Source organism: Methylobacterium sp. C33D (assembly GCF_053345825.1).
In genome coordinates this window covers 160,056-216,237 of sequence record NZ_JBKFAV010000007.1, presented here as the reverse complement: position 1 = coordinate 216,237, position 56,182 = coordinate 160,056, and the positions used below count along the sequence as shown (strand labels likewise).

General features: G+C 72.3%; 50 protein-coding genes and 1 pseudogene (2 of these 51 only partly in view). 24 read left to right on the top strand and 27 right to left on the bottom strand.

The genetic code is table 11. The features are described from left to right. Both ACLBXO_RS07700 and ACLBXO_RS07695 read left to right on the top strand, forming a co-directional pair. Positions 1-706, top strand: partial view of a CheR family methyltransferase gene (locus tag ACLBXO_RS07700; RefSeq protein ID WP_447685019.1) — the 3' portion only. Its footprint begins 143 nt before the window's first position; the window shows 706 of its 849 coding nt (coding positions 144-849); its start codon lies beyond the left edge, outside the window; the stop codon is at positions 704-706. Beyond that, the gene (locus tag ACLBXO_RS07695) at positions 703-1,788 is read left to right on the top strand and encodes a protein-glutamate methylesterase/protein-glutamine glutaminase (RefSeq protein WP_331316766.1); all 1,086 of its coding nucleotides are present in this window, start codon (positions 703-705) and stop codon (positions 1,786-1,788) included. The genes ACLBXO_RS07700 and ACLBXO_RS07695 overlap by 4 nt, the downstream gene beginning before the upstream one ends. 20 nt (positions 1,789-1,808) lie before the next feature. On the opposite strand, the gene ACLBXO_RS07690 is transcribed toward ACLBXO_RS07695, so the two are convergent. The 3 genes from ACLBXO_RS07690 to alr all read right to left on the bottom strand — a co-directional run bounded on the left by ACLBXO_RS07690 (position 1,809) and on the right by alr (position 4,874). Beyond that, on the bottom strand, positions 1,809-2,144 hold the full coding sequence (locus ACLBXO_RS07690) for a hypothetical protein (protein ID WP_447685018.1): 336 nt from the start codon (positions 2,142-2,144) through the stop codon (positions 1,809-1,811). Between the two features lie 328 nt (positions 2,145-2,472). Beyond that, positions 2,473-3,732 (bottom strand): D-amino acid dehydrogenase, encoded by a 1,260-nt coding sequence (locus ACLBXO_RS07685; RefSeq protein ID WP_447685017.1) that lies wholly within the window; start codon positions 3,730-3,732, stop codon positions 2,473-2,475. 8 nt (positions 3,733-3,740) lie between these two features. Further along, positions 3,741-4,874 carry an alanine racemase gene (alr, locus tag ACLBXO_RS07680; RefSeq protein ID WP_447685016.1) on the bottom strand — a complete coding sequence of 378 codons (1,134 nt, stop codon included), beginning with the start codon at positions 4,872-4,874 and terminating at the stop codon, positions 3,741-3,743. 147 nt (positions 4,875-5,021) lie between these two features. On the opposite strand from alr, the gene ACLBXO_RS07675 reads away from it, so the two are divergent. The 7 genes from ACLBXO_RS07675 (at position 5,022) to ACLBXO_RS07645 (ending at position 12,862) form a co-directional block, all read left to right on the top strand. Further along, positions 5,022-5,471 carry an Lrp/AsnC family transcriptional regulator gene (locus ACLBXO_RS07675; protein WP_192710968.1) on the top strand — a complete coding sequence of 150 codons (450 nt, stop codon included), beginning with the start codon at positions 5,022-5,024 and terminating at the stop codon, positions 5,469-5,471. A 12-nt stretch (positions 5,472-5,483) separates the two neighbouring features. Continuing rightward, on the top strand, positions 5,484-6,725 hold the full coding sequence (locus ACLBXO_RS07670) for an amidohydrolase (protein WP_447685015.1): 1,242 nt from the start codon (positions 5,484-5,486) through the stop codon (positions 6,723-6,725). Then, positions 6,722-7,633, top strand: a complete 912-nt coding sequence (locus ACLBXO_RS07665; RefSeq protein ID WP_447685014.1) for a LysR family transcriptional regulator — start codon at positions 6,722-6,724, stop codon at positions 7,631-7,633. Before ACLBXO_RS07670 ends, ACLBXO_RS07665 begins: the two co-directional genes overlap by 4 nt. Positions 7,634-7,734: 101 nt before the next feature. Beyond that, positions 7,735-8,619: an NAD(P)-dependent oxidoreductase gene (locus ACLBXO_RS07660; RefSeq protein WP_447685013.1), complete on the top strand. Its 885-nt coding sequence runs from the start codon at positions 7,735-7,737 to the stop codon at positions 8,617-8,619. Further along, the gene (locus tag ACLBXO_RS07655; RefSeq protein WP_447685012.1) at positions 8,619-10,157 is read left to right on the top strand and encodes an aldehyde dehydrogenase family protein; all 1,539 of its coding nucleotides are present in this window, start codon (positions 8,619-8,621) and stop codon (positions 10,155-10,157) included. Before ACLBXO_RS07660 ends, ACLBXO_RS07655 begins: the two co-directional genes overlap by 1 nt. A gap of 107 nt (positions 10,158-10,264) precedes the next feature. Beyond that, positions 10,265-11,629, top strand: a complete 1,365-nt coding sequence (locus ACLBXO_RS07650; protein ID WP_447685011.1) for a DUF3100 domain-containing protein — start codon at positions 10,265-10,267, stop codon at positions 11,627-11,629. 78 nt (positions 11,630-11,707) lie between these two features. Further along, positions 11,708-12,862 (top strand): M20 aminoacylase family protein, encoded by a 1,155-nt coding sequence (locus tag ACLBXO_RS07645; protein ID WP_447685010.1) that lies wholly within the window; start codon positions 11,708-11,710, stop codon positions 12,860-12,862. A gap of 60 nt (positions 12,863-12,922) precedes the next feature. On the opposite strand, the gene katG is transcribed toward ACLBXO_RS07645, so the two are convergent. Both katG and ACLBXO_RS07635 read right to left on the bottom strand, forming a co-directional pair. Beyond that, positions 12,923-15,241 carry a catalase/peroxidase HPI gene (gene katG, locus ACLBXO_RS07640; protein ID WP_447685009.1) on the bottom strand — a complete coding sequence of 773 codons (2,319 nt, stop codon included), beginning with the start codon at positions 15,239-15,241 and terminating at the stop codon, positions 12,923-12,925. 375 nt (positions 15,242-15,616) lie between these two features. Further along, positions 15,617-15,859, bottom strand: a complete 243-nt coding sequence (locus ACLBXO_RS07635; protein ID WP_331316755.1) for a hypothetical protein — start codon at positions 15,857-15,859, stop codon at positions 15,617-15,619. A gap of 160 nt (positions 15,860-16,019) precedes the next feature. Between ACLBXO_RS07635 and ACLBXO_RS07630 the strand changes: the two genes are divergently transcribed. From ACLBXO_RS07630 to ACLBXO_RS07605, 6 genes are all read left to right on the top strand, one after another. Further along, positions 16,020-16,760: a GntR family transcriptional regulator gene (locus ACLBXO_RS07630; RefSeq protein ID WP_331316754.1), complete on the top strand. Its 741-nt coding sequence runs from the start codon at positions 16,020-16,022 to the stop codon at positions 16,758-16,760. Positions 16,761-16,846: 86 nt separating this feature from the next. Further along, entirely contained in the window at positions 16,847-18,082 is a 1,236-nt protein-coding gene (locus tag ACLBXO_RS07625; protein ID WP_447685008.1) for an MFS transporter, read from the top strand. Positions 18,083-18,086: 4 nt separating this feature from the next. Further along, positions 18,087-18,998: an amidohydrolase family protein gene (locus ACLBXO_RS07620; RefSeq protein ID WP_447685007.1), complete on the top strand. Its 912-nt coding sequence runs from the start codon at positions 18,087-18,089 to the stop codon at positions 18,996-18,998. A gap of 40 nt (positions 18,999-19,038) precedes the next feature. After that, positions 19,039-20,397: an MFS transporter gene (locus ACLBXO_RS07615; protein ID WP_331316867.1), complete on the top strand. Its 1,359-nt coding sequence runs from the start codon at positions 19,039-19,041 to the stop codon at positions 20,395-20,397. A 424-nt stretch (positions 20,398-20,821) separates the two neighbouring features. Next, entirely contained in the window at positions 20,822-21,352 is a 531-nt protein-coding gene (locus ACLBXO_RS07610; protein ID WP_447685006.1) for a cupin domain-containing protein, read from the top strand. Between the two features lie 19 nt (positions 21,353-21,371). Continuing rightward, positions 21,372-22,724, top strand: coding sequence for an LLM class flavin-dependent oxidoreductase (locus tag ACLBXO_RS07605; protein WP_447685005.1), 1,353 nt, complete (start codon positions 21,372-21,374; stop codon positions 22,722-22,724). A 164-nt stretch (positions 22,725-22,888) separates the two neighbouring features. On the opposite strand, the gene ACLBXO_RS07600 is transcribed toward ACLBXO_RS07605, so the two are convergent. After that, on the bottom strand, positions 22,889-23,749 hold the full coding sequence (locus tag ACLBXO_RS07600; protein WP_020091038.1) for a hypothetical protein: 861 nt from the start codon (positions 23,747-23,749) through the stop codon (positions 22,889-22,891). Between the two features lie 57 nt (positions 23,750-23,806). After that, a complete protein-coding gene (locus ACLBXO_RS07595; RefSeq protein WP_331316747.1) occupies positions 23,807-24,082 on the bottom strand; it encodes a hypothetical protein in 276 nt (91 codons plus the stop codon). Between the two features lie 154 nt (positions 24,083-24,236). Between ACLBXO_RS07595 and ppk2 the strand changes: the two are divergent. The 3 genes and pseudogenes from ppk2 to ACLBXO_RS07580 all read left to right on the top strand — a co-directional run bounded on the left by ppk2 (position 24,237) and on the right by ACLBXO_RS07580 (position 26,315). Beyond that, a pseudogene (gene ppk2 / locus ACLBXO_RS07590) lies at positions 24,237-25,172 on the top strand (polyphosphate kinase 2). Between the two features lie 27 nt (positions 25,173-25,199). Next, entirely contained in the window at positions 25,200-25,499 is a 300-nt protein-coding gene (locus ACLBXO_RS07585; protein ID WP_331316745.1) for a hypothetical protein, read from the top strand. Between the two features lie 588 nt (positions 25,500-26,087). Continuing rightward, positions 26,088-26,315, top strand: coding sequence for a hypothetical protein (locus ACLBXO_RS07580; protein WP_020091033.1), 228 nt, complete (start codon positions 26,088-26,090; stop codon positions 26,313-26,315). A gap of 7 nt (positions 26,316-26,322) precedes the next feature. Here ACLBXO_RS07580 and ACLBXO_RS07575 read toward each other — a convergent pair whose 3' ends face one another. Beyond that, the gene (locus ACLBXO_RS07575; protein WP_447685004.1) at positions 26,323-27,291 is read right to left on the bottom strand and encodes a helix-turn-helix domain-containing protein; all 969 of its coding nucleotides are present in this window, start codon (positions 27,289-27,291) and stop codon (positions 26,323-26,325) included. Positions 27,292-27,412: 121 nt separating this feature from the next. On the opposite strand from ACLBXO_RS07575, the gene ACLBXO_RS07570 reads away from it, so the two are divergent. Further along, positions 27,413-27,853, top strand: a complete 441-nt coding sequence (locus ACLBXO_RS07570; RefSeq protein ID WP_447685003.1) for a MucR family transcriptional regulator — start codon at positions 27,413-27,415, stop codon at positions 27,851-27,853. A gap of 35 nt (positions 27,854-27,888) precedes the next feature. Here ACLBXO_RS07570 and ACLBXO_RS07565 read toward each other — a convergent pair whose 3' ends face one another. From ACLBXO_RS07565 to ACLBXO_RS07500, 14 genes are all read right to left on the bottom strand, one after another. Further along, on the bottom strand, positions 27,889-28,236 hold the full coding sequence (locus ACLBXO_RS07565; protein WP_447685002.1) for a hypothetical protein: 348 nt from the start codon (positions 28,234-28,236) through the stop codon (positions 27,889-27,891). 202 nt (positions 28,237-28,438) lie between these two features. Beyond that, positions 28,439-28,990, bottom strand: coding sequence for a hypothetical protein (locus tag ACLBXO_RS07560; protein WP_331316739.1), 552 nt, complete (start codon positions 28,988-28,990; stop codon positions 28,439-28,441). Between the two features lie 137 nt (positions 28,991-29,127). Beyond that, on the bottom strand, positions 29,128-30,066 hold the full coding sequence (locus tag ACLBXO_RS07555; RefSeq protein WP_447685001.1) for a pirin family protein: 939 nt from the start codon (positions 30,064-30,066) through the stop codon (positions 29,128-29,130). Positions 30,067-30,202: 136 nt separating this feature from the next. Next, complete coding sequence (locus ACLBXO_RS07550) at positions 30,203-31,234, bottom strand: aldo/keto reductase (RefSeq protein ID WP_331316736.1); 1,032 nt, start codon at positions 31,232-31,234, stop codon at positions 30,203-30,205. A 98-nt stretch (positions 31,235-31,332) separates the two neighbouring features. After that, positions 31,333-32,328 (bottom strand): HlyD family secretion protein, encoded by a 996-nt coding sequence (locus tag ACLBXO_RS07545; RefSeq protein WP_447685000.1) that lies wholly within the window; start codon positions 32,326-32,328, stop codon positions 31,333-31,335. Position 32,329: 1 nt separating this feature from the next. After that, the gene (locus ACLBXO_RS07540; RefSeq protein ID WP_331301698.1) at positions 32,330-32,554 is read right to left on the bottom strand and encodes a DUF1656 domain-containing protein; all 225 of its coding nucleotides are present in this window, start codon (positions 32,552-32,554) and stop codon (positions 32,330-32,332) included. Beyond that, positions 32,551-34,407, bottom strand: a complete 1,857-nt coding sequence (locus ACLBXO_RS07535) for an FUSC family protein (RefSeq protein ID WP_447684999.1) — start codon at positions 34,405-34,407, stop codon at positions 32,551-32,553. The genes ACLBXO_RS07540 and ACLBXO_RS07535 overlap by 4 nt, the downstream gene beginning before the upstream one ends. 47 nt (positions 34,408-34,454) lie before the next feature. Then, positions 34,455-35,441 carry a cytochrome d ubiquinol oxidase subunit II gene (gene cydB, locus ACLBXO_RS07530; protein WP_447684998.1) on the bottom strand — a complete coding sequence of 329 codons (987 nt, stop codon included), beginning with the start codon at positions 35,439-35,441 and terminating at the stop codon, positions 34,455-34,457. A gap of 6 nt (positions 35,442-35,447) precedes the next feature. Further along, on the bottom strand, positions 35,448-36,860 hold the full coding sequence (locus ACLBXO_RS07525) for a cytochrome ubiquinol oxidase subunit I (protein WP_447684997.1): 1,413 nt from the start codon (positions 36,858-36,860) through the stop codon (positions 35,448-35,450). 107 nt (positions 36,861-36,967) lie between these two features. Beyond that, positions 36,968-38,479, bottom strand: a complete 1,512-nt coding sequence (gene mqo / locus ACLBXO_RS07520) for a malate dehydrogenase (quinone) (protein ID WP_447684996.1) — start codon at positions 38,477-38,479, stop codon at positions 36,968-36,970. Positions 38,480-38,490: 11 nt separating this feature from the next. Beyond that, positions 38,491-38,889 (bottom strand): hypothetical protein, encoded by a 399-nt coding sequence (locus ACLBXO_RS07515; protein ID WP_447684995.1) that lies wholly within the window; start codon positions 38,887-38,889, stop codon positions 38,491-38,493. 30 nt (positions 38,890-38,919) lie between these two features. Then, positions 38,920-40,647, bottom strand: a complete 1,728-nt coding sequence (poxB, locus tag ACLBXO_RS07510) for a ubiquinone-dependent pyruvate dehydrogenase (protein ID WP_447684994.1) — start codon at positions 40,645-40,647, stop codon at positions 38,920-38,922. Between the two features lie 47 nt (positions 40,648-40,694). Then, positions 40,695-42,152 carry a class II fumarate hydratase gene (gene fumC, locus ACLBXO_RS07505; protein WP_447684993.1) on the bottom strand — a complete coding sequence of 486 codons (1,458 nt, stop codon included), beginning with the start codon at positions 42,150-42,152 and terminating at the stop codon, positions 40,695-40,697. 269 nt (positions 42,153-42,421) lie between these two features. Beyond that, entirely contained in the window at positions 42,422-43,876 is a 1,455-nt protein-coding gene (locus ACLBXO_RS07500; RefSeq protein ID WP_447684992.1) for a CoA transferase, read from the bottom strand. 75 nt (positions 43,877-43,951) lie between these two features. On the opposite strand from ACLBXO_RS07500, the gene ACLBXO_RS07495 reads away from it, so the two are divergent. Then, positions 43,952-45,091, top strand: a complete 1,140-nt coding sequence (locus ACLBXO_RS07495) for a citrate synthase (protein ID WP_447685024.1) — start codon at positions 43,952-43,954, stop codon at positions 45,089-45,091. Between the two features lie 19 nt (positions 45,092-45,110). Here ACLBXO_RS07495 and ACLBXO_RS07490 read toward each other — a convergent pair whose 3' ends face one another. Next, positions 45,111-45,974 carry a class II aldolase/adducin family protein gene (locus tag ACLBXO_RS07490; protein WP_331316715.1) on the bottom strand — a complete coding sequence of 288 codons (864 nt, stop codon included), beginning with the start codon at positions 45,972-45,974 and terminating at the stop codon, positions 45,111-45,113. A 129-nt stretch (positions 45,975-46,103) separates the two neighbouring features. Between ACLBXO_RS07490 and ACLBXO_RS07485 the strand changes: the two genes are divergently transcribed. Both ACLBXO_RS07485 and ACLBXO_RS07480 read left to right on the top strand, forming a co-directional pair. Then, entirely contained in the window at positions 46,104-47,012 is a 909-nt protein-coding gene (locus ACLBXO_RS07485; RefSeq protein ID WP_447684991.1) for a LysR substrate-binding domain-containing protein, read from the top strand. A 216-nt stretch (positions 47,013-47,228) separates the two neighbouring features. Further along, positions 47,229-48,590 carry an NAD(P)H-dependent oxidoreductase gene (locus ACLBXO_RS07480; RefSeq protein WP_447684990.1) on the top strand — a complete coding sequence of 454 codons (1,362 nt, stop codon included), beginning with the start codon at positions 47,229-47,231 and terminating at the stop codon, positions 48,588-48,590. 4 nt (positions 48,591-48,594) lie between these two features. Here the strand turns inward: ACLBXO_RS07480 and ACLBXO_RS07475 are convergent, their stop codons facing one another. Together ACLBXO_RS07475 and ACLBXO_RS07470 are read right to left on the bottom strand one after the other, a co-directional pair. After that, the gene (locus ACLBXO_RS07475) at positions 48,595-49,521 is read right to left on the bottom strand and encodes a helix-turn-helix domain-containing protein (RefSeq protein WP_447684989.1); all 927 of its coding nucleotides are present in this window, start codon (positions 49,519-49,521) and stop codon (positions 48,595-48,597) included. Between the two features lie 85 nt (positions 49,522-49,606). After that, the gene (locus ACLBXO_RS07470) at positions 49,607-49,837 is read right to left on the bottom strand and encodes a hypothetical protein (protein ID WP_447684988.1); all 231 of its coding nucleotides are present in this window, start codon (positions 49,835-49,837) and stop codon (positions 49,607-49,609) included. Positions 49,838-50,390: 553 nt separating this feature from the next. On the opposite strand from ACLBXO_RS07470, the gene ACLBXO_RS07465 reads away from it, so the two are divergent. Beyond that, on the top strand, positions 50,391-51,707 hold the full coding sequence (locus tag ACLBXO_RS07465) for an HlyD family secretion protein (protein ID WP_447684987.1): 1,317 nt from the start codon (positions 50,391-50,393) through the stop codon (positions 51,705-51,707). Continuing rightward, positions 51,704-53,848 (top strand): peptidase domain-containing ABC transporter, encoded by a 2,145-nt coding sequence (locus tag ACLBXO_RS07460; protein ID WP_447684986.1) that lies wholly within the window; start codon positions 51,704-51,706, stop codon positions 53,846-53,848. Before ACLBXO_RS07465 ends, ACLBXO_RS07460 begins: the two co-directional genes overlap by 4 nt. A 10-nt stretch (positions 53,849-53,858) precedes the next feature. On the opposite strand, the gene ACLBXO_RS07455 is transcribed toward ACLBXO_RS07460, so the two are convergent. Both ACLBXO_RS07455 and ACLBXO_RS07450 read right to left on the bottom strand, forming a co-directional pair. After that, on the bottom strand, positions 53,859-54,818 hold the full coding sequence (locus ACLBXO_RS07455) for a helix-turn-helix domain-containing protein (RefSeq protein WP_447684985.1): 960 nt from the start codon (positions 54,816-54,818) through the stop codon (positions 53,859-53,861). A 137-nt stretch (positions 54,819-54,955) separates the two neighbouring features. Then, positions 54,956-56,182, bottom strand: the 3' portion of a protein-coding gene (locus tag ACLBXO_RS07450; RefSeq protein WP_447684984.1) for an MFS transporter. 72 nt of this gene lie beyond the right edge of the window; only the last 1,227 of its 1,299 coding nucleotides appear in the window; its start codon lies beyond the right edge, outside the window; it ends in the stop codon at positions 54,956-54,958.

Sequence of the window (56,182 nt, the reverse complement as noted above, 5' to 3'; positions counted from 1 at the left end):
TCTCCCGACCCTGGAGGCCTACGGCCGCCACCTGTTCGAGGCCGGCCATCTCGCGGACGAGTTCCCGCACCTCGTCGACTGCGTGACGACGAACAAGACCGACTTCTTCCGCGAGCCCGCGCATTTCGACCTGCTGCGCGCGACGATCGTGCCGCGGCTGGCGGCGCGCGGCGACCGGCCGCTGCTCAAGGTCTGGAGCGCGGCGGCCTCGACGGGGGCCGAGGCCTACACCCTGGCGATGGTCCTGCAGGACATGGCCGCCGATCGGTTCCGCTACGCGATCCTCGGGACCGACATCTCCTCGGAGGTGCTCGACCGTGCCCGCACGGCGATCTACCCGGAGGAGATGCTGGCCGCCGTGCCGCCGGACCTGCGGCGGCGCTACGTGATGGTCGCGCGCGACCGGGCCCGGCGCGAGGGGCGGATCGTGCCGGAGCTGCGCGCCCGGGTGCGTTTCCAGCGGCTCAACCTGATGGACGAGGTCTACCCGATCGACCGGGACGTCGACCTCGTCTTCTGCCGCAACGTGCTGATCTACTTCGACAAGCCGACCCAGAAGGCCGTGGTCGCGCGCCTAGCCGCGCATCTGCGCCCCGGCGGCTACCTGATCGTCGGCCATTCCGAGTCCATGGCGGGCGTCGGCGTGGCGGGCCTCGAGCAGGTCTCCTCCACCGTCTTCAGCAAGCTGAGGGAGTCCAGCCGGTGAGCGCGTCCCGACCGATCCGCGTCCTCGTCGTCGACGACTCGGCCTCCGTCCGCCAGACCCTGTGCGGCATCCTCGAGACGGCGCCCGACATCGAGATCCTGGGAACGGCCGCCGATCCGTTCATCGCCGCCCGCCGGATCCAGGAGGAGATCCCGGACGTCATCATCCTCGATCTCGAGATGCCCCGCATGGACGGCCTGACCTTCCTGCGGAAGATCATGGCGCAGAAGCCGCTCCCGGTGATCGTCTGCTCGACCCTGACCGAGGCGGGCTCCCGGATGCTGTTCGAGGTCCTGGAGGCGGGGGCGGTCGACGTGCTGCCGAAGCCGCGGGTCGACACGCGCCAGTTCCTGCTCGAATCCACCGTGCGGGTCTGCGACGCGGTCCGGGCGGCCGCGCGGGCCAAGCTGCGCGGGAGCCGACCGCGCCGGCAGATGGTCGAGGCGAAGCTCTCGGCCGACGCCGTCCTGCCGCCGCCGGTCCCGGGGCGCGTGGTGGCCGAGACCGACCGGATCGTCTGCATCGGCGCGTCGACGGGCGGGACGGAGGCCCTGCGCGACGTGCTCGAGGTGCTGCCCGCCGAGTCCCCCGGCCTCGTCATCGTGCAGCACATGCCGGAGCACTTCACGGCGGCGTTCGCCAAGCGCCTGAACGGGCTCTGCGCGATCGCCGTCAAGGAGGCGGAGGACGGCGACCTCGTGCTGCGCGGCCGCGCCCTGATCGCTCCGGGCGGGCGGCACCTCATGGTCGAGCGCCGCGGAGCCAGCTACGCGGTGTCGGTGAAGGACGGGCCCCTCGTCGCGCGCCACCGGCCGTCGGTCGACGTCCTGTTCCGGTCGGCCGCCCGGGCGGCCGGCGCGAACGCCCTCGGCATCCTCATGACCGGCATGGGCGACGACGGCGCCAATGGTCTGCTGGAGATGCGCCGGGTCGGGGCCCAGACCGTCGCGCAGGACGAGGCGAGCTGCGTGGTGTTCGGCATGCCCAAGGAGGCGATCGACCGCGGCGCGGCCGCCAAGGTCCTGCCGCTCGAGCAGATGCACCTCGAGATCCGGCGCTTCGGCCTGTCCGCGGCGCGCTGAGGCTGCGGCGCGCGCCGGGCTCAGGACTGATCGCGTTGCCCGGCCAGCGCCTCGGATCTCGCCCGGCGCCCCCGTGTGCGGCTGGATGGCTGGGCCGCTGCGCGCCGCGTCCGGCCGGTACCCGTCTTCACCGACTGGGCTCGGGGGAGCTTCTTGCTTCCGCCGCGCCGCGCGCCGCGATGGGTGATCTGCTCAGCGTCGGCGCCCTGTTCCTGCGGTCCGGCATCCAGCAGGCCCTGAACACCGGGCGGATGATCGGGCACGCGGAACAACCGGGCCAGCCCGTCGGCGACGCCCCGGAGAACGGCGTCCGCCTGCTCGTGATCTTCCTGGCCCTGTACGACGATGAAGCTCATCTGCGCACTCGGATGGTTCGTTCAGATCCTCAACTCGACACGCTGCGAAGGGTTGCCAGGCCTGTCGGAAGTCATCCGACGATCATGCGATTCCGCACTTCATGAACGTCATGTAATCAACCGGTGGTCGTATCGTGCTGAATAATGAATGATTGCCCGGAGACCCGGCGAGATGTCGCTACGACTCGCGGGGTCTTTCTCGGAGCGGAGTCCGGTCGCGCTCTGCGCTGTGCGTGGCAGCCTTGTGCTGGTGCACCACGGCACACGCTGCGCAGCGCGCCACCGGTTCCGTGTGCACCCGGCTCGCGAGCGGGCGGCCCCGGCCGGCTCACGCGGCGTAGCGGTCGAGTGCCAGGTCGTCGCTCGCGATCTCGGGAGCCCGGCCCGACACGAGGTCGGCGAGCAGGCGGCCCGAGCCGCAGGCCATGGTCCAGCCGAGCGTGCCGTGGCCGGTGTTGGTGAACAGATTCCCGACCCGCGAGCCCCCCACGATCGGGGTGCCGTCCGGCGTCATCGGCCGCAGGCCGGTCCAGAACGAGGCACTGTCGAGATCGCCACCGGCCGGGAACAGGTCCTGCACAGAGCGCGCGAGGGTCTCGCGGCGCGGCGCGCGCAGGGCGCTGCTGAACCCGGCGAGTTCGGCGGTGCCGCCGACCCGGATCCGGTCGCCGAGCCGGGTGATCGCGACCTTGTAGGTCTCGTCCATCACCGTCGAGACCGGCGCGGCCGCCGCGTCGGTGATCGGCAGCGTCAGGGAGTAGCCCTTCACCGGGTAGACCGGCAGCGCAATCCCGAGGGGGCGCAGCAGGGCCGGCGTGTAGCTGCCCAGCGCCGCCACGTAGGCATCCGCCCGCAGGAGGTCGCCGTCGGCGGTCTCGACGGCCGTCACCCGGTCGCCGGCGTGATGCAGGCGCGCGATCGCCGTGCGGTAGCGGAAGGTGACGCCGAGGCCCTCGCAGATCGCGGCGAGGCGCTGCGTGAACAGGTGCGCGTCGCCGGTCTCGTCGCCCGGCAGCCGCAGGCCGCCGACGAAGACGTCGCGCACCGCGGCGAGGGCCGGCTCGGCCGCGATGCAGCCGGCCGGATCCAGCACCGTGTAGGGCACGCCGTAGGCGTCGAGGACGCGGGTGTCGTCGCCGACATGGTCGAGCTGCTTCTGCGTCCGGAAGAGCTGCAGCGTGCCCTTCTCCCGGTGGTCGTAGGCGATGCCGGTCTCGGTGCGCAGGTCACGCAACGCGTCGCGGCTGTACTCGGCGAGCCGGACCATGCGGCCCTTGTTCCGCTGGTAGGCCTCCTCGGTGCAGTTCGCGAGCATGCGCGTCAGCCACGCGTAGAGGCGCGGCTCCAGCCGCGGCCACAGCACCAGGGGGCGGTGCCGCATCATCAGCCACTTGAGCGCCTTCACGGGGATCCCGGGGGCCGCCCAGGGGGCCGAGTAGCCGGGCGAGACCTGCCCGGCATTGGCGAAGCTGGTCTCCAGGCCGGAGCCGGGCTGGCGCTCCAGCACGGTGACCTGATGGCCGGCCCGGGCGAGGTAGTAGGCCGAGGTGACGCCGACGACGCCGCCGCCGAGGATGAGGACGTGCATGGCGGGCCTCAGGCTCCGAGATAGATGCGGTGGAAGCGGTGGCCGAGGCTGGTCAGGACCTCGTAACCGATCGTGCCGGCCGCCGCGGCGACGGCGTCGACGTCGCGCTCCGGCCCGATGATGTCGACGAGCGCCCCCGGCCCGAGGGTGCCGGGCGCCACGTCGGTGACGTCGAGGACGAGGCTGTCCATCGAGACGCGCCCGACCACGGGCAGCCGGGCGCCGCCGAACCACGCCGCGCCGTCCGCCGTGCTGCGGAAGAACCCGTCCGCGTAGCCGATCGCGACCGTGGCGAGGCGGCTTTCCCTAGTGACTGTGGCCGCGTGGCCGTAGCCGACCGGCGTCCCCGCCGGGACGCTGCGCGTCTGCATCACCCGGGCCCGCAGGCCGATCACCGGCCGCATCGGGTTCGCCGTGCCGTCCTGCGGGGCGATCCCGTAGAGGGCGGCGCCGGGGCGCACGAGGTCGAAGTGGAAGTCCGGACCGAGGAAGATCCCTGACGAGGCCGCGAGGCTCGCCGGCACCGCGGGCAGACGCCGCCGGACGGCCTGGAAGACCGATAGCTGCGCGGCGTTGACCGGGCTGTCCGGCTCGCCGGCACAGGCGAGGTGGCTCATCACAAGCCGCAGGTCGAGGCCCTCAAGCGCGTCTGGGTCGTCGAGCAGCGCGCCGACCTCCTCCGGCGCGAAGCCGAAGCGCGCCATGCCGCTGTCGATCTGGAGGATCGCCGGCAGGCGCCGTCCGAGGCGCCGGGCGAGAGACTGCCAGCCGTCGCGCTGGGAAAGATCGTTGAGGACGGGCACGAGGTCGTGGTCCGCGCAGGTCGCCTCGCTGCCCGGGGGGGCGCCATTGAGCACGGCGATCACCGCGCCGGGGCCGAGGATAGACCGGAGAGCCACGCCCTCGCCGACCTGGGCGACAAAGAAGTGTCGGCAGCCGGCGGCGGCCAGGACCGGCGCCACACGGTCGGCCCCGAGCCCGTAGGCATCGGCCTTGACGACGGCCGCGCAGGTCGCGGTCCCGGCTTGGACGGCGAGGCGGCGGTAGTTCTCCGCGATGGCCGCAAGATCAATGGTGAGGAGCGCGGAGGCTGTCCCGGCCGGACCCGCATCGGGCCGGAACGCGCGATCGATCATGCTCATGGCGACCCTCGGGACGACGCGCGGATGCGATGCCCGAAAGCTACACGAAGGATCGTCGAACGAGCGTGCATCCTGTCGAAGAGATTTGAGTTTGAAGCGTGGCCGTGCAAGTTTCTGCGGCCAGTTCGAAGTTCCTGCGAGTCGGGTGTGGACGCGATCGACCGCCGCATCATCCAGGCCCTGCGCGGCGACGGCCGGATCAGCAACGCGGATCTCGCCGCGGCGGTCGGCCTGTCGGCCTCGGCCTGCCATCGCCGCGTGCGGCTGCTGGAGGAATCCGGCGTCATCCGGGGCTACACGGCGCTGATCGGCGGCGCGGTCGACGGGCCCGGGCTCGTGGTCCTTACGCAGTTCACCCTGGACCGCCAGACCGAGGACTATCTCAACCGGTTCGAGGCGGCCGTGCGGCGCTGTCCCGAGGTGCAGGATTGCTATCTGATGACCGGGACGGCCGATTACCTCGTGAAGCTCAAGGTGATCGACGCGGCCGATTACGAGCGGTTGCACAAGGATGTCCTGTCGCGCCTGCCGGGGGTCGCCCGGCTGCAATCGAGCTTCGCCATTCGGACGGTCGTGGCGGCGGGCCGGCCGCTCTGAGGGGAACCCGGCATGACGCCGAGCACCGAACCGCGCGCGGGCGCCCCCTGCGACCTGCGCCTCCACGACGCCGCGCTCGCCGACGGAAGCCGGGCGACGATCGACATCCGGGGCGCATGCGTCGCGGCGCTGCGGGAGCCCGGCGCGCCGCTGCCGCCGGCTGGCCGCACGATCGATCTCGGCGGCGCCCTGGTGCTGCCGGGCCTGACCGACGGGCACGTCCATCTCGACAAGTGCCTGCTCGGCTTGCCCTGGCGCCCACACGCGGCGGCAAGGTCGGTCCGCGCGATCATCGACGATGAGAAGGCGTTCCGCCGAACCACGCGGATCCCGCTCGCCGAGCAGGGCGCCGAGGCGCTCCTCGAACGCCTGCTCCGTGGCGGCACGACGAGCCTTCGGACCCATGTCGATATCGACGACGTCACGCGGCTCGACCACCTCGCCCAGATCCTCGACCTGCGGGCGCGCTGGTCCGATCGCCTGCAGATCCAGATCGTCGCCTTCCCGCAGAGCGGGATCCTGGGCTGCCCGCCGGTCGCAGACGACCTGGACGCGGCCCTGCGGATGGGCGCGGACCTCGTCGGCGGCCTCGACCCCGTCGGCATCGACGGCGACCGCGACGGTCACCTGGACGTCGTCTTCGCCCTGGCCGAGCGGCACGGACGGGGCATCGACATCCACCTTCACGAGGGCGGCGCGGCCGGCCTCGCCACGATCGCGGCGATCGCGGCCCGCACCGCGGCGGCCGGGTTCGGCGGCCGGGTCACGATCAGCCACGCCTTCGCGCTGGCGGAGGCCGACGACCGGGAGCTCGGCCGGATCGCGGAAGCCCTGAACCGGGCCGGCGTCGCGATCCTCAGCAGCGTGCCGGGCGGGGCCCGATGCCCGCCGATCCCGCGGCTGCGCGCGCTCGGCGTCCCGGTCTGCCTCGGCACCGACAATGTCCGCGACTGCTGGAACCCCGCCACGGTCACCAGCATGATCGCCCGCGCCCAGCTCGCCGCCTACCGGTTCGACCTGCGCGCCGACGCGGACCTCGCGGCGTTGCTGGCGCCGATCACAGTCGTCCCGGCGCGGGTGCTGGGCCTCGGCCCGGGCACGGTGGCGCCCGGCGGGCGGGCCGACCTGATCGCCTTCGCGGCCGCCGGCGTGCCGCAGGTGATCGTGGAGCGCCAGGAGCCCGTGCTGGTCGTGGCGCGGGGCGCCGTCGCGATCGACCGGCGCGGCGCGGCCGCCGGGGACCCGCCGCCGTGAACGACCGCGCGCTGCGCTACCTGCTGGCCGTCGTGCGCGCGGGCTCGGTCCGGGCGGCCGCCGAGGTGCTGAACGTCGCGGCCTCGGCGGTGAGCCGGCAGATCATCGAGCTGGAGGCGCAGGTCGGCGAGACCCTGCTCGAGCGCCTGCCCCGGGGCGTCGTTCCTACCGAGGCCGGCCGTCTCGTCGCCGCGCACGCCCAGCGGCAGGCCGACGAGGCGGCGCTGCTGGAGGACCAGCTGAAGCGCCTGCGCGGGGTGCAGCGGGGCACGATCAGCCTGCGCTGCGGCGCCGGCTTCCTGATCGACCTCCTCGACAACGCGCTGGCCGGGTTCGCGCAGGACCATCCAGGCATCGCCTATCAGGTCGAGATCGGCACCACCGACGGGATCCTCGCGGCCATCGCCCGGGGGGACGCGGATATCGGCCTCGTCTACAACCCGCCCGCGCATCCGGATGTCCGCGGGATCGTCACCGCCCGGCAGCCGCTGCTCGCCATCCTGCCGAAGGGCCATCCCCTCGCCGACGGGGCGGCGCCGGTTCCGCTGCGCAGCTTCGCCACCGAGCCCGCCGCCCTCCTGCCGCCAGACCACGGGGTGCGCCAGCTGATCGGCCGCGTCGAGGCGGATGGCGGCTTCCGGCTGGTGCCGCGGCTGGAGACGGCGTCCTTCGAGCTGCATCGCCGCTTCGTCATGGCCGCGATGGGCGTCGCCTTCCTGCCCCGCTTCGTGGTCGCGGCCGAGCTGCGTGCCGACCTCCTCGACGCTGTGCCGCTGCGCGACAGCATCCTGTCGGAGGCGAGCGCCCACCTCGTCATCCGCGCGGGGCGGCGATTGCCCGAGGGCGCGGCGCGGCTACTCGGCTGGCTGGCCGACCACATGGTGGCGTTCCGGTCGCCACCGGCCTGACCCTACCGTTCTGGATTTCCGCACGGAATGTGCAGAAATCTATGATTGTGGCAACGCTCGTTTGCCGAGATCATCCTCCTGCACGGTGAGGACGGATCGGCATGACCATCGCAACGGTAGGGGTCGTCGGGCTCGGCAACATGGGTCTGGGCATGGCCGTGACCCTGGCCCGCAAGGGCTTCGCGGTCCTGGGCTACGATATCGACGCGGGCCGGCGCCCCGCCGCCGAGGCGGCCGGCGTCACCGTCCTCGACGCCCTGAACGACGTGCTCGGCCGGGCCGACGCCCTGGTCTTCTCGCTGCCGCTGGCGCGGGACGTGGAAGCGGTGGTCACCGCGGAGGGCGGCCTCCTGTCCCGGACCGACCGGAAGGTCGTGGTGATCGACACCTCGACTTCGGATCCCGGCACGACCCGCCGCCTCGCCGAGCGCCTCGCCGCGGCCGGTCACGCCCTCCTCGACGCCCCGGTGAGTGGCGGCCCGTCGGGCGCCGCCGAGGGCACCCTGACCATGATGATCGGCGGGGCCGCGGCGGATTACGAACTGGCCCGGCCGGTCCTGGAGGCCATGTCGGGCCGCGCGCCGCATGTCGGGCCGTCGGGCGCCGGCAACATCGTCAAGCTCGTCAACAACCTGCTGGTGGCGGCCCATCTCGTGACCACCGGCGAGGCCCTCCGCCTGTCCGAGGCGGCGGGCCTCTCGGCCGAGGAGGCCGTCAAGGTCGTCAACACCGCCACCGGCCGCAGCGCGATCAGCGAGGTCATGGTCCCGCGCTGGGTCCAGTCCGGCACCTTCGACAGCGGCTTCTCGGCGGGCCTGATGCGCAAGGACGTGCGCCTCGCCCTCGAACTCGCCGCCGAATGCGGGATCGACCTGCCGCTCTCCGCCGAGGTCAAGCGCATCTGGCAGGCGACGAAACCCGCCATCCCCGACACGGCCGACTTCACCCGCATGGCCGATTACCGCGATCCCAAGGGAGCCCACTGATGTCCGGCACGCCCCACTCGCCCGCCGCCGACCGGGTCGCCGCCCTCCTGGCCGACCTGCTGCCGGGCGGCCGCATCGGCAGCGTCGTGGCCGGCGAGATCCTCGCCGGGACCGGCGCCGCCCTCGACCTCACCAACCCCGCCGACGGCGGCGTGCTCGCGACCTTCGCCGATGCCGGGCCGTCGGTCGTCGCGGCCGCCATGGCGGCGGCAAGCGACGCCCAGCGCGCCTGGTGGGGGATGAGCGCGGCCGCCCGCGGCCGGGCGATGTGGTCTGTGGCCGCCCTGGTCCGGCAGCACGCCGCGGCTCTGGCCGAGTTGGAGACCCTCTCGGCCGGCAAGCCGATCCGCGACACCCGCGGCGAGGTCGCCAAGGTCGCCGAGATGTTCGAGTACTACGCCGGCTGGTGCGACAAGCTGCACGGCGACGTCATCCCGGTCCCGACCTCGCACCTGAACTACACCCGCCACGAGCCCTTCGGCACCGTGGTGCAGATCACCCCCTGGAACGCCCCGATCTTCACCGCGGGCTGGCAGATCGCGCCGGCGATCTGCGCCGGCAACGCCGTGGTGCTGAAGCCCTCCGAGCTGACGCCGCTGACGTCGCTGGCGCTGGGCCTGATCTGCGACCGGGCCGAGGGGATGCCCCGCGGCCTCGTCTCGGTGCTGGCGGGGGCCGGCCCGACCACCGGCGCCGCCGCGGTGGCCCATCCCGAGACGCGGCTCGTCGTGTTCGTCGGCTCGGCCGAGGCGGGCGCGCAGATCGCCGCCGCCGCGGCCCGCGCCATCGTGCCGAGCGTGCTGGAGCTCGGCGGCAAGTCGGCCAACATCGTGTTCGCCGACGCTGACCTCGACCGGGCGCTGATCGGCGCGCAGGCCGCGATCTTCGGCGGCGCCGGCCAGAGCTGCGTGGCCGGCTCCCGGCTGCTCGTGCACCGCTCGATCCACGCGTCCTTCGTCGAGCGCCTGTCGCGCGCCGCCGCGCGCATCCCGGTCGGCGCGCCGACCGACCCGGAGACGCAGATCGGCCCGATCAACAACCGGCGCCAGCGGGACAAGATCGCCGCCATGGTCGAGACCGCCGCGGGGGCCGGCGCGACCATCGCGGCGGGCGGGGCCTGCCCCGCCGCCTTGCGTGACACGGGCGGCTTCTACTACGGCCCGACCATCGTGGACGGCGTCGCGCCGGACGCCGCGATCGCCCGGGAGGAGGTGTTCGGCCCGGTCCTGACGGTCCTGCCGTTCGACGGCGAGGACGAGGCGGTCGCGCTGGCCAACGGCACGCCCTACGGCCTCGCCGGCGCTGTCTGGACCGGCGACGGCGGGCGCGGCCACCGCGTCGCGGCGGCCCTGCGGGCCGGCACCGTCTGGGTCAACGGCTACAAGACCATCAACGTGGCCTCGCCGTTCGGCGGCTTCGGCCGCTCGGGCTTCGGCCGCTCCTCGGGCCGCGAGGCGCTGATGGCCTACACGCAGACCAAGAGCGTCTGGGTCGAGACCGCCGCCGCGCCGGCCGTGACCTTCGGCTACGTGGGCTGAGCCCGACGCCACGGGCGCAACGACCGAGAGGATCTACCGCCAAGCCGGCGATCAAGACCGGCAGGCGGAGCAACGGGCAGCCCCGAGGGGGCCCAAGGAGGACGATGATGGCGGGGGAACTGTTTGCGACGAATACGCGGGCGGTCGCGCCGCCCGTCTCGGGCGGGGGCAAGCTGACGCTGTTCCTGCTCGCCCTCGTCATCGTCATCGTCGCGGAGGCGATCGGCAACGTCAGCATCCCGGTGGGCGCCGGCAAGATCGTGCTGCTCCCGCTGCTCTGGGCCCTGCTGCTGGGCGGCGCGCTGGGGCTGATGAGCCCGCGCCTGCCCGCGCCGCTGCGGCTGTCGACCGCCCTGCAGAACGCGGCCGGCGCCTACCTGCAGCCGGCGCTCCTGATCTTCATCGCCAAGCTCGGCCTGCTCGTGGGCGGGTCGCTGCCGAAGATCCTCGCCTCCGGCTGGGCCCTGGCCTTCCAGGAATTCGGCCACTTCTTCGGCACGATGGTGTTTGGCCTGCCGGTCGCGCTCCTGCTCGGCATCAAGCGCGAGGCGATCGGCGCGACCTTCTCGGTCGGCCGCGAGCCGAGTCTCGCCATCATCGGCGAGCGCTACGGCATGGATTCGCCGGAGGGGCGCGGCGTGCTGGCCGAGTACCTGACCGGCACGGTGTTCGGCGCGGTGTTCATCGCCCTGCTGGCCGGGCTGATCGCCAGCCTCAAGATCTTCAACCCGCTGGCCCTGGCGATGGGCGCCGGCGTCGGCTCCGGCAGCATGATGGCCGCCGCCTCGGGGGCGATCGCGGCCCAGCAGACTCCCGAGGTCGCCAAGGACGTCGCGACCTTCGCGGCGGCCAGCAACCTCGTCACCACGACGATCGGCACGTACTTCACCCTGTTCCTGTCGCTGCCCTTCACGATCTGGGCCTACGGCAAGCTGGAGCCGATCCTCGGCCGCAACCGGGTGGACGCCGCCCGCCCGGCCGAAGCCGACCCTCAGGCGGCCGCGCCGGCCCATCAGGAGGTGCGGATCAGCCTCGGCGAGACCGTGCTCGCCTGGATCCTGATCGGCGCCTACGGGCTGATCGGCAACTGGCTGACGTACGGCGTCGTCCCCGACGCGCAGGTCGTCGCCGGGATGGCGATCATCATCGGCACCGTGCTCGCCGGCTGGGGCCTGTACTTGCTCCTCGGCCGGCGCCTGCCCGCCGTCCTCTGGGTCTCGATCATCGGCATGGCGCTGACCTATCCCGGCACGCCCTACGCCGCCGAGATCACCGCCCTGACCGGCAAGCTCAACTTCCTGGCGCTGGCCACGCCGATCCTGACCTTCGCGGGGCTCTCGGTCGCCAAGGACGTGCCTGCCTTCCGTCGCCTCGGCTGGCGGATCGTCGTGGTCTCGTTCATGGCCAATGCCGGAACGTTCCTCGGCGCGGTTCTCATCGCCCAGTTCTTCATGCATCCGCCGATGGGATGAGCCGCCGCGCCGATCGGCGTAGGGTCCGGGCGGGGGATCGAGGCGCTGCGGCGGCCTCCGGCATTGGGGAGAGATCGCATGCGTATCGAGGCGGAGACCGTGGAGCGGATGGTCGCGTGGCGGCGCGACCTGCATGCCCATCCCGAGCTGGCCTTCCAAGAGATCCGCACGGCGGATCTCGTCGCCCGGGAGCTGGCCGCCTGCGGCCTGTCGGTGAAGACCGGGCTCGGGCGCACCGGCGTGGTCGGGACCCTGAGCCGGGGCGACGGCCCGACCCTCGGCCTGCGCGCCGACATGGATGCCCTGCCGATCCAGGAGGCGACCGGCGCCGCGCACGCGTCCCGGACGCCCGGCGTGATGCATGCCTGCGGCCATGACGGCCACGTGGCCATGCTGCTCGGCGCGGCGCGGCACCTCGCGTCGCGCACCGACCTCTCGGGAACGGTGCATTTCATCTTCCAGCCGGCGGAGGAGCTCGAGGGCGGCGGGCGCGCCATGGTCGAGGACGGCCTGTTCCGGTCGTTCCCGTGCGACTCGGTCTACGGCCTGCACAACTGGCCGGGCCTGCCGCTCGGGACCTTCGCGACCCGGGTCGGTGCCATCATGGCCTCCCTCGACACGTTCGAGATCACGGTCGTCGGGTTCGGCACCCACGCGGCCATGCCGGAGCGCGGCACCGACACGCTGGTGGTCGTCTCCGAGATCGTTCTGGCCCTGCAGACCATCGTGAGCCGCCGGATCGCCCCTACGGACCCGGTCGTGCTCAGCGTGACGCAGATCCACGGCGGCGATGCCTACAACGTCATCCCCGAGCGCGCGGTCATCCGCGGGACTGTGCGGTGCCTGGACGAGACCGTGCGCAAGCGCGTCGCGGACCTCGTCGCGGCCATCGCCGGCGGGACGGCCGCCACGCACGGCGCCCGTGCGGAGGTGGACTACCGGTTCGGATACCCCGCCACCGTCAACACCGCCGACGCCGTCGGCACCGCCCTGGAAGCGGCCGGGGCCGTCCCGGACATCACCGCACGCCGCGGCGAGGTCGGCCCCTCCATGGCGTCGGAGGATTTCGCCTACATGCTCGAGGCCTGCCCCGGCGCCTATGCGTGGATCGGGACCGACGGGACGCGCAAGAGCGTGCCGCTCCACAATCCGGGCTACGACTTCAACGACGAGGCCCTGCCGGTCGGCGCCGCCTACTGGGCCGCGCTGACGACGCACAGCCTCAGGCCGTGACACGGCGGGTCCCCTGAGAGACCGCCCGCGCCTCCGGCGCGGGCGGTCTCGATTTGGGGCTCAGGCGGCCATCGGCCCGTAGCGCCGGTGACCCTTCACGTCGAAGCGGTCGAGCATCATGACCTTGTCCCAGGCCTTGACGAAGTCCGCCACGAAGCGCCGCTGGCCGTCGCTGCCTGCGTAGGCGTCGGCGATGGACCGGAGCTGCGCGTTCGAGCCGAAGACGAGGTCGCTGCGGGTCGCCTCGAACTTCGTCTGCCCGCTCGCGCGGTCCTTGAGCGCGAAGGTCATCCCGTCCGAATCCGCCTTCTCCCAGACCAGATCGACGTCGGTCAGGGTGCGGAAGAAGTCGGTCGTCAGCACCCCGACCCGGTCGGTCAGGACGCCCCGGCTCGACCCGTCGTGGTTGGCGTTGAGCGCGCGCAGGCCGCCGGTCAGGACGGTCCATTCCGGGGCCGTCAGCGTGAGCAGGTTCGCCTTGTCGAGGAACATCTCCTCCGGCGAGACGCTGCGCGTCATCTGCCCGAAGCCGTCGTCGACGTAGTTGCGGAACCCGTCCACCACCGGCTTCAGCCACTCGAACATCTCGAGGTCCGTGAGCGCCTGCGTCGTGTCCACCCGGCCCGGCGTGAACGGGACCGGCGTCTCGACCCCGGCGTCGCGGGCCGCCTTCTCCACGGCGACGCAGCCGCCGAGCACGATCAGGTCCGCCAGCGAGATCTTCTTCCCGTCGCTGCGGCCGCCGTTGAAGGTCGCCATCACGCCGCGCAGGGCCTCGACCACGGGCGCGGCCCGCCGGTTGACCGCCCAGTCCTTCTGCGGCGCGAGGGCGAGGCGGCCACCGTTGGCCCCGCCGCGCTTGTCGCTGTCGCGGTAGGTCGAGGCCGCCGAGAAGGCCGTGAAGGCCAGATCCGAGACCGACAGACCCGTGCCGGAGATCGCCTGCTTCAGCGCGGCGATCTCGGCCTCGCCGACGAGGTCGTAGTCCCGCTCGGGCAGCGGGTCCTGCCACAGGAGCCCGTCCTCGATCACGACCTCCGGGCCGAGGTAGCGGTGCTTCGGACCCATGTCGCGGTGGGTGAGCTTGTACCACGCCTTGGAGAAGGCCTGGGTGAAGGCGTCGAAGTCGTTGAGGAACTTCTCGCAGACCTTGCGGTAGTCCGGGTCGACCTTCAGGGCGATGTCGGACGTCATCATCATCAGCGGGTGCATCTGGCCCGCGACGTGGGCGTCCGGCGTCTTCGGCGCGTCGGGATCCTTCGGCGTCCACTGGAGGGCCCCCGCCGGACTCTTCGTCTGCTCCCACTCGAACTTGAAGAGGTTCTCCAGGTAGGCGTTGTCCCACTTCGTCGGATCGGGCGTCCAGCTGCCCTCGATGCCGTTAGTCATCGTGTCCTTGCCGGAGCCCGCGCCCTTCGGGTTGTGCCAGCCCAGCCCCATCGCCTCCATCGGCGCCATCTCGGGCGGCGGCCCGATCTCCTTGGCCGGCACCATGCCGTGGCTCTTGCCGAAGGCGTGGCCACCCGCGATCAGCGCCACGGTCTCCTCGTCGTTCATCGCCATGCGGGTGAAGGTGATCCGGATGTCGCGGGCGGAGGCCAGGGGATCGCCGCTCGCGTAGGGTCCCTCCGGGTTCACGTAGATCAGCGCCTGGTGCGAGGCGGCCAGCGGGTTCTCCAGGTCGTAATCGGCGTCGCCGTTCCTGCCGCGCCAGCGCTTGTCGCGATTCACCATGTCGTCGAAGCTCGAGACCGAACCCATCTCGACCACCTCCGGGCCCCAGTAGGTGGCGTTGTCCGCCTCCCAGGCGTCGAGGCGGCCGGCTGCGAAGCCGTAGGTCGGCAGGCCCATGATCTCGAGGGCGCAGTTGCCGGTCAGGACCATCAGGTCGGCCCACGACAGGGCATTGCCGTACTTGTGCTTGATCGGCTGCAGGAGGCGCCGCGACTTGTCCGTATTGCCGTTGTCCCACCAGCTCGAGATCGGGGCGAAGCGCTGCATGCCGGTGCCGGCGCCGCCGCGCCCGTCGGCGATCCGGTAGGTGCCGGCCGAGTGCCAGGCCATGCGGATCATCTGCGGGCCGTAATTGCCGTAGTCGGACGGCCACCAGTCCACCGACGAGGTCAGGAACTGCTTGATGTCGCGCTTGAGCGCCGCGAAGTCGATCTTGGCGAACTCGGCCGCGTAGTCGAAATCCGGGCCGAGCGGATCGGCCGCGAGCCCGTTCTGGTGGAGCACCTCCACCCGCAGGCGATGGGGATACCAGTTCTCCAGCGTCGGCCGGTTGCCGTGGGCGCCGCCGATCCGGTCGCCGCCGAACGGGCACCTGCCTTCCATGTGAAACGACGTCGTGTCCGTCTTGTCGATCGTCTCGCTCATCGGGTGGTCCCCCTTGATTGTGCGCGACGGCCGGGCGCGCGGGGCTCGGACGTCGACGGCGGTGGGCGGTGCAGGTGGTCCGAACCCTCAGGCGATTCCCGTCGCGCTCGAGACTCGTGACGAAATGAGGCGGTCTCCGGCCGGATCAAGCTCGGGGCGTCGAAGTCCTGCCCGGGTCGCGGTGGAGAGCCGCGCAGAGATCGCGATGACGTTGTCGCGATCCGCCCTGTCGCCGCCGTCGCCGAGGGCGGGCATCGACTCGAGGTCGACGCCGCGGCGTGCCCGGGCATTGCCCGTCCTCTTGGGGGCCGTGGCCGGCCGTCATGACCGATGTCTCGGCTTCCGAGGGCGGCCGATCGCGACGATCGCCGCCGGTCAGGGCGCGGCTCGTGTGCCGGCCGGCGGGGTGCCGACCGACCCGCTCTCCGAGCCGGTGACGACCTTGCGGGCGGCGGCTTGGCTCTGGCTGGCGTAATCGGGCGGCGCGGTCTCCCCCTGCCAGATCATCAGGCCGGCCAGGGCGGCGATCATCAGCCCCACGCTGACGAGGAGCACGACCAGCACCGGCCTGCCGCGCCGGCCCTGACGGCTCTCCTGTGCCGTATGCTGTTCGACCATCCGCGCCTCGCTGGACCGTGGTTCCGGGAAATCCCGGCGGAAACCCGTGGCCCCGCGAATGGGTCCGGTCCTGCGACGCTGTGGACCGGACGCGCGCAGCGCGCCGACGCCGCGCCGCGACCCGTTGGCGCGCACCGGCATTGGTCATACAGTCATACACATGACCGTCGTGACCGCGCCGCAGCCCGATCTCCGTTTGCCGCTCTACCAGCGCCTGCGGGACGAGATCGCCTTCCAGATCGCCCGCAACGTCTGGCGCTCGGGCGAGCCGATCCCCACGGAGGCGGAACTGGCGGCGACCCACCGCGTCGCCATCGGCACCGTGCGCAAGGCGATCGACGTCCTCGTCGCCGACGGCCTCGTCGAGCGGCAGCAGGGTCGCGGCACCTTCGTGCGGCGTCCGCGCTTCGACCGGTCGCTGTTCCGGTTCTTCCGGCATCTCGGGCCGGACGGCACCCAGGCGGTGCCGGAGGGGCGGATCCTGTCGCGCGAGGCCCGTACGGCGCCCGCGACCGTCCGGGAGGCCCTCGGTCTGGACGCGCGCGGCGAGGCGATCCGCCTGATCCGGACGCGCCACCTGCAGGGGCGCCCGATCCTGTCCGAGGCGATCTGGCTGCCGGCCGCGCGGTTCGCACCGATCCTCGAAGCCCCGCTGACGGAGATCGGCGATCTCCTCTACCCCGCCTACGAGCGGCTGTGCGGGGAGATCGTCGCCCGCGCCGAGGAGACCCTGACCGTCGGTATCGCCGACGCGACCGACGCCGAGCGCCTCGCGATCGCCGACGGGGATCCGGTCGTCGTCATCGAGCGCCTCGCCTTCGGGTTCGATGCCCGCCCAATCGAGTGGCGCGTGACGCGCGGCGCCGCCAGGGACTTCCGGTACCACGTCGACCTCCGCTGAAAGCCCGGCGCCTTGACGCGTCGACCCGCGCGTGCTCATCTATTCATATAAATGACTAGTCCTCTTCGGAGGGCGGAGGAAAGCCCGTGTTCCGCTGGTACCGAGAAGTCGGTCCGGCCGAGCGTCGCACCTTCTGGGCCTGTCTGGGCGGGTGGTCGCTCGACGCCCTGGACGTGCAGATGTTCAGCCTCGCCATACCCGCGCTGGTGGCGACCTTCGGGCTCAGCCGCTCGGAGGCCGGCCTGATCGGCGCGGTCACGCTCGTCGCGGCGGCGCTCGGCGGCTGGCTCGGTGGCCTCGCGGCGGACCGGATCGGCCGCGTCCGGGCCCTCCAGATCACGGTGCTGTGGTTCGCGGTCGCGACCTTCCTGGCGGCCTTCGCGCAGAGCTTCGCCCAGCTCCTGACCTTGAAAGCGCTGCAGGGGATCGGCTTCGGCGCCGAGTGGGCGGCCGGCGCCGTGCTGATGGCGGAGGCGATCCGACCCGAGCACCGCGGCAAGGCACTGGGCGCCGTCCAGGGCGGCTGGGCGCTCGGCTGGGGTGGGGCCGTGCTCCTGTCCACGGCGGCCTTCTCGGTGCTGGATCGGGAGGCCGCCTGGCGGGTCCTGTTCGCCTGCGGCCTCGCGCCGGCGCTCCTCCTGCTCTACCTCCGCCGCTCCGTCCCCGAGCCGGCTCGACCCTTGGCAGGGCCGGCTCCGGCGCCGGCCGGAAGCCTCGCGATCTTCGCGCCCGGCCTGCGGCGGATTACGGTGATCGGGACGCTGCTCGGCCTGGGCGCCCACGGGGGCTTCCACGCCCTGTTCACGTGGCTGCCCACCTACCTGAGCGCCGAGCGCGGCGCCTCGGTCCTCGGCACCGGGCTCTACCTCGCCGTCATCATCGCGGCCTTCGGCCTGGGCTGCCTCGTCGCCGGCGGGCTCGTGGACCGGCTCGGGCGCCGCCGGACGGTGGCGCTCTACGCCGCCGGCTGCATGGTCCTGGTCGGCCTCTACCTGCTGCTGCCGGTCGGCGGCGCGGGCCTGCTCCTCCTCGGAGCGCCCCTCGGCTTCTGCACGGCCGGCATCCCCGCGAGCCTCGCGGCGCTGTTCAGCGAACTCTTCCCGGACGGCCTGCGCGGGACCGGGATGGGCTTCTGCTACAATGCCGGCCGCCTCGCCTCCGGCCTGCTGCCCCTCGGCGTCGGCCTGCTCAGCGAGATCTGCGGCCTCGGCCCGGCGATCGGCCTGTCGGCCCTCGGCGCCTACGGGCTCGTCCTCCTCGCCGTCGCGCTCCTGCCGGATCGGCAGTCCGGCGGCGCGCTGATCCCTCAGACCGCGAGATGATCCGATGAACCGGCGCCTGTTCTGCCGCTCCCTGCTCGCGGGCGGCGTCACGCTCGCACTGCCCGTCCGCGGCCGCGCGGCCGGGACCGGCGCCGCCGACGACGGCGTCGCGGCGGTGGACACCCACGCCCACGTCTTCACCCGGTCGCTCACCCTCACGGGCGACCGGCGCTACGCCCCCGACTACGACGCGAGCATCGCCGATTACCGCGCCATGCTGGACCGGAACGGCATGGCCCGCGGCGTGCTGATCCAGCCGAGCTTCCTCGGCACCGACAACGGCTACATGGTCTCGGCCCTGCGCTCCGCGCCGGAGCGGCTGCGCGGCATCGCCGTGCTGGCCCCGGAGGCCGAGACCGCCACCCTGCGCGACCTCGCCGGCCAGGGCGTCGTCGGCCTGCGCCTCAACCTGATCGGCCGGCCGGACCCGGATTTCGCCGGCCCGGTCTGGCGCGCCCACCTCGCGCGCGTCGCGGATCTCGGCTGGCAGATCGAGGTCCAGGCCGAGGCGCGGCGCCTCGCGCGGCTGCTGCCGCCGCTGGTCGAGGCGGGCGTCCCCGTGGTGGTCGACCATTTCGGCCGGATCGACCCCGCCCTCGGCATCGCCGATCCGGGCTTCGCCGACCTGCTCGGCTTCGGCCGCGGCGGCCGCGTCTGGGTCAAGCTCTCGGGCGCCTACCGCATCGGCAGCGGCGAGGCCGGCCGGCAGACGGCGCTGCAGGCGGCCGAGCGCCTGCGCGGCGCCTTCGGGGCGCGGCGCCTGCTCTGGGGCAGCGACTGGCCGCACACGCAGTTCGAGACCAAGGCCAGCCCCGCCGAGGCCCGGCGCGACCTCGACGCCTGGGTGCCGGACCCGGCCGAGCGCCGGATCGTCCTGGCCGAGACGCCCGCCGAACTCTTCCGCTTCGACCGCTAGGCCGAGGCGGGCCCGCCCGAATTCCAGCGAGGACAGGACCATGGCAACACCGACCACGCCACACGCGGCGGACGCGGCCGCCTTCGAGAGCCGAACGATGCGGAAGGTCGGCCTGCGCCTGATCCCCTTCCTCGTGCTCTGCTACTTCATCGCCTACGTCGACCGGGTGAATGTCGGCTTCGCGGCGCTGACCATGAACCACGATCTCGGCCTCTCCGCCGCGGCCTTCGGCCTGGGCGGCGGCCTGTTCTTCGTGGCCTACGTCCTGTTCGAGGTGCCGAGCAACCTCGCCATGGAGCGCGTCGGCGCGCGGATCTGGATCGCGCGAATCATGATCACCTGGGGGCTCGTCGGCATCGGCTCGGCCTTCGTCACCGGTCCGGTCAGCTTCGCCACCGCCCGCTTCCTGCTCGGCGCGGCCGAGGCCGGGTTCTTCCCCGGCGTGATCCTGTACCTGACCTACTGGTTCCCCAAGGCCTACCGGGCGCGGATCGTGGCGATGTTCATGGTCGCGATCCCGCTCTCCAGCTTCTTCGGCTCCCCGCTCTCGGCGGCGCTCCTCACCCTCGACGGCGTCGCGTCCCTGCGCGGCTGGCAGTGGCTGCTGATCATGGAGGCGGTCCCGGCCGTCCTGCTCGGCGTCGCCGCCCTCGCGCTGCTGCCGAGCCGGCCGGCCGAGGCGACCTTCCTGAGCCCGGCGGAGCGCGGCTGGCTGACGGACCGGCTGGAGACCGAGCGGCGCGCCGCCGAGGCGGGCGCCGGGCACCACGCCCACGGCCTCGCGGCGGTCTGGGCGGTGCTCGCGAGCCGGCAGGTCTGGCTCCTCGCCGTGATCTACGCCGGCAGCTCGGCCACCAGCAACACGCTGTCGCTGTGGATGCCGCAGATCCTCAAGGGGTTCGGCCTCAGCAACCTGCAGACCGGCCTGCTGAACATGATCCCGTTCGGCATCGCCTCAGTGTTCATGATCGTCTGGGGCCTGCGGGCGGACCGCAGCGGCGAGCGGATCTGGAGCACGGCGCTGCCGCTGGCGCTGACCTCGGTGAGCTTCGCCCTGACGCTGCTGACGGGCTCGCTCTGGATGACGCTGATCCTGCTCTCGCTGGTCCTGCTCGGCAACTACGCGATCAAGGGACCGTTCTTCGCCCTGGCCACCGAGACGCTGCCGCCGGCCCAGACGGCCGCCGGCATTGCGGCGATCAACACCCTGGCGCATCTCGGCACCGGGGCGATCACCTCGCTCATCGGCGTGCTCCGCGAGCAGACCGGCAGCTTCCCCGTGGCCCTGCTCCCGCTCTGCGCGCTCACCGGCATCGGCTGCGCCCTGGTCTTCTGGATCGGCCGGCACCGGCCGCGGGCAGCGGCCGTCGGGGCGGCCCCGTCGGCCGCCCGGGGCTGAAGCGGCGCAGGCGCCGAGTTCCACGTCGCGGCTCACCCGGTCGAGGGCCGGCAGGGGCGCGCCGCGGATGGCGGCCGAGACCGGGGCGACGGGCAACTTCACCGCCCCGGTCGGCACCCCCGAGCAGGTCGCCGACGCCCAGCGCGACTATCGCGACCTCGCCGCCCGGACCTTCCTGATCCGCGGCTTCAATCCGCTGGAGGGCGCGCCAGTACGGCCGGACCCTGCGGCTGCGCTGATTCGGTCGCGCCGCCCACCGGGCCGCGCCGATCGACGCGTCCATCATCGCCGACGAGCCGCGCGACATCGATCTCTCTGCGTCCGCGCCGGCCTCATTCGGCAGGCCCGCGCCCCGCGGCGATCCTCGACACGAGCGTCTCGCAAACCGCCGCCGCCGTGCGATGATGGCGCTGGAGGACCCGACATGCACGACCACGGCGACGATCACGACCACCATCACGGCCATGCGCAGGATCACGCCCATGATCACGGGGCGCCCGAGCGCTGGAAGCACGACGGCGTGCGGGTGATCCCCGGCGACCGGCTCGACGCCAACACCGCGCAGACGCCAGGCATGTACCGGCAGGCGGCGATCAACGCCGCCCGGGTCGGCGCCCAGAAGATCTGGGCCGGCACGGTGGCGATCCAGCCCGACGCCAAGACCGGCGTCCACCACCACGGCGAACTGGAGAGCGTGATCTACGTGGTCTCGGGCCGCGCCCGGATGCGCTGGGGCGACAAACTCGAGTACGTCGCCGAGGCCGGGCCTGGCGACTTCATCTTCGTGCCGCCCTTCGTGCCGCACCAGGAGATCAACGCCTCGACCGACGAGCCCCTGCACTGCGTGCTGGTGCGCTCCGACAACGAGGCTGTGGTGGTCAACCTGCCCGACGTCGAGGCGGCCGAGGCGCCCGAGACGGTGTACTGGGTCGACCCGATCCACAAGCATCCGTGAGAGACCGGGGACGACAGCCATGAGCCGGGACCGCCAGCTGCATCTCGGCGCCTTCATGCGCCCGGTCGGCATCCACACCGCGTGGTGGCGCTATCCGGGCGGCTACCCGGACGCGAACTTCAACTTCGCGCACCTGGCGCACTTCGCCCGGCGGCTGGAGGCCGCGAAGTTCGACGCGTTCTTCATGGCCGACCATCTGGCGGTGATGAACATGCCGGCGGCGGCGCTCCGCCGCTCGGCCACCGTGACGTCGTTCGATCCGCTGACCCTGCTACCGGCGCTCGCCGTGCTCACCGAGCGGATCGGCCTGATCGCCACCGCGTCGACCACCTACAACGAGCCCTACCACGTCGCCCGCAAGTTCGCCTCGCTCGACCACATCTCGAAGGGACGGGCGGGCTGGAACCTCGTCACCTCCGGCAACCCGGACGAGGCCCTGAACTTCGGCCGGGACGCGCATCTGGAGCACGCCACCCGCTACGCCCGCGCCCGCGAGTTCTTCGACGTGGTGACCGGCCTGTGGGATTCCTTCGCCGACGACGCCTTCACGAAGGATCCGGCGAGCGGGCTGTTCTTCGACCCGGCGAAGATGCACGTCCTCGACCACCGCGGCGGTTTCCTGACGGTGAAGGGCCCGCTCAACGTCGCCCGGCCGGTGCAGGGCTGGCCGGTGATCGTCCAGGCCGGCGCCTCCGAGGCCGGCAAGCAGATCGCCGCCGAGACCGCCGAGATGGTGTTCGGCGCGGGCTCGACCCTGGAGGCGGCGCGGGCCTTCTACGCCGACGTGAAGGGCCGGATGCCGGCGGCGGGGCGCGATCCGGACCAGCTCAAGATCCTGCCCGGCTGCTTCGTCGTCCTGGGCGAGACGGAGGGCGAGGCGCAGGCCAAGAAGGCGCGCCTCGACGACCTCGTCCATCCCGACAGCGGCCTCGCCAACCTGTCGGTGCGCCTCGGCGTCGACGCGACGGGCTTCGACCTCGACGGGCCGCTGCCGGAGCTCCCGGAGAGCAACGCCAGCAAGAGCGGGCAGGCCCAGATCGTCGACTACGCCCGGCGCACCGGCGCGACCGTGCGGGAACTCGCCCGCAAGGTCGGCGGCTACGGCGGCCTGCAGATGGTCGGCACGCCCGCCCAGGTGGCCGACCGGATGGAGGAGTGGCTGGAGACGCGCGCCTGCGACGGCTTCAACGTGATGTTCCCGTTCGTGCCCGAAGGGCTCGACGACGTCGTCGACCGGCTGGTGCCGGAACTGCAGCGGCGCGGGCTGTTCCGCCGGGACTACGCGGGGACGACGCTGCGCGACCATCTCGGCCTCGCGCGGCCGGCCAACCGCTTCTTCCCGTCCGACGCCCCGCCGCCGCCGGTGAGCTGATCGTCCCGCCGCGCGTACCCGCGCCGTCGACCTGCGGGTCGGCGGCACCTCGGCCGAGTCCGGTCGGCCCACCCTGGAGAGGCCGTTCGTGGCGGCGGAGCTGGTCCGGGCCGTGACCAGGCTCGTCGCGGCCGCCCGAGACCGCCGCGCCGCCCGGCGCGGCGTCAGAGCGGACCCGGCCCGGGATGCGGGCCCATGCGCCGGCGGTCGTGCTCGATGGCGAAGACGTGGGCGTAGAGGTTCGCGACCCAGCCCCGTCCCTCGACCGTGAGGTCGAGGAAGCGGATCGCGTCCCCGATCACCGGCTCGATCTTGCCCCAGAAGAACGACGGGTAGCGCTCCGCGAGGTCGGCCGGGCTGTCGTAGCCGAGCTCGGCGTTGACGCCGATCTCGGCGAATTCGTGGAACAGGGCGTTCAGTTTGCGCGGGTAGAGCGGGTCGCCGAGCTGACCGATCAGGTCGGCCGCCCGCAGCAGCCCGGCCTCGGTCCCGGTCTCGCGATGGGAATCGTCTTCCGGGACCGGGAAGCGGGTCAGCTCGATCGCCCGGATGACCCGGGACGCGTCGACGAGATCGTGCGTGCCGAAGCGCTCCTGCACCGCCAGTTTCGAGCGCTCGACGTGGTAGGGCGCCAGGGCCGCGTCGGAGGCGCCCCGGGGCAGGCTGACGGTCGTGCCCTGCGCGTCGATGACGAAGGCCTGCAATCGGTCTCCGGCGCAGACGCCGCGCACGTAGCCGATATCGTGGTAGAGGGCGGCCAGGATCATGTGCAGCCAGTCCTCCGGCGTGATGCCCTGCTGCAGGAAGCGGCCGCGGAGGATGTCCTGGGCGACCAGGGTGACGAGAGCCGTGTGGTCGCCGTCGTGGTAGAGGGCGTCGCTCCCGACGATCCGCTCGATCGTCAGGCGCGCCGCGGCCTCGATGATCTCGGCGTAGCGCGGCTCCCGGCTGCCGAAGGTCCGCTGGTAGGTCAGGGCCAGGTGCTCGCCGAGGGCGTCGGCGAGCATCTTGGTCGCGTCGAACATGGGATCCTCGCCGTCAGCTGCGTCGGGCGCCGCCGCGCCCGGCCGGGTCGATGGAGATCACGCGGATCGCTCCCCGCGATCGACGAACCGCTCCTCGAGATAGGCCGCCGCGTCCGCGTAGAGTTCGTAGCGGCGCATCAGCACCGCGCGCCTGTCGGCCTTCGTCGCGGCGTCGAGCTTGGCCTGGGCCTTGTCGGCGCGGGCGCGCAGCTTCCCGGCGAGCTTCTCGAAGGCGGCATCGATGCGCGCGCCGACCTTCTCGCCCTCGGCGCGCGCCGGGTCCGGGTCGTCCCGCCGACGCTGCGGCGTGGCCCTCGTCGCTTCTCCAGCCATGACGCATCTCCGGTCGCCCCGATCGGTGGCGAGACCGTATGCCGGAACGATCACGGGCGCGACATGGGATCGGCCGCCGACGGCGCGGCGCTTTCTCAGGCGTGTCACGGAACACTGCTCTAGCTCGGCCCCGCGACGCGCAGGAGAACCGGCGATGCGGCCCGACGACAGCTCTGCCCTGGATGCCACCCTGGATCACACCCTGGAGGCGATCCGGCGCGACCTCGCCGACAGCTACGACGAGGAGCTGGAACTCGGGCTCGAGGAGGAGCGCCTCGACCGGTGCGCGGCCGAGTTCGGCGGCGCGCCGCCCGATCGGCTCGATCGCAGCGTCTACTTCCGCGAACTGCTCCGGCTGCAGCACGAGCTGGTCCGCCTCCAGGACTGAGTGCAGGATCGGAAGCTGCGCGTCGTCGTACTGTTCGAGGGCCGCGACTCGGCCGGCAAGGGCGGCGTGATCAAGCGGATCACCCAGCGCCTCAATCCCCGCGTCTGCCGCGTGGCCGCCTTGCCCGCCCCGAGCGAGCGCGAGCGGACGCAATGGTATTTCCAGCGCTACGTCTCCCATCTGCCCGCCGGCGGCGAGATCGTGCTGTTCGACCGCTCCTGGTACAACCGCGCCGGCGTCGAGCGGGTCATGGGCTTCTGCACCGAGGCGGAGGTCGAGGAGTTCTTCCGGTCGGTCCCCGAGTTCGAGCGCATGCTCGTGCGCTCCGGCATCGTCCTGGTCAAATACTGGTTCTCGATCACCGATGCCGAGCAGGAATTCCGCTTCCAGATGCGGATCCACGATCCGCTGAAGCAGTGGAAGCTGTCGCCCATGGATGTCGAGTCGCGTCGACGCTGGGAGGACTACACCCGGGCGAAGGAGGACATGCTGGCCCGGACGCATATCCCCGAGGCGCCCTGGTGGGTGGTCGAGGCCGTGGACAAGCGGCGGGCCCGGCTGAACTGCATCAGCCACCTGCTCGGCCAGATCCCCTACGGCAGCGTGGCGCACCCGCCGGTCCATCTGCCCGAGCGCCTGCGGCACGCCGACTACGTGCGCGGCCCGGTCCCCGCCGCGATGGTCGTGCCGGCCGCGTACTGATCGCGGCGCGGAGACGGTGCGGGAGTCGTGATCCTGTCGCGGTGGCGCGGCTATATCGCCGCCATGGCGAAGCGCCCGATGACTCTCGACCTGTTCACGACCCTGGATATCGTCGATGACGACGTCTCGGCCGTCGTCGACGCCTATCTGGCCGATCCAACGCCCGGCTCGGTGGCGTTCGGCGACGGCTTCCGCATCGATCCCGCGGCGGCGGTGGCCTCGCATCCCTTCGCCCGGACGCTGATCGATCAGCCCTGGGCCGATGCCGGGCTGCGCCGAGCCGCCATCCGCGCGGCCATCCTGCTGGCGGAGCCGGAACGGGTCTGACCGATCGACCGAGCGTCGCGCGACGGTCACGCGACGGTCACGCGGCCGTCACGCGGCCGTCATGGGCGGGATGGCAATTCGCCGTCACGGCGAACCTCCCGACCCTATGCCGCCACTCCGCCCGCCCGGTCCCACCGTGGCGGGCTTTTGTCTGCCCGCGGGACGGCCGTCTCGTTGACGCCCGTCGGATCGGTGCGGGGCCCGCCCCCGGCACCTGATCGGCACCGCTCCGCCGGATCCTACGCCTAAAACGGTACGCGCGCGGCCCTCCGCCTTCACGACGCTCGGTTGTATTCTGACGCCGAGACGGGGCGGATGAACGGCGTGCCGCCACGGTGAACAGTTGGTTTACCCAAACCGGACAATTGCGCCGACCGCCCCGATCCGGGCGCGATCGGCGGGCGTTCTACGGGCAGTTCCACCGGAGACGTGCTGACATGCTGATCCTGAATCCGACGACCGGGCAGATGGTCGAGGTGCGCGTGCCCCGGCCCAAGCCGAGAGCCGCCTGACCGCGCGCCCGTCCTCCATCCGCTTCCCCGCACGCCTGCGGCCCAGGCGGCGTGCCCCTCCAGCCCCGCACGACCCATGCTCCCGACCGATCTCGACCGACCCGCCGAGCTGACCCTCTGGCCGGGCTACGCGCCCGCCCGGGTGGCCGTGTCACACAGCTTCCCCACGCTGCGGGCGGCCCTCGCCGCCGCGGTCGCGGCGATCGACGCCGAGGATGCCAATCCCTGGATCATCACCGAGGGCGGCGACATCCTCGCTCCGGGATGGATCCGCGCGAACACCGCGGGTGCCGTCCTGCAGTAGCGGGTCGTCAGCCGACGAGGTCGGGCACGCCCCGGTTGCGCCACCGGTACTCGCTCGGCGAGATCCCGTAGCTGTCCTTGAAACGTCGGCTGAAATGGCTCTGGGTGCAGAATCCGCAGCTATAGGCCAGCTCACCGACGGCCAGATGGGCGAAGCCGGGATCGCCGAGGCGCTGCGCGGCGATTTCCAGGCGCCGCCGCCAGATCCAGTCCGCGATGTTGCGATCCTGCTCGCGGAACAGGGCCTGGAGGTGGCGCAGCGACACGCCGACGGCCGCCGCGAGTCGGGCGGGATCCAGGTTCAGGTCGCCGAGATGGGCCTCGATATGGGCCAGGGCGCGCTGGAAGATCACAACCCCCTGGATGTTCTTGGGGGTCTCGTGCGCGAGGCGCTCCGCGATGCTCGCGACGATGAGATCGACGCCGACCGACGCCATGCGGTTCGACATGTCGGGGGTCAGCCGCCCGGCATTGCGGACCAGCTCCTGGAAAAAGGTCGTGACCATCGACGTGCCGACCTGATCCGCACCGATCGTGAGGGACGTGAACCGGCGCGTCGAGCCGAGGGCGCGCTCCAGGGATTCGCGCGGCACCTCGACGAACAGCGTCTGCGTGTCGACCTCGGAGGCCATCGTCGCCGGCCGCCGGTCCATCACGACGATGTCGCCGGGATTCTGAATCGCGGTGCGGTCGTCCTGCGCGCTGTACACGCGGCCCCTGAGCGTGATCGCGACGTTGAGTGTCTCGTGCTTGCCGTGCCGGCGTATCGTGTCCGGGGTCGCGACGGTGGTGACGGCGCTCTGCGTCACGCGCGTGATCAGCAGCGGCCCGACCTCGGCGGCCTCCAGGGTGCCGGTGAAACTGCGCGCCCCGGCAGGCGTGAGTTCGACCGGCACGATCCGCTCGAAGATCGTTTCACGCCAGAGGCGGAAACTGTCTTTCGGCTTGAAATCCGCCGTCGAGAACAAAGTCCTCATCACAACTTCTTGTATTCATACTTCGCCGCGCGCGCTTGGGAAAACGGTAGCACGCTCTCAGGCAAGCGCAACGGCGCGGGCCGACTTATCAAGGTTCTTGACCTTTCCAGGAGCCTAAAACGTGTCCGATTCGACCCTTGTCAGCCCTCAAACCAATATCGTGCTGACGGCGGGGCTCGTCGCTGCCTACGTATCGAACAATCGGGTTTCCACCGCCGATCTCCCGTCCCTGATCGCGCAGTGTCACGACGCGCTCACCGCGCTGGCCGGCCGCGGGACGGCGTCGATCGAGGCGGCGGATCTGGACGCGCCGCGCGACCGGCCCACCGCTGCGCAGATCCGCAACTCGATCCGGCCCGACGGCATCGTGAGCTTCATCGACGGGCGCCGCTACAAGACGCTCAAGCGCCACCTCACCGCCCACGGCCTGCACCCGCAGAGCTATCGCGAGCGCTACGGCCTCCCGGCGGACTACCCGATGGTCGCCAAGGAATACGCCGAGCGGCGGTCGGTGCTGGCGCGCTCGATCGGCCTCGGCGTGCCGAGCGAGCGCGCCGCCTGATCCGACCGGCCTCCGCGCGGCTGGCGGTCCCGGCCTCAGGCGGCCGCGTGCCGTCCGTCGGGCCGCAGGTCCCGGCTGGCCTGCTCGATCCGCTTCAGCCAGTCCTCGGCCGCCGACGCCCGCAGGGTCGCGGCCTCGGCGCGCGCCTCAGCGTCCCGGACGCGGCGGTCGGCCTCGGTCTCGCGATCGTGGACCTGCCGCGCCGCCTGCGCCCGCGTCTCCTCCAGGAGCGCCCGCAGGGCCTGGATCTCCCGCTGGGCGGCCTCCAGATCCGCGGCCAGCGTCTCGCAGGTGGTCGATTGCTGGCGCAGGCGCTGATCCTGCGCCTGGGCCGCGACGCTCGCGGCCGACAGTGTGTCGAGGATCTGGCTCCAGTCCGCCACCGGCCGCGCCGGGCGATCCGGGTCGGGTTCGCGAAGCGCTTCGCGAGCCTCCGCTGTGGGCGGCGCATCGGTCGTCCGGAGGTCGCCGGCGCGTGCCGGGGCGGGCTCCGCGGGTTCTCCGCGCGCGCGAGCGATGCGGGCGTCGAGCTGGGCCCAGAACGCCGCGTTCATCGCCGTGGCGACTCCGCCTGACCCGCGCCGGTCACGAGGCCGCCCGCGTCGCGCAGGCCCGGTTGCGGGCGTCCTGGGTGCTGTCCGCCTGTCCGGGCGCCTGGCCGCCCGGCTGCATCACGAACTCCGCGTCGATCGTCTCGGCGATGCGCTGGAGCATCTGCTCCGCCGCCGCGGCCCGCTCCTCGGCGGCCGCGGCCCGGTCCTCGGCGGCCTGGATCAGCTTGATCGCCTGCGCGTGGACCTCGTGGGTTTCCCGCTCGGCCGCCAGCACCTGGGCGCGGGCCGCGTCCATGTCGGCGCGCACCTGCCGCAGCAGCTCCTGGACATGCGTCTCCTGCTCCTGCGCCCGGTCCTCGACGTCCCGGATGTAGCGCGCCGCGCCCTGCACCCGCTCCAGCAGGTCGGGCCACCGCTCGACCGGCGACGGGGCCTGGTTGCGCCCCTGCGCCGAGACGCGCTCGTCCGCGGCGAGCAGGACGAGGTTGCCGGTGCGGATCCGGGTCGTCGGCTCGCGGGCGTCGCGCGCGACGACATCGATCTGGTCCAGCGCCTCGGCCTTGGAGTGCTTCGTCTGTTCCATCACGCGTCCTGCCGACAGGGTCCAGCGCAAGCCTCCGGTGAGGCATCGGCGTCCGCCTCACACCGACGCAAAATGGTTAACAACTCCTTAATGTTCGCGCTAGGGTTGCGCCGCCGAGGCGATACCCGCGCGACGCCTCAGGGATAGCGGACGGGCTGCGGGTCCTCCGGCAGCGGGATGAACTCGGCGTCGCTCGGCACGGTGTCGAACCGGCCCTGCCGCCAATCCTCTTTGGCCTGCGCGATCCGCTCGGGCCGGGACGAGACGAAGTTCCACCACAGGTGGCGTGGGCCGTCCATCGGCTCGCCGCCCAGCACCATGAACCGGGCCGATTCCGTGGCGCGCACGCTGATGCGGTCGCCGGGCCGGAACACCAGCAGCTGGCCGGGGCCGAACCCGTCGCCGGCGATCTCGATGGCGCCCGCGACCGTGTAGAGCGCCCGCTCGTCGTAGGTCGGATCGAGGGGCAGCACGGCGCCGGCCTCGAGCGCCACGTCGGCGTAGACCATCGGGCTCGATGTCCGGACCGGCGAGCGCGCCCCGAAGGCCTCGCCGGCGATCAGCCGGACGGTCTTGCCCTCGCCGGTGAGGACCGGCAGCGCGGCGGCGTCGTAGTGCTCGAAGGCGGGGGCGTTCTCCTCGTCCCGGTCCGTCAGCGCGACCCAGCTCTGGATGCCGAACAGGCGGGAGCCGGTCTGACGCAGCGTCGGGGCGGTGCGCTCCGAGTGGGTGATGCCGCGGCCGGCGGTCATCCAGTTCAGCTCGCCCGGCCGGATCGGCATCTCCGTGCCGAGGCTGTCGCGGTGCATGATCTCGCCGTCGAACAGGTAGGTGACGGTGGAGAGGCCGATATGCGGGTGCGGCCGCACGTCCATGCCCTGCCCGAGCAGGAACTCCGAGGGGCCCATCTGGTCGAAGAAGATGAACGGCCCGACCATCCGGCACTCGGTGGAGGGCAGCGCCCGGCGCACCGCGAAGGAGCCGAGATCGCGCGAGCGGGGCACGATCAGGGTCTGGATCGCGTCGCAGCTGAAATGGTCGCCCGGGATCGGGTCCTCGGCACTGTGCCAGCTCATCGCCTTGCTCCTTCGCGCGGGGGGGCGGTCCCCCGTCCGCAGGCATCCTGGACCGGGAGCGACCGGGTTGGAACAGAAACGATCGAAACGCATCGTTTCCGAAAAATCGCCCGATCGTCCCGGCCGGGGCGACGGCCTACCAGGGGGTCGGCTTGGGGTTGCGCTCGTCGAAGCCGCGCTGGTGCCAGTACGGGTAGATCGGCGTCTCCTGGCTCGCCGCGTCGAGGCGGGCGACCTGCTCGGCCGTCAGTGTCCAGCCGAGGGCGCCGAGATTCTGCTTCAGCTGCTCCTCGTTGCGAGCGCCGACCACGATGTTGCACACGGTCGGTCGGGTCAGCAGCCAGTTGAGCGCGACCTGCGCCACCGTCTTGCCCGTCTCGGCCGCCACGGCATCGAGGGCGTCGACCACGCCGAACAGGTAGTCGTCGGAGACCGGCGGCCCGCCCTCGGCACCGCCGGCGGCGATGCGGCCGCTCTGGTTGGCCTGTCCGCGGCGGATCTTGCCAGTGAGGCGGCCCCAGCCCAGCGGGCTCCAGACCATCAGACCGACGCCCTGGTCGAGGCCGAGCGGCATCAGCTCCCACTCGTAGTGGCGGCCGATCAGGGAGTAGTAGCCCTGGTAGGCGACGTAGCGGGCGAGCCCGTGGCGCTCGGAGGTCGCGAGCGCCTTCATGAGCTGCCAGCCCGAGAAGTTGGACGCGCCGATATAGCCGATCTTGCCCGCGCGGGTGAGGTCGTCCAGCGCCCGCAGCGTCTCGTCCACGGGGGTGAGCGCGTCGAAGCCGTGCATGAAGTAGACGTCGATATGGTCGGTGCCGAGCCGCCTCAGACTGGCCTCGCAGGCGCGGACCAGGTGGTAGCGCGAGGAGCCGACTTGGTTCAGCTCGTCGTTGAACCGGAAGGTCGCCTTGGTGGAGATCAGCGCCCGGTCGCGCTTGCCCTTGAGGGCCTGCCCCAGGATCTCCTCCGAGGCGCCGCCCGAGTAGATGTCGGCCGTGTCGAAGAAGTTGACGCCGGACTCGAGGCAGAGATCGACCATGCGGGTCGCCTCGGCGACGTCCGTCTGCCCCCAGCGCTGGAAGAATTCGTTCGTGCCGCCGAAGGTGCCGGTGCCGAAGCTGAGCACCGGTACGGTGAGGCCTGAGCGTCCGAACTGCCTGTAGTCCATCGGATCCTCGTCGCGATCGCGGCCGCCGCGCGTCGGCGCGCCTGCCGGTCTAACGCGGCGAGCCGCCCCGGTTCTCCCGGCCGGCACGGCGCGATCGGTCAGCGCCGCGACTCGACGACCGGCGTCCCGTCGCAGCGCTGGCCGGCGGCCGCGCCCGTGCGCCGGTCGGGCGGCAGGGCGTCCGGGGGCCCGGCCGTCTCGGCCAGGATCGCGACGTTCGCCGTCATCCCGGCCGCCAGCACGATCGGGCAGGGCACGTCGTCGAGGTCGATCCGGATCGGCACCCGCTGCGCCAGCCGGACCCAGGTGAAGATCGGGTTGACCGTCGGCAGCCCCTGGACGCCCGGGGCGGCGTCGGCGACGCTGATCCCGCGGCCGAGGCCGGTGACGCGCCCTCGGATCGGACGGTCCGGCCACGCCATCAGCGACACGCGCGCGGCGTCGCCCGCGCCGATGCGCGGGAGCTGCGTCTCCTCGAAATAGCCCTCGATCCAGAAGCTGTCGCCGTTGACCAGCGTCAGCGCCGGCTGCCCCGTGGTGGCGAACCCGCCTTCCTGCAACAGCAGGTTGGTGACCCAGCCGTTCACGGTCGCCCGCAGGGTCGTGCGCTCCAGGTTGAGCCGCGCCTGCGCCAGCGCGCCCTCCGCCTGGACCACGTCGGCCTGGGCGGCCTGCGCCTGACCGCTGGTCGTCTGCTTCTGCTGCGGCGTGGTGGCGAGGTCGTCGAGATCGGCGGTGCGCTGCGCGATCCCCGCGAGGTACCCGGCTCGCGCCCGGGCGCTGGCGAGGGCGCCCTCGGCCTGGGTCACGGCGTTCCTGAACGTGCCGGGGTCGATCGTGAACAGCACGTCGCCCTTGCGGACGAACTGGTTGTCGCGGACCCGGACCGCCACCACCGTCCCGGAGACCTCGGGGGCCACCTGCACGGTGTAGACGCGCACGCGCCCGTCCCGGGTCCAGGGCGTGTAGGCGTAGTAGAGGAAGGCGAGATAGGCGAGGCCCACGGCCGCCGCCAGCGCCAGCAGGGTGGCGGCGACGTTGTAGGCGGGCGGCGGCTGCCAGTCGCGCAGCGACGGTCGCGGGTTCGGGGCCATGTCACGGGCCCTGGACGCGCAGGGACAGGATCAGCAGCGCCGTCACGGCGGTCAGAAGGCTGAAGTCGAACAGGGCGCGGTTCCAGACGAGGTGGTTGATGCCGATCCGGTCCAGGATCCAGCGCAGGCCCCAGGTGATCACCAGGGCGGCGAGCAGGCAGATCACCGCGGGCTCGACGAAGAGCCCCAGCACGTCGACCGCCCGCAACCCGACCACGCCGATCACGCCCGCCCTCCCGGATCGAGGTTCGGCCAGCCCGCGCGGTCGAGATCCGACACGAGGGCGGCCAGCGCCCCGATGCGCTCTGCCTGGAGCGGCAGGGTCGCCCGGTCGGCGAGATCGCGCAAGGGATCCGGCGCCGTCTCCGGCCCCGCCGGACGGGACGCGGCGAGCCGCGCCCAGACCGCCCGGCCGACGCGGCGGCCCTCCCGGTCGTCCGTCTCCCGCAGGGCGAGCAGCAGGAGCCCGACGACGAGCAGACGCTCGCCGCTCCGGGCCGCCGCGTCGTCCGCCCCGATCAGGGCGAGCCGGCCGAAGCCCCGGGCGAGGTAGCGGTCGCGGGGCGGCAGCAGGAGCGCCGGGTCGAGGGCCGCGCCGCGCACCGACCGGACGAGCCGGCGGCGGGCCCGAAGGCGCAGGGTCGCGGCGCTCACGGGCGGCGGCAGGGCAGCGAACGCGATCGCCGCCACCGCCATGCCGAGCAACTCGGCCAGCACGGTGTTGAGCGAGTCGGCGAGGTCGTAGGTCATCGGGTTCTTGGGATCGAGCACGCCGAAGACGAAGAAGCCGAAGCCGATCCCGTAGATCGCGCGCTTGTCGGCGCGGCCGACCACCGCCAGCATCGCCACCGGCAGCAGCACCGCGGCCAGCAGCGCGAAGCTCCCGGAGGTCGTCAGCAGGGTGTAGCGGACGGTGAGCCCGACCACGCCGGCGAGCAGCGCGCCGACCAGGAAGGCGCGGGATTCCGCGCGCGGGTCGGCATGGGCGGCGAGCAGGACGCAGACGAGGCTCGCCCAGGTCGCGGCGCCCGCCCCGTGCGACCAGCCGGTGGCGTACCAGAAGCCGTTGACGAGCAGGACGGCGGCGGCGGTGCGCAGGCCATTGTCGAAGGCGTGCCAGCCGTCCCAGTCCAGGTCGTTCCACAGGAGCAGGTGCGGGCGGAACGGCACCCGCCGCCGGCCCACGCGCCCGCCGGCCCGCAGGAGCCGGGCCGAGACCCGGACGCGCCCGATCTGCCGGACGGCGATCGCCCCGCCTGCCCCGATCAGGTCGGTCGAGCGCGAGCCCGGCCTGTCCGGCAGCAGCGCCCGCAGCAGGCCCGCGGCGAGCACCCGCCGCAGCCGGGGGGCGGCGTTGCGGATGCCGCGGCCGCCGGAGCGGAGGGAGGGCTGCTCGGTGAACGTGTCGGTGACCTCCTCGCCCAGGGTCATGACGGCGGCGATCGGCATCGGGCCGGGCCGCTCGCCCCGCCGCAGGGCGGCCATCCAGGCGTCGCAGGCCTCGGCGGCCGCCTCGAGCCGTCCCGCCAGCACGCGGCTGACGGCGGGGACGCCCGGCGCCACGAACACGTTCGACGCGTAGGCGCAGCCGATCCCCAGCAGGATCGTCGAGCAGCGGTCGACGCCGATCTGGAACACGGCCTCCGGGTTCTGCACGTCGGCCAGCGCGATGATCGGCACGGTGAAGCCCATCGAGGCGAAGCCGTAGGCGCGCTGGCCGCTCTCGACGCTGGAGGCCGCGGTGAGCAGGCCCATCCAGAGGGCCAGCGCGAGGTCGAAGGCCAGGGTCGCCTGGGCGAAATTGGCCACCAGCACCATCGCGACCGTGACGCCCACCAGCGTGCTGCCGGCCCGCCACAGGCTCTTGCGCAGGGAGGCCGCGCGGGTGGCGAGCGTGACCGAGATGACCGTCCAGCCGGCCCAGTGCGGCAGCGCCAACTCGAGCCACATGGCGAGCCAGATCGCCGCGATCGCGGTGAGGGCGATGCGCACGGCCTCGGCGGCCTCGCGCGGCCACCACGCGGCGGCGCGCCGGAGGAGCCCCGGCGCGTCGTCGTCGAGCGCGACCTCACCGGCCACGGCGCGGCCTCAGCGGCCGGGGCGGGGCCGGGAGGCCGGTCGCGGGCTCACTCATAGTGCTCGGCGACGTCGACCTTCCCCTTGAACACCCGGTAGACCACCAGGGTGTAGATCAGGGTGATCGGCAGGACCACGATCCCGGCGCCCCAGAACAGGAAGGACAGGCTCGCCTCCGGCGCCGCCGCCTCGGTCACCGTCACGCTGAACGGCACCATGTAGGGCAGGAACGAGGCCGCGAGCGTGGCGAAGGCGGCGGCGAAGATCAGCGCCACCAGCGGGAAGGGCAGGGCGTCGTTCCGGCGCCGCACCGCGTAGAGGAGGCCCGCGCAGGCCGCGGCCCCCACGAGGGGCAGGACCAGCATCTCGGGCCGCTCGAGCCAGCGGTGGAGCACCCGCAGGTTCATCGCCAGCGCGTACGCGAAGGCCGCGCCGAGGAAGACCAGCACCCCGAACAGGAGCCGCGGCAGCAGCCGGAAGCCGAGGTCGCGCACGTCGGACTCGGTCTTGCCGCACAGCCACGCGGCGCCGAGCAGCGCGTAGCCGAGGCACAGGCCGAGCCCGCAGAGCAGCGAGAACGGCGTGAGCCACGTGAACGCCCCGCCGGCGTAGAGCCCGTCGCGCACCGGCAGTTCCTGCACCAGCGCCCCGACCGTCACGCCCTGCACGAAGGCCGCACAGTAGGAGCCGCCGACGAAGCCCGCGTCCCAGACCCGCCGCAGCCGCCGGGACTTGTAGCGGAACTCGAAGGCGACGCCGCGCAGGATCAGGGCGGCGAGCATCAGGAGGAGCGGCAGGTAGAAGGCCGAGAGCAGCAGCGCGTAGACCGTCGGGAAGGCGCCGAACAGGATCGTGGCGGCGAGCACCAGCCAGGTCTCGTTGCCGTCCCAGACCGGGGCGATCGCCTGCATCATGTGTCGGCGCGCCGTCTCGTCCGGGGCGATCCCGAACAGCATGCCGACGCCGAGGTCGAACCCGTCGAGCAGCACGTAGAGCATCAGGGTGAGGGCGAGGGCGGCGGCCCAGAATTCGATCACGGCCGCTCACTCCGCCGGATTGCTGCTGGGGGTGCCGGGACTGTTGCCCGGCATTGCGAGCGGCCGCTTGGGGTTGGCCGCGCTGCCGGCATGGGCCGGGGTCGGCAGGATGCCGGCCTTGAGCATGCGGTAGATGTAGACGGTGCCCGCCGCGAAGATCAGCGCGTAGACCGCGCCGAACACGGCGAGCGAGGTCGCCACCTGCGGGGAGGTCAAAAACGGCGTCGCCGCGTCGGCGGTGCGCAGCTGGCCGTAGACTGTCCAGGGCTGGCGCCCGACCTCGGCCGTGAACCACCCGGTCAGCGTCGCGACGAAGCCCAGCGGGAAGGACAGGAAGATCGCCCATTGCAGCCAGCGCGCGCGTTCCAGCCGGCCGGTGGCGTAGAAGGCCATGCCGCCCCAGGCCAGCGCCAGCATCAGCAGCCCGCAGCCGACCATGATGCGGAAGGCGAAGAACGGGATCAGCACCGGCGGCCGGTCGGCCTTGGGGATGTCCTTGATGCCGATCACCTTGCCGGTGAGGGTGCCGTCGTCGATCAGGCTGCCGGCGGGGGCCGGCAGGGCGATGACGAAGTGGTTCTTCTCCTGCGCCTCGTCGGGCCAGGCGAACAGGATCTCGCCGGCCGGCGCCTGGCTCTCCCAGTGGCCCTCGATCGCGGCGATCTTCGAGGGCTGGTGCCGGACCACGTAGTCGCCGGTGAGGTGGCCGAAGAACAGCTGCAGCGGCACGAGGATCGCGGCGAGGCCGAGCCCCATCCGCACCATGGCGCGGGCCTCGGCGCGGTCCCGGCCCCGCAGCATGGACCACGCCCCCGTCGCCGCCACGCAGAAGCTGGTGGTGACGTAGGCGGCCAGGACCATGTGGGGGAAGCGGACCCAGACGACCCCGTTGAAGATGATCGCCCCCCAGTCGGTCGGCACGAACACGCCGTCCGGGCGCAGGGCGAACCCGGTCGGGTACTGCATCCACGAGTTGTTCACGAGGATCCAGAACGACGACAGGCTGGTGCCGAGGCAGACCATCAGGCAGGCGAACAGGTAGAACCAGCGCGGCACCCGGGCGCGGCCGAACATCAGTACGCCGAAGAACGAGGCTTCCAGCGCGAAGGCCGTGAAGCTCTCGTAGCCGAGGAGCGGACCCTGGATCGGGCCGGTGCGGCGGGCGAGTTCGCTCCAGTTGGTCCCGAACTGGAACGCCATGACGATGCCCGAGACGACGCCGAGCCCGAAGGCGACCGCGAAGATCTTGAGCCAGAAGTCGAACAGGCGGTCGTAGACCGGCTCGCCCGAGATCATCGCCCGCGCCTGGAGAAAGGCGAGCCAGGCCGCCAGTCCGACCGTGAAGGCCGGGAAGATGATGTGGAACGAGACCGTGAAGGCGAACTGGATGCGCGAGAGCATCAGGGCGGAGATGTCCATCGTTCCTCTCTCCAGCCGAATCCCGCCGGTCCGCCGCCCCGGGGCGGGCGCGTCGCACCCTCAGATGTCCGCCGGCGGGGCGCGGGGAACCGCGCCTCGCGAAGCTGTCAGATGTTGTCGATCCTCAGGACCGGCGCCGTCTCGGCCCGGCTGCGGCGGCAGGCCTCGGCGTCCCGCTTGAGGTCGATGCCGTAGGTCGGGATCACGGCCTTGAGGCGGGGCAGCCAGGCGTCCGGCGTCAACCGGTCGGCGAAGCACTTCTCGAGGACCTCGACCGCGATGAAGGCCGCCGTCGAGGCGCCGGGCGAGGCGCCGAGCAGCGCGCAGATCGAGTTGTCGGCCGCAGCCACCAGCTCGGTGCCGAATTCCAGGTAGCCCTCCTCCAGCGGGTTCATCTTGCCGGTCGGCTTGATCGTCTGCACCCGCTGGCCGGCGACCGCCGACGTCCAGTCCTGCTTCAGCGCCTTGGGAAAGAACTGCTTCAGGGTCGCGAACTGGTGGTCGGAGCTCTGGAGCACCTGGCCCACGAGGTACTCGGTGAGCGCGACGTTGTCCTTGGCGACGTCGAGCAGCGGCACGACGTTGTGCGGCGTCAGCGCGGTGAACAGGTCGGTGAGCGACCCGTGCTTGAGGAACCGCGACGAGAAGCCCGCGTAGGGCCCGAACAGCAGCGAGCGCCTGCCGCCGATGATGCGCGTGTCGAGGTGGGGCACCGACATCGGCGGCGAGCCCGAGGCCGCCTTGCCGTAGACCTTGGCGTGGTGGCGCGCGCTGACCGCGTCGACGTCGCAGCGCAGCCAGATCCCCGAGACCGGGAAGCCGCCGTAGCCGCGCCCCTCGGGGATCTTCGAGGCCTGCAGCAGCGGCAGCGAGCCGCCGCCCGCGCCGATGAACACGAACTTCGCCGTCACGGTCTGGCGCGTGGCGTCGTAGGTGTCCTCGACGGTCACGGCCCAGCGGCCGTCGTCGACCCGGTCGAGGGCGACGACCTTGCGGTTGTAGTGCACGGCGAAGCCGGGCTGCGCCGCGAGCTGCTCGACCAGCAGGTGCGTGAGGGCGCCGTAATCGACGTCCGTCCCGGTGACGATCCGGGTGGCGGCGATCGGCTCGCCGGGATCGCGGCCCTCGACGATCAGCGGCGCCCAGCCGGCGATGACCTGCGGGTCCTCGCTGTACTCCATGCCGTGGTAGCAATGGTGGGCCGACATCGCGGCGTAGCGCGCCTTGAGGAAGGCGACGTTCTCGGCCCCCCAGACGAAGCTCATGTGCGGGCAGGGATGGATGAAGGCGCGGGGGTCCGGGATCGCGCCCTTCCTCACCAGATGCGCCCAGAGCTGGCGCGAGATGTCGAACTCGGTGTTGACCTCCAGGGCCTTGGCGATGTCGACGCTGCCGTCGGGCCGCTGGGGCGTGTAGTTCAGCTCGCAATTGGCCGCGTGGCCGGTGCCGGCGTTGTTCCAGCCCTGCGAGCTCTCCTGCGCGCAGTCGTGGAGCGTCTCGAACATCGCGATCCGCAGCGACGGCTCCAGCTCCTTCAGCATCGTGCCGAAGGTCGCGCTCATGATCCCGGCGCCGATCAGCACCACGTCGGGAGCGTCGTCGTAGCTCATGTCGGCCATCGGGCCCCTCCTCAGGCGGTCTTGTTCGGGATGAAGGGGAGCTTGGCCTCGGCGCTGGGGGCGAGGATCACGTAGGCCCGGCACCAGGGCTCGTCGTCGACGAGCCGCCAGGAATGGCCGGAGCCGGCCGTGTCCTCGGCGATGAGGATGTCGCCGGGGCGGATCGTGAAGTGCGCGCCGGCCCTCGTCTGGAAGTCGAGGGTGCCGCGCAGGGTGATGACGAACTGCCGGGTCGGCGCCGCGTGCCACGCGTAGGTGCCGCCGGCCTGCGTCTCCCGGAAGGAGATCGAGACCACGTCGGTCGTCCCGCTGAGGATGTCGCCGCGCTCGCCGTGGGGCAGGTCGATGACGCCTTCCTCGAAGTAGGAATTGTCGTCGTCACCGGTCCAGATGCGTACGCAGCGGATCATCGGGCAGAGCTCCGGCTTCGGAAGGGCGCCTCAGCGCCAGAGGTTGGTCTTGGCGAGGTCGATGATCTCGGTGCCGCGCCCGTCGATCACCGCGCGGGCGAGCCACATCCCGAAGCCCGTCACCTGCTCGAGGCCGACCTTCGGCGGCATCGACAGCTCCTGTCGGGCCGAGACGACGTCGAGCAGGGCGGGGCCGTCATGGGCGAGCATCTCGGCCATCGCGCCCGGCAGCGCGGCCGGATCCTCGACGCGCCGGGCGAAGATGCCGGCCCCGCTCGCCATGGCGGCGAAGTCCGGGTTCACCAGCTCGACGCCGGTCTCGAGGAAGCCCGCGGCCTTCATCTCCATCTCGACGAAGCCCAGCGTGCCGTTGTTCAGCACCACGATCTTCACCGGCAGCTTGTGCTGGTTGAGGGTCAGCAGGTCGCCCATCAGCATGGCGAAGCCGCCGTCGCCGGAGAACGAGATGATCTGCCGCCCGGGATAGGCCGCCTGCGCGCCGATCGCCTGCGGCAGGGCGTTGGCCATCGAGCCGTGGTTCAGCGAGCCGATCAGCCGGCGCTTGCCGTTCATGGCGAGGTAGCGCGCCGCCCAGATCGTCGGCGTGCCGACGTCGAAGGTGAAGACCGCGTCCTCGGAGGCCGCCTCGCTGAGCGTCCGGGCGACGTATTGCGGGTGGATCTTGCCGCCCGGCTTGCCGACCGCCAGCGCGTCGAGCCCGGCGCGAGCCTTGCGGTAATGGGCGAGGCTGTCGTCGAGATGCGCCCGGTCGGTCTTCGCCTGCAGCCGCGGCAGCAGCGCCGCGATCGTCTCCCCGACGTCGCCGATCAGGCCGAGATCGATCCGGCAGTGGCGCCCGAGGCTCTCGGCCCGCAGGTCGACCTGCGCGACCTTGGCGTCATTCGGGTAGAACTGGCGGTAGGGGAAGCCGGTGCCGAGCAGCAGCAGGGTGTCGCAGTCCAGCATCGCCCGGTAGCCCGACGAGAAACCGATCAGGCCGGTCATGCCGACGTCGTAGGGATTGTCCCACTCGACGTGCTCCTTGCCGCCGAGCGCGTGGACGACCGGCGCCTTCAGCGCCTCGGCGAGCTGCAGCAGCTCCCCGTGGGCGCCGGCGCAGCCGCGGCCGCAGAACAGGGTCACGCGCCCGGCCGCGTTGAGCATCCCCGCGAGCGCGTCGAGGTCGGCGTCGCGCGGGCGCACCACGGGCGGGGGCGGCACCAATGCGGTCGAGAGCTCGGGCGCGTTCCCCGGCATGGCCATGAGGCCGACATCGCCGGGGATCACCACCACGGCGACCCCGCGCTCGGCGATAGCGACGCGCATCGCGGTCTCGATCACGCCGGGCAGCTGGGCCGGCGAGGAGACCAGCTCGCAGTAGTGACTGCATTCCTGGAACAGGTTCTGCGGGTGCGTCTCCTGGAAGTAGCCCCGGCCGATCTCCGCGGAGGGGATCTGGGCCGCGATGGCCAGCACCGGCACGCGGGAGCGGTGCGCGTCGAACAGGCCGTTGATCAGGTGCAGGTTCCCCGGTCCGCAGGATCCGGCGCAGACCGCGAGCGCGCCGGTCAGGTGCGCCTCGGCGCCGGCCGCGAAGGCGGCGCTCTCCTCGTGGCGCGTGTGGATCCAGGCGATCGAGCCGTCCTGGCGCAGGGCCTCGGTCAGGCCGTTGAGGCTATCGCCGACCACGCCGTAGATGCGCTTCACGCCGGCCTGCGCCAGCGCACGGACGAACAGATCGGCGACCTTCGTGCTCATGGTGTCTCGCTCAGCTGAGGGGTCCGGACGGACGGTCCCGGCGGGTTTCAGGCGCCGGCCAGCCCGTGGCCGATCATGGTCCTGGGATCGCACACCGCGTCGAAGCGCTCGGCCGGAACGCCCTCGGCCAGGGCGGCCTCGCGCAGGGTCGTGCCCGCGTCGTTGGCGCGGTGGGCGATCTTGGAGGCGAGGTCGTAGCCGATCACCGGCGACAGGGCCGTGACCAGCATCAGCGACTGGTTCACCGTCTCGTCGATCCGCGTCCGGTTGAGCTCCGTGCCCGCGACCGAGTAGGTCCGGAACTTCTCGCAGGCGTCGCCCAGCACGCGGATCGCGTGCAGCGTGTTGTTGATGATGATCGGGCGCATCGCGTTGAGCTCGAAATTGCCCTGCGAACCCGCGAAGGCGACCGCGTTGTCCTCGCCGATCACCTGGATGCAGACCATCACCAGGGCCTCGCACTGGGTCGGGTTGACCTTGCCGGGCATGATCGAGGAGCCCGGCTCGTTGGCCGGCAGCAGCAGCTCGCCGAGGCCGCAGCGCGGCCCCGAGGCGAGCCAGCGCATGTCGTTGGCGATCTTCATCAGCGCGACCGCGAGCCCGCGCACCGCCGCCATGGCGGCGACCATGGCGTCCAGCGACCCCTGCGCGGCGAACTTGTTGGGCGCCGTGACGAACGGCTTGCAAGTGAGATCGGCGATCTTGGCGGCGATCTCCGCGCTGAACCCCTCCGGCGCGTTGAGGCCGGTGCCGACCGCGGTGCCGCCGGCCGCCAGCTTGTACAGCCCGGTGCGCGACGCCTCGACGAGGGCCAGCGCGTCGCGCATCTGCGCCACGTAGCCCGACCATTCCTGGCCGACCGTCAGCGGCGTCGCGTCCTGCAGGTGGGTCCGGCCGGTCTTGACCACGTCCATCCAGGCCTGGGCCTTGGCGTCGATCGCGTCGGCCAGCGCCCGCGCCTTGGGGAGCAGGACCTCGTCGAGTTCGAGCACCGTGGCGACGTGCATCGCGGTCGGGAAGGTGTCGTTCGACGACTGGCCCATGTTGACGTGGTCGTTCGGGTGGACCGGGCTCTTGGAGCCGAGCGCACCGCCGAGGAGCTGGATCGCGCGGTTCGACAGCACCTCGTTGACGTTCATGTTGGACTGGGTGCCGGAGCCGGTCTGCCAGACGTAGAGCGGATAGTGCGCGTCGAGCTTGCCCGCGATCGTCTCGTCGGCGGCCTGGACGATGGCCCCCGCGCGCCAATCCTCCAGGCGGCCGGCGGCGGCGTTGACCAGGGCGGCGGCCTTCTTGACGTAGCCGTAGGCGTGGTAGACCCGCTTGGGCATGCGATCGTCGCCGATCGAGAAGTGCTGGAGCGAGCGCTGGGTCTGCGCGCCCCAGTAGCGGTCCGCCGGCACGTCGATCCCGCCCATCGAGTCCGTCTCGCGCCGCATCCCGGTGGCGGCGATGCCGATCGGTACGTCGCGCAGGATGGGGTGGCCCGGGGCAGACTCGTTCATCGTCATCCTTCTCGGTGTCGGATCGTCTGGCTCAGTGCGAGACGGGTTCGGCGAACCGGGTGCGCTTTGACGTAAACGGTGGTATTATTTTCGGTGTTCTGTCGATACGTGCCGATTTTAAGATAACTGACTATTGAATCATACTCTAAACCTAGTATTCAAAACGCCGACAAAACGCATTACAGATCATGAATGCGAATTGCCAGATAACATAGATCGGTGTCAAGCGTTCCGCCACGCGTAGGCTGCAAAAACATATCCGCGATTGGTCAATTTATAGCACTTCTGCTTCCCGGAGAGGCCGTCGAGCCGGACCAGCGCGCGCTGCCGAAATGTCTGACTTGTGCGGCCTCCGTCGCGCCGAGATCGCGGGCCGGGCGATCCCACCGCAGCGGCGCACCCGCGATCCGCACGGGCGCGTGCAGGCGGAGGGCAGGTCCCCACGCCGTGTCCTCGATCTCCGGGGCGTAATCCGCGTCCCGATATCCGCCGAAGGCGGGCCCCGGCGCGCTGCCGGGATGGTCCGTGAGCAGGCGCGCGGTCCGGGCCAGGGAGAGCCGCGCGGTGACGGCGTGCCCGTCGCGCTGCCGGGCGATCAGGCCTCGCACGCACGCCGCCGCCATCAGGTAGCCGGTGGCGTGGTCGAGCGCCTGGACGGGCAGCGGCACCGGCCGGTCGGCCTGTTTCCATCGCTGTCCGGCCGCCGCGATGCCCGTCGCCATCTGGACGAGGCTGTCGAAGCCGCGCCGTCCGGCCCAGGGTCCGGTCCAGCCGTAGGCGCAGAGCGCGACGTCGATCAGGTCCGGGTTGAGCGCGCCGCGCCGCGCCGCGCCGTAGCCGAGCCGCTCCAGGGCGTCGGGGCGGTACCCGTGCACGAGGATGTCGGCCTCGGCGAGCAGGGTCTCGAAATGCCGGCGGTCGGCGGCCTGCCGGAGGTCGAGCCGCGTGCAGACCTTGCCCAGGGTGACGTCGGGCGCCAGGGACGGCTCGTCCCAGCCGGGCGGGTCGATCCGCAGGACCTCGGCCCCGAGGCCGGCCAGGACGCGCGTGGCCACCGGTCCCGCCAGGATGCGGGTCAGGTCGAGGACCCGGATCCCCGCGAGGGGACGGGCCGAGTCCGGGCGCCACGGCGCAGGGAGCCGGACGGGCCGTTCCGCGAGCGCCACGAGGGGCTCGGCCCGGACCGCCCGGCCCTGGTCCAGGCCCTCCCACGCGTCGGGGTCGCGCATCGCCGCGGCGCAGCCGCCGGCGCGCAGGATCGCCCCTTCCAGGTCCTCGGCCGAAAAGCGGGCCACGGCGGCCGCCACCGCCTCCCGCTCGCCCGGACAGCCGAGAACCGCCAGGGCGGCGGCGCGGTGACGGGGCGCGTTGGTGTGCAGCCGGATCCAGTCATCCGCCGCCCTGTAGTCGCCGGCGATCGGGTCCCAGGCGGCCGGCAACGTCCAGCCCCGCGGCCGCACCGAGGTGCCGAACCACGCCGAGGCCAGATGCCGGTCGACCGTGACGGCGGGCGCGGGTCCGGACAGGCCGAGGAGTTCGGAGACGGCGAGGCCGGCGGCGGCGATCGACGCCGTCGCCAGCGCGGTGACCGGGAAGCAGGCGGGCAGGGTCCCGGTGCCCGTGACCGTCAGCCGGTCCCCGACCTCGGGCGGCAGCGCCAGGGCCGCCAGCGCCTCCGCGAGGATCGATGCCAGTGCGTCGTGGTCGGCGTGTCGTTCGCGCATGGTCGCGGCCCTTGATTGCTTCGCGCAGGCTGCCGGCCAACGACGGATCGATCAATCTTGATACATCCGATCAACATGACGGACTGGCTGGACCGCGCCGAAGCCCTCGACACCCTCGGGGTCCGGGCCCAGACGCTCTACGCTTATGTCAGCCGCGGGCTGATCGAGGCGCGGCGGGCGCCGGACGGGCGCCACAGCCAGTACCGGGCCGCCGACGTCGCGACGCTGGCCGACCGGCGCGGCCGGAGCCGCGCCAGCGCGGCGATCGCCGCGGGGGCCATGGCCTGGGGCGAGCCGTCGGTCGTCACCGCGATCAGCACCGTTCACCGGGGCAGCCTGATCTACCGCGGCCGCGACGCCGTGGCGTTCGCCCGCGACGCGAGCCTGGAGGCGACCGCCGACCTCCTGTGGGACAGCCCGGAGGCGACGCTGTTCGACGTTCCGGCCGACGCGGCCGCGACGCCGTTCCTGGCGCTGGCCGGGCTTCTGCAGGAGGCCGAGGCCGCGCTCGGCCGCGGGCACCACCGCCTGTGCCGCGACGCGCGCCGCGCCGTCGCGCATCTCGCCGCGTCCTGCGGTATCCCCGAAGGCCGGGCGCCCCTGCATCGCGGCCTCGCGCGGCTCTGGTCCCTCGACGCCGCGACCGCCGACCGGGTCCGCCGGGCGCTGGTGCTGCTGGCCGACCACGAGCTGAACGCCTCGACCTTCGCGACCCGGGTCGCCGCCTCCACCGGCGCGCCGATCGCGGCCTGCCTCATGGCCGGGTTGAGCGCCCTGTCCGGCCCCCGCCACGGCGGCGCCGCGGCGGCGGTGCTGCGGCTCGTCGACGAGGCCGCCGCGACGGGCCCGAGGGCGGCCGTGCGCGCCTGCCTGGATCGGAGCGGTGCGCTGCCGGGCTTCGGCCACCCGCTCTACCCGGACGGCGACGTCCGCGCCGCGGCCCTGGGCGCGGTCCTGCCCGCCGACACCCTGCTGGACGCCGTCCGGGACTGCGCCGAGGAGGCCACGGGCGCGCGACCGAACATCGATTTCGCGCTGACGGCGCTCGTCCGGACGGCGAGCCTGCCGCGGAGCGCGCCGTTCACGATCTTCCTGCTCGGCCGGAGCCTCGGCTGGGCCGCGCACGCCATGGAGCAGGGCCGCCAGGAGACGCTGATCCGGCCGCGCGCCCGCTACGAGGGGCGGCGGGGGCCGGCGGACCGCTCCGGCCCGTAGCGACCGGGCGACCCTGGTCTCAGGCGAACATGTCAGGCTGGGTCTCGGCGATCTGGTTGTACAGCGTCTGGAAGTGTAGCCAGCCGATATAGTCGCTGCCGACGTGCTCGCGGCTGTAGCGGGCGGTCTTCTCCGAGAGGAGCTGCGGCTTGATGCCGGAGGCCTCGACCAGGAGCTGCTGCTGGCAGGCCCGTTCCAGGGCGATGAACCAGAAGGCGGCGTCGTCGATGCTGTGCTGCGAGCACGTCAGCAGGCCATGGTTTTGGTGCAGCACGCCGCGGTTGCGGCCGATCTGCTGGGCGACCGACAGGCCGCTCTCCTTCTCCACCGCCACGGCGCCCGCCGAGGCGCCGATCACCGCGTGGCTGTTGTAGAAGGCCGCCGCGTCCTGACTGATCATGTCCAGCGGCCGGCCGGTGGCGCACCACGCGGTGCCGTAGGTCGTGTGCGCGTGGCACATCGCCATGACCTCCGGATACGCCTCGTGCACGGCGGCGTGGAGGACGAAGCCCGCGCGGTTGATGGCGTGGCGCCCCTCGACCACCCGGCCCGTGTGGTCGGCCAGGATCAGGTTCGACATCCGCACCTGCGAGAAGTGCACGCACATCGGGTTGGTCCAGTACAGCTCCGGACGCTCCGGGTCGCGGATCGTCAGGTGGCCGGCGAAGCCGTAGTCGAAGCCGTGCATCGCGAAGGCGCGGCAGGCGGCCACGAGGTGCTTCTTGCGGTAGTCCCGCGCCTCGGCGTGGCTGGCGAAGTCCGGGATCTCTGGGAAGATCAGGCCGGCCTGCTCGGGCTGGTAGATCGAGGTCCGCCTGCGGCCGGCATCGTCGTTCGGCAGGTCGAGGGCGACGGCCGCGTCGTGGGCGTGATCGTCGAGCATGGCGTGTCCTCTCCTCGGGGTACGGACCGGGCCGCCCGTCGTACCGCGGCCGGCACTATCCTGCCGGATCCGCGCGTTGACAAACGACGATTTTTCACGCTTTCCATGAATTCAATTCACGGATTGCGCATGCGCCGGATCCCGAGCTTCTCCGCCCTGCGGGCCTTCGAGGCGGCCGCGCGCCTGGGCAGCTTCGCCCGCGCCAGCGCGGAGCTGCACCTCACGCCCTCGGCGGTCAGCCACCAGATCCGGGCGCTGGAGCGCTGGTTCGGGCGCGCCCTGTTCCGCAGGGCGAACCGCCAGGCGCTCCTCACCGCCGACGGCCAGCGCCTGCTGGCGGGGCTCTCGAGCGCCTTCGACGCTATCGAGGCTGTCTGCGCCGATCTCGGCCCGCCGTCGCCCACGTCGCTGGCCGTGCACTGCACGCCGAGCTTCGCGGCGAAGTGGCTCGGGCCGCGGCTCCCCGCCTTCGTGGAGGCGCATCCCGGCATCGCCATCCGCCTCTCCACCAGCGCCGACCCGGTGGATCTCGGGCGGGACGAGGCGATCGACATCCTGATCGCCTACGGCCGGCCGCCGGGCGGGCCCGGCCTGACCGTCGAGTCCCTCGGCCCGGAGGAGATCGCAGCCCTGTGCACGCCGGAGGTCGCCCGGGCCGCGCAGCCGGACGCGGCCGGAACGATCGGGCCGTTCGCGCGGCTCGACTCGTCGTTCAGCCCCGTCCGCTGGCCGGACTGGTTCGCCCATAACGGCCTGCCGGTCCCGGGCGGGGCGGCGGGCGCGGCCTTCGACCGGGGCTCGCTGGTGATCTCGGCGGCCGTCCAGGGGCTCGGCGTGGCGCTGGAGACCCTGCGGTTCGCCCGGGACGAGCTGGCCGCCGGGCAGCTGGTGCGCCTCGGCGGCGATCGGGCCGCGAGCCTGACCCGCGACCTCCACTTCATCTGCTACCGCGACCGCGACGGGGCCCTGGAGAAGATCCAAGCCTTCCGGCGCTGGCTCCTCGACGTTGAGGCGGAGAGCCGGGCCGAGGTGGCCTGAGGCGGCCCGAGGCGGCCCGAGGCGGAGAGACCCGATCCCTCGCCCTGCCCCGCTCCCGCACGGGAGAGGGGCGGCGCGTCGCCCGAACAGACCCGCCGCCTTTTCATGCTGCGGGCCTCAACGGCATCGGGAACCGCGCTAGGTCCCCGCCCAACGACGCGGCGAGCGCGGCGGGGCCCGATCCCGACCGCGCCCCACCCAGGGAGAGAACGCCCCATGTCCCTTTCCGCCAAGCTGCAGCGGCGCGCCGACGCGGGCCGGCCCGTCCGGGTCGGCCTGATCGGCGCCGGCAAGTTCGGCTCGATGTACCTGTCGCAGGCGCCGCGCACGCCCGGCATCCACCTCGTCGCGGTGGCCGATCTGTCGCCCGATCGGGCGCGCGAATCGCTGCGCCGGGTCGGCTGGGACGATTCCCGGTTCGCCGCGCGGGGGCTGGAGGAGGCCGCGCGCGGCGGCACGACCCTCGTGACCGAGGATGCCGACGCGATGATCGCGAGTCCGTTCGTGGACATCGTCATCGACGCCACCGGCAGCCCGGCCGCCGGCATCCGCCACGCGCTGAAGGCCTTCGCGCACGGCAAGCACATCGTCATGGTCAACGTCGAGGCCGACGTGCTGGCCGGGCCGCTGCTGGCGCGCCGGGCGGCGGAGGCCGGGGTGATCTACTCCATGGCCTCGGGCGACCAGCCGGCGCTCATCGCCGAGCTGGTCGACTGGGCCCGCACCATCGGGCTGGAGGTGATCTGCGCCGGCAAGGGCACCAAGTACCTCCCGGCCTACCACGCTTCCACGCCCGACACGGTCTGGGGCCATTACGGCTTCAGCGAGAGCCAGGTCGCCGGCGGCGACTTCAACCCGCAGATGTTCAACTCCTTCCTCGACGGCACCAAGTCGGCGCTGGAGATGGCCGCCGTGGCCAATGCCTGCGGACTCACCCCGCCGCGCGACGGCCTCGCCTTCCCGCCCTGCGGCGTCGACGACCTGCCGAGCGTCCTGAAGCCCGCGGCGGATGGCGGCCTCCTCACCGAGCGCGGCACCGTCGAGGTGGTCTCGTCGGTGGAGCGGGACGGGCGGCCGGTCTTCCGGGACCTGCGCTGGGGCGTCTACGCGGTGTTCGAGGCGCCGAGCGCCTACGTGCGCGACTGCTTCGCGCAGTACGGCCTCAAGACCGATGCGAGCGGCCGGTTCGCCGCGACCTACAAGCCCTATCACCTGATCGGCCTCGAACTCGGCATCTCGGTCGCCTCCATCGCGGTCCGCGGCGAGGCCACGGGGGCGACGGGCGACTGGCGCGGCGACGTCGCCGCCACGGCCAAGCGCGCGCTGCGGGCCGGGGAGCGGCTCGACGGCGAGGGCGGGTTCACCGTGTACGGCAAGCTGATGCCGGCGGCGGACTCGCTGGCGCAGGACGCCCTGCCGATCGGGCTCGCCCACAACATGGTCCTCAGGAACGACGTGCCCGCGGGCCGGACCGTGCGCTGGAGCGACGTCGCCTTCGACGCCGGCCAGGAAGCGATCCGCGTCCGGCGCGAGATGGAGGCCCTGTTCCGCGGGGGGGCGGCGCGGGCCGCCGGGTAGGGCCTCAGGCGCGCCGGCCGGCCGTGCGCCCGGTCGGCGAGCGCCCGACGAGCTTCCGGAACGTGCGGCTCATAGCGCCGGCGCTCGTGAAGCCCGATCGCGCGGCGACCTCCGCCATCGACCCCGCGCCGGAGCGGATCAGGGCCTCGGCCCGGCCGACGCGCTCGCGCATGATGTACTGGTAGGGCGTGACCCCGATGGTCTGGCGGAAGGCCCGGATGAAGTAGCCCTCGCTCAGTCCGACGATGCCGGCCAGGGCAGAGACGGTGATCTCCCGGTCCAGGTGCTCCCGGATATACGCGCAGGCCCGTCCGGCCTGCGACGCCGAGAGGTCGGGCGTCGCCGACGGGCCCGGCGCGCGCGCGGCCACGACCGAGGGCAGGACCGAGCGCAGGATCGCTAGGTGGAGGCTCTCGATCAGCAGCGCGTCCGGCGACGGGTCGTCCCGGTGCGCGCAAGCCAGCGCGTCGAGGATGTGCCAGGTGCTGCGGCAGGCGCGGAGATCGCGCCCGTCCGCCGCGAAGGCGATCTGGCCGATCGGCGCCTCGGCGAGCCGCTCGACGGCGGCGGCCGAGAAGGAGAGGACGCGGCCGGCATACGGGCCCGCCCACCGGGTCGTGCCGTTCAGGCCCGGGCGCCGGACCAGCAGGCCCTCGCGCTCGCTCAGCCGCGCCGCGACCTCGTAGTCGACCGCGTGGTGCGCCCCCGCCGGCTGCGTGCTGGCGGCGACCTCGAGGCCGGTGACCGCGTGCGTGCTCCACCCGCCGGTGGGGAAGCGGAAATCGACGAAGGTGACCTCCGGGAGGCCGCGGTCGCTCGGCGCGTAGCAGGTCAGCTCGGGACGGCCGGAGAGATGGCCGGTGCTGCCACTGGTGGCGTACGCGACCGTCTCGGCCGAACTCTCGCCTGAACTCTCGGCTGCTCTGTCCATGCGGGCCCGTGATCCCGGTGTCGTCGCGGTCACGCCCCGCGACGGAGGAGGGCGGCCCCGCGGCCGCCCTCCCGGTGTCAGACCGTCAGCGCAGGGAGCCGGTCACGCCGCCGACGACACCGCCGACCGCGCCGAGCACGCTGCCCACCAGGCCACTCACCAGACCGCCGACCTGGCCCACGACCCCCGAGACCGCACCGAGCTCCTGACTCGCGTCGACCCCGAGGCCGACGGTGAGGCCGATCCCGAGGCCGCCGCCGACCTGGTCCAGCTCGGCAGCGCTCAGCTCGCGGACGGTATCGATGCTGTCCTGCATGATCGTTCTCCAGATTGAGATTCACGAAGAAGGTTATTTTGCTTCGATCTATTGCCTGATCGTAGCGTCGAGGCGCCGTGGACGTCGGTGCCTGCCTTTAGGATTACAGAGATGTGCTTCGTGTCAATCGGCCATGAGAGGCCGATACCGTTTGCGGACGATCGAAATCGGCCGATGCGCAAAAACTGACCGGGCTTGCCTTCCGCGACCTGTGCTCCGTGCGTCGCGCGGCCGGCCGGCTCACGCGCTGCGGAGCGGGGGGTTCCGGCACGGCTCTCCCGACGCGGTCTTCGCAGCGCAGCATCGAACATCGCAAAAAATGACCTGATTTCGCAGCGCAAAACAGGGAGCGATGAAATTCGCGCTAATTTGCTGTTTTTACTCGATTTTACGTCAAAGTTGCGGCGTTCTGACGCATACAAAAGTATTCAAAATTCGCCGCCTCGGCAAGTGTTGACATGTAACTCCAGCGATGCGACCGAGTAGGGCGGCGATCGCTGAGCCCGTTGTTCGCGAATACGTCCGTTTCCTTCAGGAAGGTTGCTTTCTCCGGGTGCCGAGTCCGCTTTTTCGACTTGAAGTTATCGAGGCGCGACGCAACGCGTGGCTGGGCGAGGCGCAGATCATCCAGCCTCTGCCGGTCCGCATCGTGGCCCTGGCCTGCGTGATCATGGTGGCGGCGGCCGGTCTCTATGCCTGGCAGGGGACCTACACGCGCCGCATCCACGCCGTCGGCCTGCTCGCGCCCGATATCGGGTTGATCAGCCTTGCCAGTCCGGTGGCGGGACGCGTCGGCTCGACGGGTGTCCGCGAGGGCGACAAGGTCGCCCGCGGGCAGCTTCTGTACACGATCGACCTCGACGCCGTGTCGGCGAGCGGTCCCACGCAGGAGCGCGTGATCGCCGAGCTGGAGCGGCAGCGCCAGAGCGTGGAGCGGCAGCGGACCGCCCGGGCCGATCTCGCCGGCACGGAGCGGCAGGCGCTGCGCGAGCAGGTGGTGAATCTGAGCGAGCAGTCGGCCCAGCTCGCCAAGCAGATCGACCTGCAGGACAAGCTGGTTCCGCCGCTCCGGGCGCGTGTCGAGGAACTCGCCGACGCCGTCGCGCGCGGCTACGCCCGCGCCGCCGACTTCCAGAGCCAGAACTACCTCTACATGCAGGCGAGCGCGCAGCTGGCGCAGTTCCAGCAGAGCCGCCTCCAGATCGACGGCAGGCTCGCCGACACCAAGTCCCAGCTCGCCGCCTACGACGACCGGCTGGCCCGCGACCTCGCCGACCTCGACCGGACCGCCGCCCAGCTGGCGCAGCAGAAAGCCGAGAGCGAGGCGCGCCGCGCCATCGAGGTCCGGGCGCCGGAGGCCGGGACCCTGACGTCGATCCGCGCGCAGGTCGGCCAGACCGTGGCGGCCGGGGCGACGCTCCTGACCCTGCTGCCGAGCGCCGGGCGCCTCCAGGCCAACCTGTTCGTCGATTCGTCGGCCATCGGCTTCGCCGAGGCCGGGGCGCCGGTGATGCTGCGCTACGCCGCCTTCCCCTTCCAGCGCTTCGGCCTGCACCGCGGCGTCGTCACCGAGGTCACCCGGGCGCCGCTCGGCAGCGACGACGCGCCCGATTTCGCGCGGCGCGCCGCCGCCAGGGGGGAACGAACCGACCTCTACCGCATCGTGGTCCGGCCGGATTCCGACACCGTGCTGGCCTACGGCGAGCGGCGCAGCCTCGAAGCGGGCATGCGCGTCGAGGCCGATATCGCGCTGGAGAAGCGGTCGCTCTACCGCTGGCTGCTCGATCCCGTGACGCATGTCCGGGAGAGCCTCGCCCTCGTCACGCGCGGCGGCCTCGACGCCCTGCCGGTCCGGAAGGCCGCCCCGTGACGGCGCCGTCCCTCGCCGCCCGGCTGGATTTCGGGCTCCGCCGCCGGGTGCCGGTCGTCCTCCAGGCCGAGGCCGCCGAGTGCGGCATGGCCTGCCTCGCCATGGTCCTCGCCTATCACGGTCGCCAGATCGACCTCGCGACGCTGCGGCGGCGCCATCCCCTGTCCCTCAAGGGCATGACCCTGCGCAACCTGATCGACCTCTGCGGCGCGCAGGGCCTGACCGCCCGCGCCCTGCGCGTCGAGCTCACGGACCTGCCCCGGCTCCGGCTCCCCTGCATCCTGCACTGGGGCCTCAACCACTTCGTGGTTCTGACCCGGGTCGAACGCGGCGTCCTCGTCATCAACGATCCGGGCCGCGGCCGGCGCCGGGTCAGCCTGGCGGAGGCCTCGCGGGAATTCACCGGCGTCGCCCTGGAGGCGGTGCCCAATCCCGGTTTCAGGCGGGAGCGGGCCGCCCCGGGCCTGCGGCTGCGCGACCTGTTCCGCAACATGGCCGGCATCCGCGCCGCCCTGGCCCAGGTCCTGGCCCTCTCCCTCGGGATCGAGCTCGTCGCCCTCCTGATGCCCATCGCCTCGCAGGTCGTCATCGACGAGGTGATCGTGAACGCCGACCACGACCTGCTCCTCGTGGTGGCGATCGGCCTCGCGCTGCTGCTGCTGGTCCAGCTCGGCCTCAGCATCGCCCGCACCTGGGCGATCATGCTGGCCGGGACCCGGCTGAACTACCAGTGGTCGGCCGGCCTGTTCGACCACCTGTCGCGGCTGCCCCTCGACTACTTCGAGAAGCGCCATGTCGGCGACGTGATCTCGCGGTTCGGCTCCCTCGCCACCATCCAGAAGGGCCTGACGACCGATCTCGTCCAGGCCATGCTCGACGGGCTCATGGCGGTCGGCATGCTGGTGATGCTGACGGTCTACGGCGGCTGGCTGGTCGCCGTGGTCCTGGCCTCGACGGCGCTCAACGCGGTCCTGCGGGTCTTCGCCTACGGCGCGTACCGGGAGGGGAGCGAGGAGGCCCTCGTGGCCGAGGCCCGCCAGCAGACGCACTTCATTGAGACGGTCCGCGGCATGGCGAGCGTCAAGCTCCTCGACCTGCGCGAGCGGCGCGGCGGCGCCTGGATGAACCACTTCGTCACGGCCCTGAACGCCCGGCTGCGGCTGCAGCGCCTCGACCTCGTGTTCGGCCGCGCGAACGAGTTCCTGTTCGGCCTCGACCGGCTGATCCTGCTGGTGCTCGGCGCCCGCGCGGTCATCGGCGGATCCCTGTCGCTCGGCATGCTGGTGGCGTTCCTGGCCTATCGCGACCAGTTCGCCACCCGGATCGGCAGCCTGATCGACGCGTGGTTCAAGCTGCGCATGCTCGACGTGCAGACCGACCGGCTCGCCGACATCGTGCTGTGCGAGCCCGAGGAGCAGGATCTCGCCGCCAGGGCGCAGCCGGGGGCGCCCCCGGTGGTCGCCGTGAAGGCCGGAACGCTCGTAGGCGCGGGGCTGGCGCTGCGCTACGGGGCCGACGAGCCCTGGATCTTCCGCGGGGTCTCGCTGTCGGTCCGGGCCGGCGCCTGCTTCGCGATCATTGGCCCCTCGGGATGCGGCAAGACCTCTCTGATGAAGGTGATGATGGGGCTGACGCCGCCCAGCGAGGGGATCGTCACCGCCGACGGCCAGGACATCCGCACCGCGGCCGGATCCTACCGGCGCCGGATCGCCGGCGTGATGCAGAGCGACGGCCTGTTCGCCGGCTCGATCGCCGAGAACATCGCGGCCTTCGACGAGCATCCGGACGCGGGCTGGATCGCCGAGTGCGCCGCCCGGGCGGCGATCCTGGACGACATCCGCCGCATGCCGATGGGCTTCGAGAGCCTCGTCGGCGACATGGGCTCGACCCTGTCGGGCGGCCAGAAGCAGCGCATCGTGCTGGCGCGCGCCCTCTACCGGCGGCCCGAGATCCTGTTCCTCGACGAGGCCACGAGTCACCTCGACGAGGCCACCGAGGCGGTGATCGCCCAGGCCCTGCGGGACCTGCGGATGACGCGGGTGATCGTCGCCCATCGGCCGGCCACGATCGCCCACGCGGACGCGGTGTTCGATTTCGCCGCCGAGGTCCGGGGCCGGGCGGATCTCGCCGCCGCGGGCTGACGCGCCGCGCCTAGGGGAGGGCGGGCCGGAGGTCGCCCGGCGCCAGGCCGAAGCGCTTGCGGAAGCCGCGGTTGAAGGTCGGCACGTCGGTGAACCCGCACGCGTAGGCGATCGAGGCGATCCGCATCTTGTCGTGGCGAGGACCCTCGAGGCGCCGGCGCGCGAGGTCGAGGCGCGCGTCGCGGATCGCCGCCGCGATGCCGCCGGTCTCCGCGAAGGCGCGGTACAGGCTGGTCCGGGACAGGCCCAGCGCGCGCTGGATGTCCTGCGGATTCAGGTCGGGATCGTGCATCCGCCGCGCGATGTGGGCGCGGGCGAGCGAGACGACGGCCGCCTGCGAGACCGTCTCCGGATCGGCGCGCTGGGCCGCGCCGTCGACGAGGTGGCCGAGGAGATGGAGCACGCCCTCGATCGCCGCCTGCGCCTCGTCCGCGGACATCCAGGCGATCGAGTCGGCCACGCCGCGCAGCCGGGCCCGGACCTCCGCCCCGGACGGGTGCGGGGCGAGGCTGCGGCCCGCGAAGGCGTCGGCGTCGCCGACGAAGGCCTCGAACATCTCGCGCGGCACGGCGAGGCGGACCTCGTCGTAGGCGCTCTGGGTGCCGGCCACGAAGGGTCGGTTCCGCGACAGGAAGCCGATGTCGCCAGGAGTCAGCTGGGCCCCGCGGCCATTCTGCTCCTGGTAGCCGATCCCGTCGAGCGCGAGGCCGATCACCACCATCCCGCGGGCGTTCCGGTCGACGTGGCGGGACCGGAACTCCACCTCCACCGGGCTGCTCACCGTGTGGGTCAGCGACCAGCCGGCCGAGGCCACGGTCAGGCGCTTGGCCGAGAACCGCTCCCGCGGATGCTGCCGGTCGATATCGCCGAACGCCGCCAGGGCCGTGCAGCGCCAGAATTCGAAGGCCTGCTTGGGGTCGACGTGACTGGTCGTCTCGACGAGGCTCGGGACGAGCACCGGGCTAGACACGTGTGAGGCCCCCGTCGTGCCCGGCGGCTCCTTCGCACCGCTCGCGCAACTCTATCGTGTGAATCTTGCCGGATTGGCAACCGACGCCGGGCGGACCGGCTACGCGGGTCGTGAGCCCGCGCCGCCTCCGGCGCGCCCTAGGCAACGGCCTGCCCGGCCAGGCCGGGCGGTCCGGAGAGGAGCAGGGCCGCGCTCGCCGCCAGGACGGCCGTGATCACCGCGAACATCGCGTGCGGCCCGTAGGCCGAGAGGATCGGCAGGAGGATGATCGGCGCCAGCGCGGCCGCGACCCGGCCGCCGGCCCAGGCGCAGGTCATGGCCGAGGCCCGCAGCGGGGTCGGGAGCAACTCCGTCGCGTAGACGGCGAGGATGCTGCCGTAGGTCGCCGCCGCGGTGTTGAAGGCGATGCCGACGAGGACCAGCGTGAGGAACGTGCCGCTCGCGGCGAAGGCCGTGCCGAGGGCCGCCATCGCCGCCGCCAGGACCGTCAGGCAGGCGCGCCGCTCCAGCCGGTCGATCACCAGCGCGGTCAGCAGGGTGCCCAGCGGCGGGCCGAGCATCGACAGCGCGGCGAAGACGAGGGATTGATCGACCTTGAAACCCTTCTCGACCATCACGACGGCGCTGAGCAGCGGGAAGGCGATCGTCGCCAGGGGGGCGAGGGTGTAGAGGCCGACGAACAGGGCCGTCCGGCGCATCTGGCGCGTCTCGGCGAACAGGCCCCGGAACCCCGCGGGCCCGGTCGCGGGCGGGTCCGGGTCCGGGTCGGTGGGGGCGGCGACCCGGACCCGGCCGGCCGCGCGCTCGAACCGGCGGCAGGCGGCGTCGGCCTCGGCGGAGCGCCCGACCGAGGCGAGCCACCGCGGCGATTCCGGCAGCCGCGCGAACAGGACGCCGCCGAGCGCCGCCAGGGCGCCCCCGAGGATCAGCGCCCAGCGCCACGGCTCGATCCCGAGCGGCGCGGCCGGTGCCATCATCTGGACCAGGCCGATTGCGGCCAGGCCGCCGAGGAGCCCGAGTCCGGCGCAGACCAGCAGCGTCGCGCCGCGTCGGCGCGCAGGCGTCACCTCGGCGAGGTAGGTGGCGACCAGGGGCGGGAAGCCGCCGATCGCGAACCCCGAGACCGTCCGGGCGATCGTCAGCGCCGTGAGCCCCTGGCTCGCGGCGGCCGCCAGCGATCCGGCGGCCATCAGCGCGAGGGAGGCCTGGAGCGCGCGCCTGCGGCCGAGGCGATCCCCCAGCATCCCGAAGACGGGTGCGCCCACCGCCCCGCCGGCGAACACGGAGGCGAGGAGCAGCGAGAGGCTGCCCCGCGGCAGGTTGTGGGGCGGCGCGAGGAAGATGGCCGCCAGGGCGTTGCTCAG

What these genes read in the sequence shown, in the direction of transcription:
- ACLBXO_RS07690 (WP_447685018.1), bottom strand. Translation starts at nt 2,144, where the DNA reads ATGAGCTTCATCGTCGTACAGGGCCAGGAAGATCACGAGCAGGCGGAC.
- ACLBXO_RS07685 (WP_447685017.1), bottom strand. Translation starts at nt 3,732, where the DNA reads ATGCACGTCCTCATCCTCGGCGGCGGCGTCGTCGGCGTCACCTCGGCC.
- alr (WP_447685016.1), bottom strand. Translation starts at nt 4,874, where the DNA reads ATGAGCATGATCGATCGCGCGTTCCGGCCCGATGCGGGTCCGGCCGGG.
- ACLBXO_RS07670 (WP_447685015.1), top strand. Translation starts at nt 5,484, where the DNA reads ATGACGCCGAGCACCGAACCGCGCGCGGGCGCCCCCTGCGACCTGCGC.
- ACLBXO_RS07660 (WP_447685013.1), top strand. Translation starts at nt 7,735, where the DNA reads ATGACCATCGCAACGGTAGGGGTCGTCGGGCTCGGCAACATGGGTCTG.
- ACLBXO_RS07655 (WP_447685012.1), top strand. Translation starts at nt 8,619, where the DNA reads ATGTCCGGCACGCCCCACTCGCCCGCCGCCGACCGGGTCGCCGCCCTC.
- ACLBXO_RS07650 (WP_447685011.1), top strand. Translation starts at nt 10,265, where the DNA reads ATGGCGGGGGAACTGTTTGCGACGAATACGCGGGCGGTCGCGCCGCCC.
- ACLBXO_RS07645 (WP_447685010.1), top strand. Translation starts at nt 11,708, where the DNA reads ATGCGTATCGAGGCGGAGACCGTGGAGCGGATGGTCGCGTGGCGGCGC.
- katG (WP_447685009.1), bottom strand. Translation starts at nt 15,241, where the DNA reads ATGAGCGAGACGATCGACAAGACGGACACGACGTCGTTTCACATGGAA.
- ACLBXO_RS07635 (WP_331316755.1), bottom strand. Translation starts at nt 15,859, where the DNA reads ATGGTCGAACAGCATACGGCACAGGAGAGCCGTCAGGGCCGGCGCGGC.
- ACLBXO_RS07630 (WP_331316754.1), top strand. Translation starts at nt 16,020, where the DNA reads ATGACCGTCGTGACCGCGCCGCAGCCCGATCTCCGTTTGCCGCTCTAC.
- ACLBXO_RS07620 (WP_447685007.1), top strand. Translation starts at nt 18,087, where the DNA reads ATGAACCGGCGCCTGTTCTGCCGCTCCCTGCTCGCGGGCGGCGTCACG.
- ACLBXO_RS07615 (WP_331316867.1), top strand. Translation starts at nt 19,039, where the DNA reads ATGGCAACACCGACCACGCCACACGCGGCGGACGCGGCCGCCTTCGAG.
- ACLBXO_RS07610 (WP_447685006.1), top strand. Translation starts at nt 20,822, where the DNA reads ATGCACGACCACGGCGACGATCACGACCACCATCACGGCCATGCGCAG.
- ACLBXO_RS07605 (WP_447685005.1), top strand. Translation starts at nt 21,372, where the DNA reads ATGAGCCGGGACCGCCAGCTGCATCTCGGCGCCTTCATGCGCCCGGTC.
- ACLBXO_RS07600 (WP_020091038.1), bottom strand. Translation starts at nt 23,749, where the DNA reads ATGTTCGACGCGACCAAGATGCTCGCCGACGCCCTCGGCGAGCACCTG.
- ACLBXO_RS07595 (WP_331316747.1), bottom strand. Translation starts at nt 24,082, where the DNA reads ATGGCTGGAGAAGCGACGAGGGCCACGCCGCAGCGTCGGCGGGACGAC.
- ACLBXO_RS07580 (WP_020091033.1), top strand. Translation starts at nt 26,088, where the DNA reads ATGCTCCCGACCGATCTCGACCGACCCGCCGAGCTGACCCTCTGGCCG.
- ACLBXO_RS07575 (WP_447685004.1), bottom strand. Translation starts at nt 27,291, where the DNA reads ATGAGGACTTTGTTCTCGACGGCGGATTTCAAGCCGAAAGACAGTTTC.
- ACLBXO_RS07560 (WP_331316739.1), bottom strand. Translation starts at nt 28,990, where the DNA reads ATGGAACAGACGAAGCACTCCAAGGCCGAGGCGCTGGACCAGATCGAT.
- ACLBXO_RS07555 (WP_447685001.1), bottom strand. Translation starts at nt 30,066, where the DNA reads ATGAGCTGGCACAGTGCCGAGGACCCGATCCCGGGCGACCATTTCAGC.
- ACLBXO_RS07550 (WP_331316736.1), bottom strand. Translation starts at nt 31,234, where the DNA reads ATGGACTACAGGCAGTTCGGACGCTCAGGCCTCACCGTACCGGTGCTC.
- ACLBXO_RS07545 (WP_447685000.1), bottom strand. Translation starts at nt 32,328, where the DNA reads ATGGCCCCGAACCCGCGACCGTCGCTGCGCGACTGGCAGCCGCCGCCC.
- ACLBXO_RS07525 (WP_447684997.1), bottom strand. Translation starts at nt 36,860, where the DNA reads ATGGACATCTCCGCCCTGATGCTCTCGCGCATCCAGTTCGCCTTCACG.
- mqo (WP_447684996.1), bottom strand. Translation starts at nt 38,479, where the DNA reads ATGGCCGACATGAGCTACGACGACGCTCCCGACGTGGTGCTGATCGGC.
- ACLBXO_RS07515 (WP_447684995.1), bottom strand. Translation starts at nt 38,889, where the DNA reads ATGATCCGCTGCGTACGCATCTGGACCGGTGACGACGACAATTCCTAC.
- poxB (WP_447684994.1), bottom strand. Translation starts at nt 40,647, where the DNA reads ATGAGCACGAAGGTCGCCGATCTGTTCGTCCGTGCGCTGGCGCAGGCC.
- fumC (WP_447684993.1), bottom strand. Translation starts at nt 42,152, where the DNA reads ATGAACGAGTCTGCCCCGGGCCACCCCATCCTGCGCGACGTACCGATC.
- ACLBXO_RS07500 (WP_447684992.1), bottom strand. Translation starts at nt 43,876, where the DNA reads ATGCGCGAACGACACGCCGACCACGACGCACTGGCATCGATCCTCGCG.
- ACLBXO_RS07495 (WP_447685024.1), top strand. Translation starts at nt 43,952, where the DNA reads ATGACGGACTGGCTGGACCGCGCCGAAGCCCTCGACACCCTCGGGGTC.
- ACLBXO_RS07490 (WP_331316715.1), bottom strand. Translation starts at nt 45,974, where the DNA reads ATGCTCGACGATCACGCCCACGACGCGGCCGTCGCCCTCGACCTGCCG.
- ACLBXO_RS07485 (WP_447684991.1), top strand. Translation starts at nt 46,104, where the DNA reads ATGCGCCGGATCCCGAGCTTCTCCGCCCTGCGGGCCTTCGAGGCGGCC.
- ACLBXO_RS07480 (WP_447684990.1), top strand. Translation starts at nt 47,229, where the DNA reads ATGTCCCTTTCCGCCAAGCTGCAGCGGCGCGCCGACGCGGGCCGGCCC.
- ACLBXO_RS07475 (WP_447684989.1), bottom strand. Translation starts at nt 49,521, where the DNA reads ATGGACAGAGCAGCCGAGAGTTCAGGCGAGAGTTCGGCCGAGACGGTC.
- ACLBXO_RS07470 (WP_447684988.1), bottom strand. Translation starts at nt 49,837, where the DNA reads ATGCAGGACAGCATCGATACCGTCCGCGAGCTGAGCGCTGCCGAGCTG.